The 57,671-nt window shown below is 39.9% G+C and carries 55 protein-coding genes (2 of these 55 running past the window's edge); 29 read left to right on the forward strand and 26 right to left on the reverse strand.

Annotated features, from left to right (window positions below; genetic code table 11):
• On the forward strand, positions 1-133 hold the end of the coding sequence (locus KJK34_RS02440) for a C40 family peptidase (protein ID WP_223052252.1). 377 nt of this gene lie to the left of the window's left edge; the window shows 133 of its 510 coding nt (coding positions 378-510); its start codon lies beyond the left edge, outside the window; its stop codon occupies positions 131-133.
• A 35-nt stretch (positions 134-168) separates the two neighbouring features.
• Here KJK34_RS02440 and KJK34_RS02445 read toward each other — a convergent pair whose 3' ends face one another.
• Positions 169-1,755, reverse strand: coding sequence for a L,D-transpeptidase family protein (locus tag KJK34_RS02445; protein WP_223052253.1), 1,587 nt, complete (start codon positions 1,753-1,755; stop codon positions 169-171).
• Positions 1,756-2,004: 249 nt separating this feature from the next.
• On the opposite strand from KJK34_RS02445, the gene KJK34_RS02450 reads away from it, so the two are divergent.
• Both KJK34_RS02450 and trxA read left to right on the forward strand, forming a co-directional pair.
• On the forward strand, positions 2,005-3,417 hold the full coding sequence (locus KJK34_RS02450; RefSeq protein ID WP_223052254.1) for an MBL fold metallo-hydrolase: 1,413 nt from the start codon (positions 2,005-2,007) through the stop codon (positions 3,415-3,417).
• Between the two features lie 95 nt (positions 3,418-3,512).
• Positions 3,513-3,818 carry a thioredoxin gene (gene trxA, locus KJK34_RS02455; protein ID WP_223052255.1) on the forward strand — a complete coding sequence of 102 codons (306 nt, stop codon included), beginning with the start codon at positions 3,513-3,515 and terminating at the stop codon, positions 3,816-3,818.
• Positions 3,819-3,845: 27 nt separating this feature from the next.
• Here trxA and KJK34_RS02460 read toward each other — a convergent pair whose 3' ends face one another.
• From KJK34_RS02460 to trhA, 3 genes are all read right to left on the reverse strand, one after another.
• Positions 3,846-4,913 (reverse strand): agmatine deiminase family protein, encoded by a 1,068-nt coding sequence (locus KJK34_RS02460; RefSeq protein WP_223052256.1) that lies wholly within the window; start codon positions 4,911-4,913, stop codon positions 3,846-3,848.
• 57 nt (positions 4,914-4,970) lie between these two features.
• Positions 4,971-5,846, reverse strand: a complete 876-nt coding sequence (locus tag KJK34_RS02465) for a carbon-nitrogen hydrolase (RefSeq protein ID WP_223052318.1) — start codon at positions 5,844-5,846, stop codon at positions 4,971-4,973.
• A 107-nt stretch (positions 5,847-5,953) separates the two neighbouring features.
• Positions 5,954-6,589 carry a PAQR family membrane homeostasis protein TrhA gene (gene trhA / locus KJK34_RS02470; RefSeq protein WP_223052257.1) on the reverse strand — a complete coding sequence of 212 codons (636 nt, stop codon included), beginning with the start codon at positions 6,587-6,589 and terminating at the stop codon, positions 5,954-5,956.
• Positions 6,590-6,659: 70 nt separating this feature from the next.
• Here trhA and KJK34_RS02475 point away from each other — a divergent pair, with 70 nt between their 5' ends.
• The 6 genes from KJK34_RS02475 to KJK34_RS02500 all read left to right on the forward strand — a co-directional run bounded on the left by KJK34_RS02475 (position 6,660) and on the right by KJK34_RS02500 (position 14,264).
• On the forward strand, positions 6,660-7,553 hold the full coding sequence (locus tag KJK34_RS02475; RefSeq protein ID WP_223052258.1) for an aldo/keto reductase: 894 nt from the start codon (positions 6,660-6,662) through the stop codon (positions 7,551-7,553).
• Between the two features lie 137 nt (positions 7,554-7,690).
• Entirely contained in the window at positions 7,691-8,896 is a 1,206-nt protein-coding gene (locus KJK34_RS02480) for a hybrid sensor histidine kinase/response regulator (RefSeq protein WP_223052259.1), read from the forward strand.
• 22 nt (positions 8,897-8,918) lie between these two features.
• On the forward strand, positions 8,919-12,506 hold the full coding sequence (locus tag KJK34_RS02485) for a response regulator (RefSeq protein ID WP_223052260.1): 3,588 nt from the start codon (positions 8,919-8,921) through the stop codon (positions 12,504-12,506).
• Positions 12,507-12,521: 15 nt separating this feature from the next.
• On the forward strand, positions 12,522-12,887 hold the full coding sequence (locus KJK34_RS02490; RefSeq protein ID WP_223052261.1) for a response regulator: 366 nt from the start codon (positions 12,522-12,524) through the stop codon (positions 12,885-12,887).
• A 4-nt stretch (positions 12,888-12,891) separates the two neighbouring features.
• Complete coding sequence (locus tag KJK34_RS02495) at positions 12,892-13,704, forward strand: CheR family methyltransferase (protein WP_236937562.1); 813 nt, start codon at positions 12,892-12,894, stop codon at positions 13,702-13,704.
• Complete coding sequence (locus tag KJK34_RS02500; protein WP_223052262.1) at positions 13,686-14,264, forward strand: chemotaxis protein CheB; 579 nt, start codon at positions 13,686-13,688, stop codon at positions 14,262-14,264. The genes KJK34_RS02495 and KJK34_RS02500 overlap by 19 nt, the downstream gene beginning before the upstream one ends.
• Before the next feature lie 13 nt (positions 14,265-14,277).
• Here KJK34_RS02500 and KJK34_RS02505 read toward each other — a convergent pair whose 3' ends face one another.
• The 4 genes from KJK34_RS02505 to KJK34_RS02520 form a co-directional block, all read right to left on the reverse strand.
• Positions 14,278-14,595, reverse strand: a complete 318-nt coding sequence (locus tag KJK34_RS02505) for a hypothetical protein (protein WP_223052263.1) — start codon at positions 14,593-14,595, stop codon at positions 14,278-14,280.
• Positions 14,596-14,686: 91 nt separating this feature from the next.
• Entirely contained in the window at positions 14,687-15,211 is a 525-nt protein-coding gene (locus KJK34_RS02510; protein ID WP_223052264.1) for a hypothetical protein, read from the reverse strand.
• A 47-nt stretch (positions 15,212-15,258) separates the two neighbouring features.
• On the reverse strand, positions 15,259-16,527 hold the full coding sequence (locus tag KJK34_RS02515) for a DEAD/DEAH box helicase (RefSeq protein WP_223052265.1): 1,269 nt from the start codon (positions 16,525-16,527) through the stop codon (positions 15,259-15,261).
• A gap of 108 nt (positions 16,528-16,635) precedes the next feature.
• Positions 16,636-17,667 carry a formimidoylglutamase gene (locus KJK34_RS02520; protein WP_223052266.1) on the reverse strand — a complete coding sequence of 344 codons (1,032 nt, stop codon included), beginning with the start codon at positions 17,665-17,667 and terminating at the stop codon, positions 16,636-16,638.
• Positions 17,668-17,769: 102 nt separating this feature from the next.
• Here KJK34_RS02520 and KJK34_RS02525 point away from each other — a divergent pair, with 102 nt between their 5' ends.
• From KJK34_RS02525 to KJK34_RS02535, 3 genes are all read left to right on the forward strand, one after another.
• Positions 17,770-18,645 (forward strand): DUF8428 domain-containing protein, encoded by an 876-nt coding sequence (locus KJK34_RS02525; RefSeq protein ID WP_223052267.1) that lies wholly within the window; start codon positions 17,770-17,772, stop codon positions 18,643-18,645.
• Positions 18,646-18,870: 225 nt separating this feature from the next.
• A complete protein-coding gene (locus tag KJK34_RS02530) occupies positions 18,871-20,103 on the forward strand; it encodes a cation:proton antiporter (protein ID WP_236937563.1) in 1,233 nt (410 codons plus the stop codon).
• Positions 20,104-20,185: 82 nt separating this feature from the next.
• Positions 20,186-20,548, forward strand: coding sequence for an iron chaperone (locus tag KJK34_RS02535; protein ID WP_223052268.1), 363 nt, complete (start codon positions 20,186-20,188; stop codon positions 20,546-20,548).
• Here KJK34_RS02535 and KJK34_RS02540 read toward each other — a convergent pair.
• The 5 genes from KJK34_RS02540 to KJK34_RS02560 all read right to left on the reverse strand — a co-directional run bounded on the left by KJK34_RS02540 (position 20,545) and on the right by KJK34_RS02560 (position 25,058).
• Complete coding sequence (locus KJK34_RS02540) at positions 20,545-21,369, reverse strand: sulfite exporter TauE/SafE family protein (protein ID WP_223052269.1); 825 nt, start codon at positions 21,367-21,369, stop codon at positions 20,545-20,547. The two genes, KJK34_RS02535 and KJK34_RS02540, sit on opposite strands and share 4 nt — an antisense overlap.
• 22 nt (positions 21,370-21,391) lie before the next feature.
• Positions 21,392-22,591: an alanine dehydrogenase gene (locus KJK34_RS02545; protein WP_223052321.1), complete on the reverse strand. Its 1,200-nt coding sequence runs from the start codon at positions 22,589-22,591 to the stop codon at positions 21,392-21,394.
• Positions 22,592-22,641: 50 nt separating this feature from the next.
• Positions 22,642-23,049, reverse strand: a complete 408-nt coding sequence (gene tsaE, locus KJK34_RS02550; RefSeq protein WP_223052270.1) for a tRNA (adenosine(37)-N6)-threonylcarbamoyltransferase complex ATPase subunit type 1 TsaE — start codon at positions 23,047-23,049, stop codon at positions 22,642-22,644.
• 13 nt (positions 23,050-23,062) lie between these two features.
• A complete protein-coding gene (gene porX, locus KJK34_RS02555) occupies positions 23,063-24,613 on the reverse strand; it encodes a T9SS response regulator signal transducer PorX (RefSeq protein WP_223052271.1) in 1,551 nt (516 codons plus the stop codon).
• A gap of 172 nt (positions 24,614-24,785) precedes the next feature.
• The gene (locus tag KJK34_RS02560; protein WP_223052272.1) at positions 24,786-25,058 is read right to left on the reverse strand and encodes a hypothetical protein; all 273 of its coding nucleotides are present in this window, start codon (positions 25,056-25,058) and stop codon (positions 24,786-24,788) included.
• A 188-nt stretch (positions 25,059-25,246) separates the two neighbouring features.
• Between KJK34_RS02560 and KJK34_RS02565 the strand changes: the two genes are divergently transcribed.
• From KJK34_RS02565 to sucD, 9 genes are all read left to right on the forward strand, one after another.
• Complete coding sequence (locus KJK34_RS02565; RefSeq protein ID WP_223052322.1) at positions 25,247-26,491, forward strand: HD domain-containing protein; 1,245 nt, start codon at positions 25,247-25,249, stop codon at positions 26,489-26,491.
• Positions 26,492-26,514: 23 nt separating this feature from the next.
• Positions 26,515-27,543, forward strand: a complete 1,029-nt coding sequence (lpxD, locus tag KJK34_RS02570) for a UDP-3-O-(3-hydroxymyristoyl)glucosamine N-acyltransferase (protein ID WP_223052273.1) — start codon at positions 26,515-26,517, stop codon at positions 27,541-27,543.
• A 13-nt stretch (positions 27,544-27,556) separates the two neighbouring features.
• Positions 27,557-28,945, forward strand: a complete 1,389-nt coding sequence (locus tag KJK34_RS02575; RefSeq protein ID WP_223052274.1) for a bifunctional UDP-3-O-[3-hydroxymyristoyl] N-acetylglucosamine deacetylase/3-hydroxyacyl-ACP dehydratase — start codon at positions 27,557-27,559, stop codon at positions 28,943-28,945.
• A gap of 11 nt (positions 28,946-28,956) precedes the next feature.
• Positions 28,957-29,742, forward strand: a complete 786-nt coding sequence (gene lpxA / locus KJK34_RS02580; protein WP_223052275.1) for an acyl-ACP--UDP-N-acetylglucosamine O-acyltransferase — start codon at positions 28,957-28,959, stop codon at positions 29,740-29,742.
• A gap of 27 nt (positions 29,743-29,769) precedes the next feature.
• Positions 29,770-30,336 carry an elongation factor P gene (gene efp, locus KJK34_RS02585; protein WP_223052276.1) on the forward strand — a complete coding sequence of 189 codons (567 nt, stop codon included), beginning with the start codon at positions 29,770-29,772 and terminating at the stop codon, positions 30,334-30,336.
• A gap of 75 nt (positions 30,337-30,411) precedes the next feature.
• Positions 30,412-31,347: a UDP-3-O-(3-hydroxymyristoyl)glucosamine N-acyltransferase gene (locus KJK34_RS02590; protein ID WP_223052277.1), complete on the forward strand. Its 936-nt coding sequence runs from the start codon at positions 30,412-30,414 to the stop codon at positions 31,345-31,347.
• A gap of 1 nt (position 31,348) precedes the next feature.
• Complete coding sequence (locus KJK34_RS02595) at positions 31,349-31,711, forward strand: nuclear transport factor 2 family protein (protein ID WP_223052278.1); 363 nt, start codon at positions 31,349-31,351, stop codon at positions 31,709-31,711.
• A 4-nt stretch (positions 31,712-31,715) separates the two neighbouring features.
• Entirely contained in the window at positions 31,716-32,831 is a 1,116-nt protein-coding gene (locus tag KJK34_RS02600) for a hypothetical protein (protein WP_223052279.1), read from the forward strand.
• Between the two features lie 101 nt (positions 32,832-32,932).
• Positions 32,933-33,805 (forward strand): succinate--CoA ligase subunit alpha, encoded by an 873-nt coding sequence (gene sucD / locus KJK34_RS02605; protein ID WP_223052280.1) that lies wholly within the window; start codon positions 32,933-32,935, stop codon positions 33,803-33,805.
• 44 nt (positions 33,806-33,849) lie between these two features.
• Here sucD and ligD read toward each other — a convergent pair whose 3' ends face one another.
• The 3 genes from ligD to KJK34_RS02620 all read right to left on the reverse strand — a co-directional run bounded on the left by ligD (position 33,850) and on the right by KJK34_RS02620 (position 38,000).
• Positions 33,850-36,465, reverse strand: coding sequence for a DNA ligase D (gene ligD, locus KJK34_RS02610; RefSeq protein WP_223052281.1), 2,616 nt, complete (start codon positions 36,463-36,465; stop codon positions 33,850-33,852).
• A 5-nt stretch (positions 36,466-36,470) separates the two neighbouring features.
• Positions 36,471-37,250: a non-homologous end joining protein Ku gene (ku, locus tag KJK34_RS02615; protein ID WP_223052282.1), complete on the reverse strand. Its 780-nt coding sequence runs from the start codon at positions 37,248-37,250 to the stop codon at positions 36,471-36,473.
• 120 nt (positions 37,251-37,370) lie between these two features.
• Positions 37,371-38,000: a YciE/YciF ferroxidase family protein gene (locus KJK34_RS02620; protein WP_223052283.1), complete on the reverse strand. Its 630-nt coding sequence runs from the start codon at positions 37,998-38,000 to the stop codon at positions 37,371-37,373.
• Between the two features lie 140 nt (positions 38,001-38,140).
• On the opposite strand from KJK34_RS02620, the gene KJK34_RS02625 reads away from it, so the two are divergent.
• Positions 38,141-38,629 carry a DNA-deoxyinosine glycosylase gene (locus tag KJK34_RS02625; protein ID WP_223052284.1) on the forward strand — a complete coding sequence of 163 codons (489 nt, stop codon included), beginning with the start codon at positions 38,141-38,143 and terminating at the stop codon, positions 38,627-38,629.
• Positions 38,630-38,864: 235 nt separating this feature from the next.
• On the opposite strand, the gene KJK34_RS02630 is transcribed toward KJK34_RS02625, so the two are convergent.
• The gene (locus tag KJK34_RS02630) at positions 38,865-39,920 is read right to left on the reverse strand and encodes an MBL fold metallo-hydrolase (protein WP_223052285.1); all 1,056 of its coding nucleotides are present in this window, start codon (positions 39,918-39,920) and stop codon (positions 38,865-38,867) included.
• Positions 39,921-40,021: 101 nt separating this feature from the next.
• Here KJK34_RS02630 and KJK34_RS02635 point away from each other — a divergent pair, with 101 nt between their 5' ends.
• Complete coding sequence (locus KJK34_RS02635) at positions 40,022-40,498, forward strand: hypothetical protein (protein WP_223052286.1); 477 nt, start codon at positions 40,022-40,024, stop codon at positions 40,496-40,498.
• A gap of 3 nt (positions 40,499-40,501) precedes the next feature.
• On the opposite strand, the gene KJK34_RS02640 is transcribed toward KJK34_RS02635, so the two are convergent.
• The gene (locus KJK34_RS02640; RefSeq protein WP_223052287.1) at positions 40,502-42,094 is read right to left on the reverse strand and encodes a PAS domain S-box protein; all 1,593 of its coding nucleotides are present in this window, start codon (positions 42,092-42,094) and stop codon (positions 40,502-40,504) included.
• Between the two features lie 546 nt (positions 42,095-42,640).
• Here KJK34_RS02640 and KJK34_RS02645 point away from each other — a divergent pair.
• Positions 42,641-42,913 (forward strand): hypothetical protein, encoded by a 273-nt coding sequence (locus tag KJK34_RS02645; RefSeq protein WP_223052288.1) that lies wholly within the window; start codon positions 42,641-42,643, stop codon positions 42,911-42,913.
• 67 nt (positions 42,914-42,980) lie between these two features.
• Here KJK34_RS02645 and KJK34_RS02650 read toward each other — a convergent pair whose 3' ends face one another.
• From KJK34_RS02650 to KJK34_RS02660, 3 genes are all read right to left on the reverse strand, one after another.
• The gene (locus tag KJK34_RS02650) at positions 42,981-43,814 is read right to left on the reverse strand and encodes an OmpA/MotB family protein (protein WP_223052289.1); all 834 of its coding nucleotides are present in this window, start codon (positions 43,812-43,814) and stop codon (positions 42,981-42,983) included.
• 77 nt (positions 43,815-43,891) lie between these two features.
• On the reverse strand, positions 43,892-44,884 hold the full coding sequence (locus KJK34_RS02655; RefSeq protein ID WP_223052290.1) for a glycosyltransferase family 2 protein: 993 nt from the start codon (positions 44,882-44,884) through the stop codon (positions 43,892-43,894).
• Positions 44,881-45,333, reverse strand: a complete 453-nt coding sequence (locus KJK34_RS02660; RefSeq protein WP_223052291.1) for a type I restriction enzyme HsdR N-terminal domain-containing protein — start codon at positions 45,331-45,333, stop codon at positions 44,881-44,883. Before KJK34_RS02660 ends, KJK34_RS02655 begins: the two co-directional genes overlap by 4 nt.
• A gap of 52 nt (positions 45,334-45,385) precedes the next feature.
• Between KJK34_RS02660 and holA the strand changes: the two genes are divergently transcribed.
• From holA to ettA, 3 genes are read left to right on the forward strand one after another with little or no spacing between them, the layout of a single operon-like run.
• A complete protein-coding gene (gene holA, locus KJK34_RS02665; RefSeq protein WP_223052292.1) occupies positions 45,386-46,390 on the forward strand; it encodes a DNA polymerase III subunit delta in 1,005 nt (334 codons plus the stop codon).
• 50 nt (positions 46,391-46,440) lie between these two features.
• Positions 46,441-46,620: a CAL67264 family membrane protein gene (locus KJK34_RS02670; RefSeq protein WP_223052293.1), complete on the forward strand. Its 180-nt coding sequence runs from the start codon at positions 46,441-46,443 to the stop codon at positions 46,618-46,620.
• A gap of 27 nt (positions 46,621-46,647) precedes the next feature.
• Positions 46,648-48,342, forward strand: a complete 1,695-nt coding sequence (ettA, locus tag KJK34_RS02675; protein WP_223052294.1) for an energy-dependent translational throttle protein EttA — start codon at positions 46,648-46,650, stop codon at positions 48,340-48,342.
• Positions 48,343-48,398: 56 nt separating this feature from the next.
• On the opposite strand, the gene KJK34_RS02680 is transcribed toward ettA, so the two are convergent.
• From KJK34_RS02680 to KJK34_RS02700, 5 genes are all read right to left on the reverse strand, one after another.
• Complete coding sequence (locus tag KJK34_RS02680; protein WP_223052295.1) at positions 48,399-48,983, reverse strand: YdeI/OmpD-associated family protein; 585 nt, start codon at positions 48,981-48,983, stop codon at positions 48,399-48,401.
• On the reverse strand, positions 48,976-50,223 hold the full coding sequence (gene pepT, locus KJK34_RS02685) for a peptidase T (RefSeq protein WP_223052296.1): 1,248 nt from the start codon (positions 50,221-50,223) through the stop codon (positions 48,976-48,978). The genes KJK34_RS02680 and pepT overlap by 8 nt, the downstream gene beginning before the upstream one ends.
• Before the next feature lie 68 nt (positions 50,224-50,291).
• Positions 50,292-54,458, reverse strand: a complete 4,167-nt coding sequence (locus KJK34_RS02690) for an ATP-binding protein (RefSeq protein WP_223052297.1) — start codon at positions 54,456-54,458, stop codon at positions 50,292-50,294.
• Between the two features lie 146 nt (positions 54,459-54,604).
• Positions 54,605-55,222: an HD domain-containing protein gene (locus KJK34_RS02695; protein WP_223052298.1), complete on the reverse strand. Its 618-nt coding sequence runs from the start codon at positions 55,220-55,222 to the stop codon at positions 54,605-54,607.
• Positions 55,222-55,626 carry an SRPBCC domain-containing protein gene (locus KJK34_RS02700; protein WP_223052299.1) on the reverse strand — a complete coding sequence of 135 codons (405 nt, stop codon included), beginning with the start codon at positions 55,624-55,626 and terminating at the stop codon, positions 55,222-55,224. The genes KJK34_RS02695 and KJK34_RS02700 overlap by 1 nt, the downstream gene beginning before the upstream one ends.
• 75 nt (positions 55,627-55,701) lie before the next feature.
• Here KJK34_RS02700 and KJK34_RS02705 point away from each other — a divergent pair, with 75 nt between their 5' ends.
• Together KJK34_RS02705 and KJK34_RS02710 are read left to right on the forward strand one after the other, a co-directional pair.
• Positions 55,702-56,736 carry a quinone-dependent dihydroorotate dehydrogenase gene (locus KJK34_RS02705; RefSeq protein WP_223052300.1) on the forward strand — a complete coding sequence of 345 codons (1,035 nt, stop codon included), beginning with the start codon at positions 55,702-55,704 and terminating at the stop codon, positions 56,734-56,736.
• A 117-nt stretch (positions 56,737-56,853) separates the two neighbouring features.
• Positions 56,854-57,671: the 5' portion of a hydroxymethylglutaryl-CoA lyase gene (locus KJK34_RS02710; RefSeq protein WP_223052301.1), read on the forward strand. It continues 46 nt past the right edge of the window; the window shows 818 of its 864 coding nt (coding positions 1-818); the start codon lies at positions 56,854-56,856; its stop codon lies off the right edge, out of view.

Raw genomic sequence — 57,671 nt, forward strand, 5'->3', positions numbered from 1 at the left:
TGAAGCTAACGGTATGAATTCGAAGTTTATTCATGCATCTTCAGGGAGCGAATATGCTGTAACAATAAGTGAATTGGGTTCTGAAATGTACACCCGCAGGTTTTATAAAGCCGTGAACGTACTTGATGATTAAAAAAAGAGTCCGCTTTTAAAGCGGACTCTTTTTGTTTATGACCTGTACAGTAATTGCGCGAGCCTGTCGTCTCGTTTATAGACATCATCAAAAAACGCAACATTACCGTCTTCATCTGCCCATGCTGTAAAGTAAGCAATGTAAACAGGTATTTTATTTTTTATGCTGAAGGTGTTTTCTTTTTCGGCATGCATGGCTTTATCAACCTTGCTTTCTGTCCAGTCACCATGTTTTTTTGTTATCAATACGGCAAGTTCTTTAGCCTTTTCAACACGTACACATCCGTGGCTAAAAGCCCTTTCTTCTTTATTGAACAGGCTTTTTGCAGGGGTGTCATGCAGGTAGATGTTATTAGAGTTAGGGAACATGAACTTAACCAATCCCAATGAATTGTTGCCTCCTGGTTTTTGCCTTACGCGGTCGCCTACCCATTCCATATTGTGCTTGGCAAGATAATTAGGGTCGCGTTCTATGCCGGGTTTTATTTCATTTTCAAGTATGCTGTTCGGCACATTCCAGTACGGGCTAAAAGCAATGTAGCTCATCTGACCGCTAAAAACAACTGTTTTATTAAGTTCTTTACCCACAACTACTTTACTTACCAACGCAGGCTCTCCATCCTGATAATAGTGCAGCCTGTATGAGGGTATATTTACAGCAATATATTCTTTTGCGGTATTAAGTTTAGGGGTTATCCAACGGCAACGCTCCATGTTAACCGAAATTGTTTTAATTCTTTCGCTTACCGGTACATTTAATTCTTTAACAAGGGACGGGGTAATCAGGCTGTCAATTTCACGGTTATGCCTTTTATCATAAGCATTAACTGCTTCTACCAGGTCATTGTCAAATATACTTTTACCGCTGTTGTTTTTAAGATAGCCTTCTTTAAATAATCTTTCACGAACCTGTGCCACAGCCGCCGCTGAATCTCCTGGCTTTAATGCCTTCACACCCTTATCGAGTGTTATAGTTCCCCATCCGCCATTTTTTTCAATCTCGCGGTATTTCTTTAATCCTTTTTTCAGGTTATAGTATTGTGTGAAAAACTCTTTTTTGTCTTTTACAATAAGCTGTGGGTCGCGCATTAGTGTATCAAGATACGCTACATAAGATGTTTTTTCGCGTGGCAGGTACCAGCCGGTTTCGCGGCTTGCCTGCTTGTCCAGCCCTTCATATACTTTTTTGGTATAGTAAAAATACATAGAGCTGATAAGTAGTTCAGCATTCAGGTTTGGGTCTTTTTTAGTATCACCATAAAAAAGGTTGCTCAAATCATTCCTGTAAGGCAGTTTTCTCTCAAGCCCTTCTTCGTCAAGCTGATTAGTCTGATTGTATAATACCTGTGCAAATTCAATTATACCGCCTTTGTCGTACCAAATATAATGGTTGTGCTTGCTGTAAAGTTCTTTAATATCGCCTCTGAATTCTTTATAATCAGGGTATTTATCAAAAAAAGCTTCAAAGCGGGTTGTATCTATTGGTATGGTATTTTCTTCATCATGCACCTCTATACCCGAAAGGTCTTCATTACCTTCATCATCTTTGTTTTTCTTGCAGGAATACAGCATAAAAACACTGCCCAAAATAACAATAAGGGCATTTAATCTCAATCTCTTCATAGTTCTTTTATTGTTTCATTAAATTTACGGAAATTTAAAAATGTACTATTATTTTTAATAAAAGTTTAGCTGATTACCCTATAAGCTACGTAAAAATAATAGTCCGTTTTTTTCTGTTTCATGATAAATATCATGAAATATATGCGATTCAATCTTTTATTTTACAGCATATTACAAGTGTAACAATTGTTACTGTGCAAAAGTTATGCTGCAATTACTTTTACACCATAAACCAAAATATATTGTATCATGAAGATTGAACAGATTTATACCGGCTGCCTTGCACATGCAGCATATTATATTGAAAGTAAAGGTGAAGCAGCAATTTTTGACCCGCTTCGTGAAGTTGACGCTTATATTGGCAGGGCGGCTAAAGACGGTGCCAGGATAAAATATGTTTTTGAAACACACTTTCATGCCGATTTTGTGAGCGGGCATCTTGACCTGAGAAATAAAACAGGTGCAAAAATTGTATTCGGTCCTACTGCAATGCCTAATTATGATGCCATAATTGCTGAAGACGGACAGGTTTTTAAAGTAGGAGATTGCTCCGTTAAAGTTTTGCATACACCCGGGCATACTATGGAGAGTACTACCTATTTGCTTATAGATGAGAATGGGACTAAACATGGCATTATAACAGGAGATACTTTATTTATAGGCGATGTAGGCCGCCCAGACCTTGCCCAGCATGTGGTTACTACCCTTACAGAAGATAAGCTTGCAAGACTGTTATATAAATCGTTACGTGAGAAGATTATGCCATTGCCTGACAACCTTATAGTTTACCCTAATCATGGTGCAGGCAGTGCCTGTGGTAAAATGATGAGCAAGGAGACTACCGACACACTTGGTAACCAAAAACGTACCAACTATGCGTTAAGGCCCGATATGAGCGAGGATGAATTTGTAAAGGAGCTGCTTACAGGGTTAACTACCCCTCCCGGATATTTCCCTAATAATGTACTGATGAACATCAGGGGTTATACCAGCCTTGATGATGTTATGAGTAATGCTAAAAAGCCTCTTTTAACTGATGAGTTTGAAATGGTGGCAAATGCAACCCGAGCCCTTGTGCTTGATACACGCAGCGCTGAAGATTTTTCTAAGGGATTTATTCCTAACAGTATTAATATTGGGCTCGACGGAAACTTTGCTATGTGGGTAGGTGAAATGATAAAAGATATTAAGCAGGAAATTTTACTTGTAACCAATCCTGGAGATGAAGAGCAGGCCCTTATAAGGCTGTCGAGGGTAGGATATGATAATACCATTGGTTACCTGAAGGGAGGTTTTGAAGCTTGGAAAAATTTTGGTAAGGAAACAGAAACGGTGAATAGGGTAGATGCCGCTGAATTTTCTAAATTATACAATCAGCACCTGCTGTTATGTGATGTGCGAAAGAAAAGCGAATATGACTCCGAGCATGTTATTGGTGCGAAAAATGTTCCGTTAAACGAAATTTACAGCCACTTAGCCGAAATACCAAAAGATAAGCCTGTAGTATTGCACTGTGCAGGTGGTTACCGCAGTATGATTGCAGCATCAATACTAAAACAGCTTGGCTATGAAAATATAACAGATGTGCGTGGCGGATTTAAGGAGATAGCCCTTACTGCTGTTCCTAAAACAGAATATGTTTGTCCTACCACACTGTTATGATGTGATTATCAATTTGATTTTTGGGAGAGTCCTTTACCTTAGCAGGTAAGGGGCTTTTTATTAAATTTGGAGTAGCTGACTAAAATAAAAATAATATGGAAAATTTCTTTAAAATTATAAATGACAAAAAGCCGGTGCTTGTAGATTTTTTTGCAACCTGGTGTGGCCCCTGCCAAATGCTGGCACCTATACTTACAGATGTAAAGCACAGCTTAGGTGACAGGATTACCATTATTAAAGTAGACGTTGATAAAAATCCTGAATTAATGTCTAATCCGAGATTTTTAGTTAAAGGTGTGCCTACACTAATGCTTTTTCAGGAAGGTAAAATGCTTTGGCGGCAATCTGGAGTGCTATCAAAAGATCAGCTTATCAGTACAATACTCGATTATATCGAATAAAAAACAGCGCCTACATGGCGCTGTTTTTTATAGTGGTTCCTGCTGGCTAAGGCAATGAAAGCTGCCCAGGCCCCATATAATGTCTACAGAATCTATACCTATTACCTCCCTGCCGGGGAAGCATTCCTGTAATATCTGTAGTGCTTTTTTGTCATTAACTTCATCCCTGAAAGTGGGAACAATAACACACATATTGGCAATGTAAAAATTAGCGTATGATGCCGGAAGCCTTTGCCCGTCATACTCAACAGGTTTTGGCATAGGCAGCTCAACCACCTTTAGCGGGCTACCGTCTTCCAGCTTCATATCTTGAAGCAGTTTCAGGTTTTCCTGAAGCAATCCGTAGTTCTCATCCTCTTTATTTTCTTCTACAACTGTAACAACCGTATCTTCATTCACAAAACGGGTAATATCATCTATATGCCCATCCGTATCATCGCCAACAATACCATCGCCCAACCATAAAATATGCGTTACGCCATAATATTCTTTCAGGTATTCTTCTATTTGTTCTTTGTTAAGGTGCAGATTGCGGTTTTCGTTAAGCAGGCATGCAGTAGTTGTAAGCAAAGTTCCGCGGCCATTAAACTCAACGCTTCCGCCTTCCATAACAATACCGGGATGGAAAACCTTTAAACCAAGCGCTTCGCCAATTTTAGTTGGTATAACATCATCAAGGTCATACGGAGGGTATTTACCACCCCATGCATTATAGCCCCAGTCAACAATGGCTTTTTCGCCTGTTTCTTCGTTTATAACAAAGGCAGGGCCGTGGTCGCGGCACCATGCATCATTAGTGGGGTGATAGAAAAAAGATATATTCTGCAGCTTTGCGTGCTGCACAGTTGGCTCATATTTTTCGATATGAGAAAGCGCGAATTGTTTCATATCTTCATCAGCCACATTAATACATACCTGTTGGTGGCGCGATACCAAAAGTATAAATTCACAATAGGGCTTATATATAGTTTCAAGCTTACCCGGCCATGATTCCTCTTTGTGCGGCCATGACAGCCATAACGCTTTTTGCGGAGCAAATTCTGCAGGAAAACTAAAGCCGAGTTGCTTTGGGGTTTGATTGTTTTGTAATGACATCTTTTTGAAACAAGAAATTTATAGACTAACCTTAAACGTTAAACTTTGAACAGCTTGTTAGTCCTCGTCAAGGTATCTTTTGGTAATGGGCTGGTAGCTGTCTATCCTTCTGTCGCGTAAAAAAGGCCAGTGCGTGCGATAGTGGTCGGTAGCTTTTGTGTCTACTTCAATAACCGTAGTTTCTTCATTTTCATGTGATGCAAGATACATCAGTTTTCCCTGCGGGTTAGCCACAAAACTGCCGCCCCAGAATTTCATTGCACCTTCCTGTTCAAAGCCAACACGGTTAACGCTTACCACGTGTACGCCGTTTGCAACTGCATGTGAGCGCTGAATGGTTTGCCACGCATCATATTGTTCTTTGTTTGTGTCTTCATCCTGTGTAGTTGCCCAGCCGATAGCTGTAGGGTAAAACAGTATTTCGGCGCCCATAAGTGCTGTTATGCGGCTTGCTTCCGGGTACCACTGGTCCCAACAGATAAGCACACCAATCTTGGCAAAGCGGGTATTGAATACTTTATAACCCATATCACCTGGGGTGAAATAGAATTTTTCATAAAAGGCAGGGTCATCAGGAATATGCATCTTACGGTATTTGCCCAGGTAAGCGCCGTCAGCATCAATAACGGCTGTTGTATTATGGTAAAGGCCTTCAGTTCTTTTTTCAAATAAAGAGGCAATTATCACAACTCCAAACTCTTTTGCTACTTCAGATAAAGCTTCTGTTGAAGGTCCGGGTATCGCTTCGGCCAGTTGAAAATTATCATAATCTTCTACATCACAAAAATATAATGAGGTAAATAATTCCTGTAAACATACAATCTGTGCACCTTTCTGTGCAGCATTGCGCACTTCTTTAATGGCTTTATCAAGATTCTCCTGTTTGTCTTTTACACAAGACATCTGTACAAGTCCTACTTTTACTTTTCCCATGGCGGATATATCAAAAATTAAAAGTCCAAAATTAAGGAAATTCTTTATTTTTACCGCATTCATTGTGTTAGGCTTTTGCTAAAACACATGTTTATGCTAATAAAAACCTACGGCACCAGGTAAATAAATATGCCGAAAAAGTGCAGGATACTTCCACCTAATACAAACACGTGCCAAATAGCATGGTTGTAAGGAATTTTTTCTTTTGCATAAAAGTAAATGCCTAATGTGTAACAGAGTCCGCCACCCAGCAGGAAAAGCAAAGCACCGGTATCAACTGTATTTAAAAGTGGCTTTATAGCTATTATAATAAGCCAGCCCATAAGTGCATAAAGCGAAAGCGAAAGTTTTTCTGACCTGCGCAGGGGTGAAAACTTAAATATAAAACCGGCTATGGCAAAAGCCCATATAAGTCCGAATATTGTCCAGCCCCATACGCCTTTAAGCCCAAGCAGTGCAACAGGCGTGTAGGTGCCCGCAATAAGGATATAAATGCTCAGGTGGTCTATAAGCCTCCAAAACCTTTTTAATTTCAGTTTTACAACCGCATGGTAAATGGTAGAGGCAGAATAAAGCACAACAAGGCTCAGTCCAAAAACGGTACATGCTGCGATTTGTATTGCAGAACCTTTAATGGTACAATATACAAGCATAACAACAAGAGCAGCAACTGATAATACAGCACCTGCACCATGTGTTATAACATTTAATAGTTCCTCTCTCCTGCGGTTCTTTTTTGCCATTTTTAATCTTTATACAAAGATACGGCAGGTGCCCCTGATTATTTTTAACTTTGGGTTAAAATCTGTAAGTATGCAATATAACACAATAGAAAAAGCAGGAATTAAAGTAAGCAACCTGTCTTTTGGCTGTATGTCTTTAAAAAGTGATACACCTCAAAACGATGCGCTTATTGGTAAAGCTATTGATGCAGGTATTACATTATTTGATACAGCCGATTTATACGAAAAGGGAGAAAATGAAAAGCTATTAGGCAAAGCCATTAAAGGCAGGCGAAAGGATATTGCCATATCAACAAAAGTTGGCAACAGGTGGCGCAGCGACGGCAGCGGATGGAACTGGTGTCCGGAAAAGCAATATATTTTAAGTGCGGCAGATAAAAGCCTGAAGCGTTTGCAAACAGATTATATAGATATTTATCTTTTGCACGGCGGTACAATAGAAGACCCTTTCGAGGATGTAATTGAAGCTTTTGAAAGGTTAAAAGAACAGGGCAAAATAAAAAGTTACGGGATATCGTCAATTCGTCCGAATGTTATACGTAAGTATGTTGCAGATTATAATATTGCAGCTGTGATGACGCAATACAGCCTTTTAGACCGCAGGTCGGAAGAAGAAACACTTAAGCTGATGCATAAAAATAATGTTGCAGTATTGGCACGAGGAACCGTAGCAGGCGGGCTTTTAGCCGGGAAACCTGCTTATGACTATCTTGATATGGATACCGAACAAATAAGCAGTATCATTAATAAACTAAACACTATACTCACTGGCAGAGTACTTACAGAAAAGGCTTACCGCTATGTTATAGACAATCCGGCTATAACAACTGCCGTGGCAGGCATTCGTACAGAAAAACAATTAGAGCAGGCACTCGCTGCTGCTAAAGCCGCACCTCTGACTGTGCAGGAGAGAAGAATATTGCAGGATGTCTGGGCAGGCAATAAGTACGTTCAGCACAGGTAGTGCGCGGTTATATGTTTCAATTAACAGTTCTTTAACGATTGGTTTTGTATTTTTGAGCACCTTACTATGAAACAAGTCAAAAACATCTCAAACTGCGGTGCAACAACAGCCGCTCATAAACACAATTTGCCTGTATCATGATACTGATTGTAGATGACATACCGGCAAATATCATAGCGCTGAAAAAAATCCTTGAGCTGCATAACCTGCAGGCCGATACGGCCGAATCAGGGGAGGAAGCGCTGAAAAAGATTCTCAAGATAAACTATACCCTTATTATTCTTGATGTGCAGATGCCGGGGATGGATGGCTTTGAGGTTGCCGAAATATTGGCAGGCAGCAACCGTACTAAAGACATACCTGTGATATTTCTTTCGGCGGTTAACAAGCAGAAAAAATTTATTTCTAAAGGTTACGAAACAGGTGGAGTAGATTACATAACCAAACCTGTAGATCCTGATTTGCTTATACTAAAAGTAAAAACGTTTTTAAAGCTGGCAGAGCAGCAAAATGAGCTTAAGGCCATTCGCGATATGCTGAGCAAAGAAATAGAGATAAGGAAAGAAGCACAGGATAATCTTGAAGTTAAAGTTGCCGAGCGCACCAGCGAACTGATGGCAAAAAATGAAGAGCTAGAACTGCGTAACCACGAGTTGCAGCAATTTGCATGGGCCGTTTCGCACGATCTTAAAGAACCTGTGCGGAAAATGGAGCTTTTCATCAATATCATAAAAGATAAATATCTTGTTGATGATGAAAAGGCACGGGATTATATTAAAAGGGCAGTGGGCTCGGCACAGCGCATGTCTAAGCTGATAACCGATTTATTGGACTATTCAAGACTTTCTTCGGGTGCTGACGCCGTAGAGGCCGACCTGAACCTGATTATACAGGAAGTTGTTACCGATTTTGACTACATCATTGAAGATAAAAATGCAAGGGTAACCATTAGTTCATTGCCTGTTATAAAAGGAATACCAAGCCAGTTACGTCAGGTATTCCAAAACCTTATCGGTAACTCATTAAAATTCACGAATGAGGGTGTTGCCCCCCAAATTGACATTGATTATGAAAGGCTTGCTGAAAAAGATTTTGAAAGCAGGCCGGATGAGCAGGGGCAGTTCTGTAAAATAACCGTTACTGATAACGGTATTGGGTTTGACGAAAAATATCTTGATAAAATATTTGTAATATTCCAGGGGCTAAACGACCGCAAGGAATATGAGGGTACAGGTATAGGCCTTGCCATAGCTAAAAAAATAATAGAAAAGCATAACGGAATTATTACCGCTAAAAGCAGCCCCGGCAATGGAGCCAGCTTTATGATGATATTGCCGGTTTAGTAACAATAACATACGCAAAAACATGAATGGCCAGTTCAGACGCAATTTAATTACAGGTTTCGGTATATCAGTAGTTATACTCATTATCAGTTCGGCAGCTTCTTTTATGAGCATCCGCAAACTACTGCACAGTAATGAGATGGTTAACCACACCCAGGAAATTATTTATAACCTTAATGAGGGTTCATCTGTGCTTGTAGATGCCCAAACCAGCATGCGTGGCTATCTAATCACCAATAAAAAAGATTTTCTTGCGCAGTATAATGATGCAGAAGCAAGAGCGGATGATTATTTTGACAGGGTAGAACTGCTAACTTCAGATAACCCTGAGCAACAGCAATACTTAAAAAAGCTTGAGCCACTACGCAAGGAGTTTTTTGACTATCTTTCTGTTAAGGTAACTGAAAAAAGCCAGGGCAGGGCAATAACAGATACCGATTTGAATGAAGGGCGCCGTATAATGAATGATATACGCACGCTGCTTAAACAGATAGAAGCCAATGAGCAGGAGCTGCTGGCGCAACGTAACGATACTTCGCAACGTTTTGGTACATACAGCACAATACTTATAGTTGCCGCTGCCATTATAGCGGTACTAATAAGCATCTTTTTCTTTACAAGAATTATTAAAGATTATAATGAACGTGTTAAACTGCAGGCTGAATTACAGCGTAAAGACCGCGAGACAGAAGAGCGCATAAGGGTTATAAGCAATATTGCAGAACAAATTTCAGACGGTAATTATGATGTAAGGGTTAATGACAGCGAGAAAGATTCACTGGGCAGTGTAGCAGTATCGCTTAATAATATGGCGTTAGCCTTAAGCAACTCATTCAACACACTTGCAGATAACGAGTGGTTGCAGGCTGGCGTGGCACAGCTTAATGAGGTAATGCTCGGCGAAAAGGCAGTAGAGCAGCTTGCCGCAGATGTTATAGAATACCTTGCTGTATATACAGGCAGTAATGCCGGTGTAATATACCTTCTTGAGGGTGAAGAGCTGTTATTTACTGCAGGCTACAGCTATATTCCTGATGAAAAAAGAAAAGCATTAAGGCTTGGTGAGGGGCTAACCGGTCAGTCGGTTGTGTCAGGCAAGATGCTGCATATTTCGACAGCTACACCAGAAAATGTAACTATAAGCTATGCATTGGGCGAAATTAAGCCTGGTAATATTATTGCACTGCCGCTTTTAGACAGAAGGGTAGCAGGCGCTTTAGAACTTGCCAAGGCAGATGCATTTACACCGCTTGAGACAGAGTTTTTAAAAGCCGTTGCCAATAATATTGCTATAGCCATAACCGCCGCACAAAACAGGAAGCGTGTTCAGGAACTGCTTGAAGAAACACAGGCACAAAGTGAAGAACTGCGCGTTCAGCATACAGAGCTTGAATCGATGAACGCAGAGCTTGAAACACAGACAGAAAAACTACAGGCATCGGAAGAGGAATTGCGCGTGCAACAGGAAGAGCTTCAGCAAACCAACCAGGAACTGGAAGAGCGAAGCGTGCTGCTTGAGGAGCGCAACCTTGAAATACAAAAGAAAACGGAAGACCTTGAGCTTAGTACACGATATAAGTCAGAGTTTCTTGCCAACATGTCGCACGAGTTGCGCACGCCGCTTAATTCAATTTTATTGTTGAGCCGCTTATTGTCAGAAAACAATGACGCAAACATGACCGAAGAGCAGGTAGAGTTTGCCAAAGTGATACAAAGTTCGGGTAACGGGCTGCTTGGGCTTATTGATGAGATACTTGACCTTTCTAAAATAGAAGCGGGTAAGATGGATCTTGAGTTCATGGATATATCGGTAAAAGAGGTTACCGATAACCTTAAGAACCTGTTTACCGAAGTAGCAAAAGAGAAAAATATAGAGTTTAAAATTGATGCTAATGAGGCACCGCTGGTAATAAGGACAGACAAGATGCGCCTTGAGCAGATACTTAAAAATCTTATCAGTAATGCCATTAAATTTACCGCTGAAGGCTCTGTGACGCTAAAAATTAAGAAGGCTGAAGGCGGCAAACATGTAGATTTTTCAGTTATAGATACAGGCATAGGCATACCGCCTGAAAAACAGCCGCTAATATTTGAGGCTTTCCAGCAGGCAGACGGCTCAACAAAACGCAAATATGGCGGTACAGGGCTCGGGCTTTCTATCAGTCGTGAGCTTTCTAAACTTCTTGGCGGTGAAATAGCCCTTAGCAGTAAAGTAAATCAGGGCAGTACTTTCACGCTAACTGTACCCGTTATCGGGCAGGCAGGTGTTCATGTAACACCGGAAAAACAAAGTACAGCCGATTTACCTGTAAAGAATGTAAAAACGGCCGATGCTGCCAAATCGGATAAGAAAAACGAAGAGGTGAACCTTTACCTTAGCCAAAGGATACCGGAAGATGTACCGGATGATAAAGATATAATTAAGGAAGGTGATAAAGTTATACTGATAGTTGAGGATGATGTAAACTTTGCTAAAGCACTCTTGGATTTCAGCCATCAAAGGGGATATAAAGGAGTGGTTTCGGTTAGGGGCGACCAGGCACTTAACCTTGCACTAATATTCAGGCCGGTAGGTGTATTGCTTGATATACAGTTGCCAATAATGAGTGGCTGGGAAGTAATGGAGGCGTTAAAGGCAAATCCTGAAACAAAGCATATACCTGTACATATTATGTCGTCTCATAAAGTCAGGAAAGAAAGCCTGCTGAAAGGTGCTGTGAACTTTTTAGATAAGCCTGTTGCTTTTGAACAGATGCCTGAAATTTTTACCCGCATAGAACATATCATTAACAGGGAATCTCAAAAAGTACTAATTTTTGAAGATAACCCTAAGCATGCTCAGGCTTTGGCTTATTTCCTTGGCTCTAATAACATCAATTCAGAAATAAAAAGTGAAATAACCGATGGTGTATCGGCATTACAACAGGAAAATGTTGATTGTGTAATACTTGATATGGGTGTGCCTGATACCCAGGCGTATGAAGTACTGGAAAACATTAAGAAAAACCCGGGACTCGAAAACCTGCCTGTTATTGTATTTACAGGAAAGAGCCTTTCTATGAAAGAAGAGCTGAAAATTAAAAAGTATGCCGACTCTATAGTAATAAAAACAGCACATTCATACCAGCGCATGCTGGATGAGGTTTCTTTATTCCTTCACCTGGTTGAGCAGAGCAAAAATGCCGATAAAAAGGAGGGCAGCAGGAAAGCAAATGTTCTGGCAAACGTTCTTAACGGTAAAACGGTACTTGTGGTAGATGATGATGTACGGAACATTTACTCTTTAACCAAGGCGTTAGAAACCCTTAAAATGAATGTGATTACTGCTATAGACGGTAAAGAGGCGCTTAAAGCGCTTGATGAAAACCCTGCCGTAGATGTAGTGTTACTTGATATGATGATGCCTAATATGGATGGGTATGAAACCGCCACAAGGATACGGCAGGACCGCAGGTTTAAAAACCTGCCTGTAATAGCCGTAACGGCAAAAGCAATGACGGGCGACCGCGAGAAGTGTATAAATGCAGGAGCCTCTGATTATATCACCAAACCTGTAGATGTAGACCAGCTGTTGTCGCTCCTTAGGGTGTGGCTTTATGACAGGGTATAATATATAAGCCATACAATGGAAAAGAAAAAGATACTGATTGTAGATGACGACCCCCGCAATATTTTTGCACTTTCGGCTACCTTAAAAGCCAAAGGATATAGTAATACATCCTGTACAGGTGCAGAAGAAGCAATAACACTTTTGCGTGGTGACGAAACTGTAGATTGTATATTGATGGATATGATGATGCCCGATTTAGACGGGTATGAAGCAATACCGATAATAAGGGATATTCCTGCCCGTAAAAATACCCCGGTTATAGCCGTAACGGCGCAGGCAATGGTAGGCGACAGGGAAAAATGCCTTGAAGCAGGTGCCGACGGGTATATATCTAAACCGATTGATGTTGATAAACTTTTAGAAATTTTAAGCGCACTGTAATGATATGATTACCGATGACCGTGAAGTTGAGGTGCTGATAAATGAAATATTTGAATACCACGGATACGACTTCAGCGGATACTCAAGGGCTTCTTTTAAGCGCAGGGTAGACCGGCTGTTGCAGGTAGATGGATTTGATAATTTTACTGATTTCCTCTCTAAGATACGTACAGATGCGGTTTATTTTAAACACGCAGTAGAAGAAATCACGGTTAATGTAACCGAGATGTTCCGCGACCCGCATTTTTATAAATCACTTCGCACAGAGATAATCCCTATACTGGCAACCAAGCCGTTTATAAGGATTTGGCATGCAGGCTGCTCTACAGGAGAAGAAGTATATTCTATGGCGATTTTACTTAAAGAGGCTAATTTGCTGCATAAATCGCTCCTGTATGCAACAGACATCAATACTGTTGTGCTCAATTCTGCTAAAAGTGGTGTGTTCCCGTTAAGGATGATGAAACAATATTCTGAAAATTATATACAGTCCGGAGGCACTAAAGATTTTTCAGGATATTATATAGCCAATTATGGCTGGGCAAAGTTCAGCGATGAGTTTTCTGCAAAAATGGTATTTTCACAACATAACCTTGTTTCCGACAGTTCGTTTAATGAATTCGACCTTATATTGTGCCGAAATGTGCTGATATATTTTGATAAGGATCTTCAGGAGAAAGCACTAAAGCTTTTTGATGACAGCCTTGCCAAGCTTGGCTACCTGGCATTAGGAACCAAAGAAACCCTGAAATTTTCGCCGCTCCAAAAGCAGTACCAGCAATTAGGAAAAGAGAAAGTATGGAAAAAGATAAACTAAACGCTAAGTGTAAACTGCTTATAATTGGCGGCTCTGCAGGCAGCCTCGAAGTCCTTATTGCCGTGTTGCCAAAGTTAGAAATACCTTCTTTTGCAATAGTATTGGTATTACACCGCCGTAGCGGTGAAGATGGTATGCTGGAAGATCTTATTGCGATTAAAACAAAAATACCCGTTAAGGAACTGGAGGATAAAGTGCCTATGCTCCCCGGTAATATTTATATAGCCCCGGCAGATTACCACGTACTTTTTGAAAAGAACGGGTTACTGTCACTTGATACTTCAGAGAAGATACATTTTAGCAGGCCAAGCATAGATGTTTCTTTTGAATCGGCTGCCGATGTATATGGTAAAGAAGTTACTGCAATATTACTCTCCGGTGCTAATGCTGATGGCACAAACGGCATCAAAGCTATACAAGAGTCAGGGGGTATAACTGTAATACAAAAGCCGGAATCGGCGGAAGTACCTTATATGCCGGAACATGCCTTACAGGAAATAAAACCTGATTTTATACTCGATTCACAGGAACTGGTTTCGTTTATAAACAGCTTTGCTTAGTTACCCCTAAGCATTAGCTTCTGTTACTTCTGTTTACAAGAAGTTTTTCGATAATCTTATTAGAAGCGGGATCAGAAAATGTTTCATCTCCTGTTACTAATATCCCTTTTGTACCGGAATGTGATACTATACCATAAACCGTGGCTTCATCATCGGGATTAGATTCACCTTCATAGTAATAAATATCAGATATTTCGAACTCGTCATGGTTAAACTTACCTGTGGCACACGCAAGGCAGTTCTCCTCAAGATTAAAATCTTCGGTATAGCCTTTCTCTTTAAGCTCATTTATAGCCTGCAAAACGGTGGCGTAGTGATATTGAATATTCATAAGTCGGTGAGGTTTATAATCTCAAATATAGAAAATTATAGCTGTCTTAAACACTTCACTAAACAAAAAAAAGCACCTAAAGGTGCTTCTGTTATGGTATTGATGTCATTCCGAATAGCTTGAACTCACCATTTATCTTTACAAACTGAAAGGCATGGCTTGTGCCTGGATGCCCTTTAGAAAGTTCATTAGCAAGGTAGGTTGGTATCCATACTTCATATAGGGTTAAATCTCCAGGATAGTCGTCCGGCAGGTATTTAGGCCTGTAGCCTTTAAGCAAAATTGCACTAAAAGTATATCCTCTTTTAGCAACTGCTTTATATACAGGAGATTTGGTAAAGTTTGTTGCTATGTTAAGATAAAAAACATCTCTTGTAACAAAGTAACCCCTGTTATTAAATTCGGGTGTACCCACACAGTCTATACAATCTATAACCGGATAGGCAAGTTTGTTAAAGGCTGCTGTATTGTTATTTACAAGTGCATCTATAAGTGCAACAAATACTTTATCCAGTTTATCCCATTCCTGTTTTGTAACCTTAACGGGAGTATTTGTTTGTTGTGCAAAACCGGTTATACTGCCAATAAAAACGCAGCATAGTAAAAAATGTCTCATTGCTTAATCTGCTAAATCAGGTTAAAAGTAAGCATTATTTATTCCCTCTAGTACCAGCGTTTTTTATTTTTCTTCGAACCTTCAGATTTTCTGGATTTTGATTTTCCGTTCCTCTGAGCGCTTTTATTGTTGTTCCTGAGGTCGGGTTTCTTTTCCTGCTGTGGCTCACCGGTTGTTTCAGGAAAAGGGTAGGGATGGCCTTCAATTACTTTAATTTTAAGGCGAATCAGCTTTTCTATATCTTTCAGGTAAGGCAGCTCATCTTTGCTGCAAAACGATATGGCAAGCCCTTCGTTACCGGCACGCCCTGTACGGCCTATGCGGTGCACGTAAGTTTCCGGTATGTTGGGCAGGTCAAAGTTAATAACAAAAGGCAGGTTCTCTATATCAATACCCCTTGCGGCAATATCGGTAGCAACCAGTACACCTATTTCTTTATCCTTAAAAGCATCAAGCATTTTAACTCTTGCACTTTGCGACTTATCGCCGTGTATAGCACCAGAATTAACGCCGTTTTTCTTTAATGCTTTTACAACATTGTCAGCGCCGTGCTTAGTACGTGTAAATACCAGTACATTGCTCAGGTTTTCATTACGGATAAGGTGATACAGCAATTTACGTTTATCACTCTTGTCAACAAAGTATAATTGCTGCTTTACCCTCTCTGCGGTAGAAGATACCGGTGTAACCGAAACATATTTCGGGTTGGTTAAAAAAGTATCAGCAAGTTCACGAATAGCCAAAGGCATTGTTGCAGAAAAAAGCAGTGTCTGCCTGTTATCAGGAGTCAGCTTAATAATTTTCTTTACATCATGTATAAAGCCCATATCCAGCATCTGGTCGGCTTCATCCAACACCAGGTGGTGAAGGTGGTCAAGGTTTATAAAGCCCTGCTTGTGCAGGTCTAAAAGCCTGCCGGGAGTGGCTATAAGTACATCTACACCTTTTTTAAGCTGGTCGGTTTGCGGAGTTTGGTTAACACCACCGAAAATGGTAAGCTGGGTAATGTTTGTATAACGCCCGTAGGTTTCGAAACTTTCGCCTATTTGCAGTGCAAGCTCCCTTGTCGGGGTTATAATAAGCGTGCGGATGTATTTCCTTTTTTTAGCAGAGCCAACAATAGGGTGCAGGTCGTTAAGTATAGGTATTGCGAACGCGGCAGTTTTACCGGTTCCTGTTTGTGCACAGCCCACAAGGTCTGTACCCTCAAGTATTATGGGTATGGCCTGTTGCTGTATGGGTGTCGGGGCTTCATAGCCCTCGTCAGCAAGCGCCTGTTGTATATTTTTCAGTAAATTAAGATCTTCAAATTTCATGTAATATTATTATAATGCAAACAGCACCCAACAGCGGGTACTGCAGGATGCAAAGGTATGCTTTTATTTTTAAAGTAATTTGCTGGTTTACAGTTTTAAAAAAGAGCATTACAGCTCTTTCGATTTAATAAAGTCGGTAACAAGGTAAGCTATAAGCTTGCCGGTAAGGTGGTTGTTCTTTTCATTATCCAGTTCAGGCGCTCCTTCGCAAATATGCAGATAGCATGCATTTTTGTTCCTGCCAAAGTAGTGCACGAACTGCCTTGCTTTCTCTATGCTGAAGCCTGTCGGTGTCATGGCGCTACTGGCAACATTAGGCAATGCATCAAGATCCAGCTCTATACCAAAAGGCTCATCTTCTATAAAGCCAAGTGCATGGCCCATTTCGTCAGAAAAGCTCTTTTCGCGGCGTACTGCAAGTTGTTCATACGTATTGTATTTAATGCGGTCTCCCTGCTTTTTAATAGTCTCCATCACACCTTTAGAGGTATAATTTTCGTGAAGCCCGAATATAAAATACTTTTTAAGGAAGCCTTCTTCAAAAGCATAAGAAAATCCGTTACCGCTATGGCGACCTTCAAGTATCCTGAAATCAGTATGCGCATCAAAATTGATGGCATTAACCGGCTTGCCCTTAGCAAGCGCAGTCCCTTTAATGTTTCCGTAGGCGTTATTATGCCCGCCACCCACAATTATCGGTATTTTGCCCGCGCCTATAATTGTGCAGATAATATGCGATACTTCTTTATCAATCTCGCTGATGAGTGCTGAAAGCTTTTTGCGCTCTTCGGGCAAATTCGTGTTTAAGCCTGCTGCGGCCTCCATAACGGCAGAAGTATCTAAATGTCCGAGTATTAAAAGGCTGCTGCCTTTGCAGAATTTATTGTGCTGAATGTTTACAATGCTTTTTAAAGCCTGTTCCCAAGCCGAAGCTGCACCCGGCCTGCCGTAGTTGGCACGCACGCCAATATCTTCGGGTATGCCGAAAAGCACAAAGCCCGCATCACATTCCTTTGTAAATTCCCAAATATCTTTATCTTTGGGAACTGTAAGAATGCGCTCACCAAATTTTATTTCGCCGCTTCGCTGCGAAGTATATTTAGAAAGTTGTGCGGCTGTAAGCTTAATTATGGTTTCCATAGGCTATAAATAGGATGTCAAAAATACTATTTTCAGCTAAAATTTCGTTAAAAACAGAAGCGTAATTGAAATATCTTTAATTTTGTTAAAATTATTTGAGTGATGGAAAAAGAAAGAAGCAATTCAAGTTTAAAAGCAATAATACTTATACTCGCTATCCTGCTTGTGGGCAGCCTGGCATTTATGTATAAGATGAGCACCGACAGCGAAAAAGCTGAAAAGCAGTATGTGAGCGAGAAAGACCAATTTCTTGCAGAGCTTAATGAAACAAAGGCTCAATATGATGCCGCAGTAGCCGAAAACACAGGCCTTAAAGGCGAACTGGAAGAAGAAAGGGCAAAAATTCAGCGCCTGATTGATGAAGTAGAGAAGTGGAAAGGCGATGCAAATTCGTTACGCAAGTATAAAGACGACTACTCAAGGCTTAAGCGTGAAATGGACAGGCTTATGGCTGAAAACAAACAGCTAAAGGCACAGAACCAGCAGCTTACCACAGAGCGTGACAGCACTATGGTTGTTCTGGATGAATCGCGCAGGTATAATGATACATTAGTATCGCAAAACGAGAACCTGAGCAAAACGGTTGAAAGGGCATCTAAGCTTACCATACTTGACCTAAAGGCCGACCCGTACAAAGAAAGGAATTCAGGTAAACTTGTAAGCACCGAAAGGGCAAGGCGTGTAGATGTACTTAAAATAAGCTTTACCATTGCAGCCAATGAGGTGGCCCAGGCCGGTAACAAAATGTATTATGTACAGGTTATAGACCCTAAAAATAATGTGCTTGGCGAAAAGCAGACAGAAGTATTTGGCGATTACACACTGACTTACAGCTTTATAACCAATGCCATTTATGAAAATAAAACCATGAAGGTTTCAGAAACCCTTTCAGGTAAAGATTTTGAAAAAGGCACATATCATGTAAACCTTTTTGATAAAGATAAACTGGTAGCTAACTCAACTTTTACTTTAAAATAAAAATTTAGTTTATCAGTTGAAAAGCACCGGATTGTATCCGGTGCTTTTTTTATGCAGTAATTTTATGAAGCTTAATCTATTTACCAACAATATTTATTTTTATTAAAATTATAGAAAACACTTTGATTAATGCATTCTTGTTACTTTTTTAGCAACAAATAGTATCGGTTTTTTCCTTTTTCAATATTTATCGGCTATATTAGTGTTTTATAAAAAACTTAATAGATGACCGCAGGTATTATACTGGTACTTTGTCTGCTTGTGCTTTTAGCATATATATTCGATTTAACTTCACCAAAAACCAAAATACCATCTGTATTGCTTTTGCTGGTGCTTGGCTTTCTTGTAAGGCAGCTAAGCAATTTTTTTGGTGTAACACTTATTGACTTACAGGAAGTACTGCCGATATTAGGCAGTATCGGATTGATACTTATAGTACTTGAAGGCGCGCTGGAGCTTGAACTGAGCCGTGATAAACTGCCGGTTGTAAAAAGAGCTGTATTAATTGGGTGTATTCCGCTTATAATATTTGCATTGCTGTTGGCTTATGTTTTTCAGTATATTACAGACTGGGATTATAAAACCTGCCTTACTAATGCCATACCACTTGCCATAATAAGCAGTTCTGTTGCCATTCCCAGCGTACGCAGTTTCAGGAAAGCCGACCGCGAGTTCGTGATTTATGAAAGCAGCATATCTGATATAATCGGAGTAATCTTCTTCAACTTTATAGTAATGCACGATACCATTGGCTTTATGGCTTTCGGTTCTTTTTTTGTGCAGCTTATCATTATCATCATAATTTCTTTTATTGCCACAGGCAGCCTTTCTTTTTTACTTAGCCGCCTGGATCATCATATAAAGTTTGTACCCATTATTTTCCTTGTAATACTCATTTATGAGATAAGTAAGGAGTTTCACCTGCCGTCGCTTGTGTTTATACTGGTATTCGGTTTATTCTTAAATAACCTTAACCTTATTGGTGAAGTAAAACTGATACAACAACTTAAGCCTAAAGTATTAAGGCGAGAGGTAAACAAATTCAGGGAAATTACCATAGAGGCAACCTTTCTGGTAAGGGCTTTATTCTTCCTTCTCTTTGGTTATCTTATACATACCAGCGAACTTTTAAACACAGATGTTTTACTGTTCTCGGCGGCAATAACCCTTAGCATTTATATTTTGAGGGCAATAGCCTTAAAACTTTCAGGCATAAAGCTTATACCACTTTTATTTATAGCACCAAGGGGCTTAATAACCATATTACTGTTTCTCTCTATAATCCCGGAACTAAGGCTTCCTTTCATTAACCGTAGTATGATTATACAAATTGTAATACTTACCTCTTTGGTTATGATGATGGGCACTATACTGAGTAAAAAAGAACCAACTGTAGAAACTACTGCTGAAGACGGACCCGATAAAGATAGTGAAGAGGAGCAGATAGATACCCTGTAGTTGTCCTGATAGCACCCTGTTTTTGTCAGCTTTACAGATGTAGCTTCACATAGCGTGTGCTTATCTTTATCTTAAAAATAATATGCAAAAGTTTGACAGTGTTGATGACTATATTGCTTCATTTCCAGATGATACAGCCCATCTATTGCAACAGGTAAGGCAGATAATAAGAGAATGTGCACCTGAAGCAGAAGAATTAATTAGCTATAATATGCCTGCTTATCGCTTTAATGGTGTGCTGGTTTACTTTGCAGGATATAAAAACCATATCGGATTTTACGCATTGCCTTCAGGAAACGCAGCAATTGAAGAGGAACTATCACGTTATAAGCAGGGCAGGGGTTCTGTACAGTTTCCTTTAAGCAAGCCAATACCGGTAGATTTAATTAAGAAAATTGTTGCCTGTCGTATAGAGGAAAACCTCTCAAAAAAGAAAAAATCCTAAAAGGCTTTTACCAGTATGCGAATGCCAACCAGTATCATGCATATTGCAAGCGATTGTATAATAACGTTGCTTTTAATTTTATGCGAAAGCAATGCCCCAAGCTGTGCGCCCGGCACCACACCGAGAGCAAGAAGTAAGATCATCTGTACTGTACCTTCGTTGTCATAAGTTCCGCTAATTGCGTGTACAATTACACTGACTGTAGCCATTACAGCAAGTATAAAATGTGAGGTTGCCGTTGCCACATGAACAGGAAACTTTAGCCAGTTTACCATTGCAGGCACGTGTATAATACCGCCGCCTATGCCCAGCAACGGAGAAATATAACCTACCACTATACTAACTAAGTTGCCATAAAGCGGATTATAGCTGTAGGTATAGGTCATACCTTTATTATCTGTAAGCGTGTGTTGCCTGTAGCCTTGTTTTTGTACAGGCTTTGCGGTAAGTATTGGGTTCCTGTTTTTATAAAAAAGGTATGCTGCCAGTACCAACAGTAAAACTCCGAAAATAGTATTAAATAGCTGCTGCGGTATGTATTTAACAGTTAATACACCAAGTATAGAACCCGGTATGGTATAAAGTGCAAAAGTAATGCCCGCACGGTAATCTATCCTGCCGGAACGCGCATAGGCAAAAGTTCCGGATATAGCATTTACAGATACTACCGCAATAGATATTGCCGTAACCAGTTCAGGGCTTAATTCAGGGTAAAAAATAAGTAAAAGGGGAACAAGTATAAAACCGCCGCCTGCCCCTATAAGTGTACCTACGGTACCTATAAAAAGGCCTGCTGCCACTATCAGTATATTGCTTTCCAAAAGAGTTTGTTTTGTGGCAAATTTAAAAAATTAATAGGTTAATATCGCGATAAGAAAGTGAAAACCATTCCGCAATAGACCTGTTTGTTAATAAGCCATGATAGAAATAAACCCCGTTTTTAAGTCCCCGGTTACAACGCACGGCACTTTCAAGTCCGCCATCATCAGCCATTTGCAGTAAGAACGGGCTAATGATATTGCTGATTGACATAGAGGCTGTTTTTGAATAGCGGGAAGGTATATTAGGGACACAGTAATGTACTACATTATTTTTAACAAATGTGGGCTTTTCATGTGTGGTTATTTCAGATGTTTCAAAGCACCCGCCTGTATCGATGCATACATCTACTATAACAGCGCCACGCTTCATATGCTCTACCATTGTTTCAGATACAATAATGGGCGTACGGTTTTTACCCCGCATGGCACCAATGGCTACATCGCAACGCATTAATGCTTTAAGCAATGTTTTTTCCTGAATAGTAGAGGTAAATATACGCTGATTTAATGCTGATTGCAGCCTGCGTAATTTGGTTATAGAGTTATCAAATACTTTTACATTTGCACCAAGCCCTAAAGCGGTCTTGGCGGCAAACTCAGCAACCGTACCCGCACCTATAATTACTACCTCTGTTGGCGGAACACCGGTAATATTTCCAAGCAGCAACCCTTTACCGATTTTCTGGTTTATCATTAATTCTGATGCAATGAGTACAGAGGCCGTACCTGCAATCTCACTTAACGATTTTACGGCAGGGTAGGAGCCGTCTTCATCTTTTATAAATTCAAAGGCAAGCGCTGTAATTTTTTTAGCTGCAAGCGCTTCAAAGTATTCTTTTTTTTGTGTTTTAAGCTGTATGGCCGAGATGAGTAGCGACTGGTGGTTCATCATCTCAATTTCTTTGATAGTGGGCGGCTCCACTTTAAGGATAATGGGACAGCCAAAAACTTTTTTTGTATCCTGAACCACTTCGGCACCCGCATCGCTATACTCTTTATCGCTATAGCTGGAGCTTTCGCCCGCACCTGCTTCAATCATTACACGGTGCCCATGTGCAGTAAGCGCACTCACAGCATCGGGCGTAAGGCATATCCTCCGTTCCTGGAAAGAAGTTTCTTTGGGCAGGCCGATAAAAAGATCGCCCCGCTGCCTTTCCACTTCAAGTTTCTCTTCCTGCGGGAGCAGTTGCTGTTTTGTAAATGGTGTTAACGACATTGTAATGATGTGAGATAATTGGTTCTAAATTACAAAAATATCAACGCATGTTAAAATTATTTCAGTATTAGGTGCCTTCTTCCGTCAGGTAAAATTTTTATGGTTACCGAAGAATGATCTAAGGGTATAAGGTTGGGTGTTTTTTCAGGCCATTCGATAAAACACATATGGCCGGAATAAAAGTACTCATCCATACCCATATCATAAGCTTCCTCCTCGGTATTCAGCCTGTAAAGGTCGAAATGATATACTGTTTTACCATCTTCGGTTTCATATTCGTTTACCAGTGAAAAGGTAGGACTCGATGTAATATCTTTAACCCCTAACTGCTTGGCAAGGGCTTTAATAAGTGTTGTTTTGCCTGCACCCATGCCTGCATGAAATAAAACAGTTTGTTTTAAGCCTGCTTCTAAAAGTTTTTTTGCGGCTAAATCTATCTCGTCCAGCGAAAAAGTAAATTCCATATCTCTGAACCGCTTATTTTGGGTTAAACACAAGGAATGGTATTATCATCTCTTCCAGAGAAATACCACCATGCTGATAGGTATTCCTGTAATAGCTTACGTAATGGTTAAAGTTATTTACATAAGCAAGGAAAAGGTCATTCTTCGCGAAAATAAAAGAGCTGCTCATGTTTATGGCTGGCAGTTGTATGCTTTTAGGATCTTTAACATGATATACATCCTTTTCTTCATAGGTAAGGCTGCGCCCGGTTTTATAGCGCAGGTTAAGGCTCGTGTTCCTGTCGCCAATAACCTTGCTTGGGTTCTTCACATTAATAGTACCATGGTCTGTAGTAATGATAAGCTTAAATCCAGCCAGTTGCGCCTGCTGTATAATTTCGAGCAGCGGCGAATTGCGGAACCAGCTTAATGTAAGTGAACGGTAAGCCTTGTCATTACTTGCCAGCTCTTTAACCACATCCATTTCGGTTTTGGCATGCGAAAGCATATCGACAAAGTTGTAAACAACTGTGGTAAGGTCATTGCTTTTTAGGCCTTTAAAGTTTTCTACCAGTTTCTTCCCATCTTTAAAATTGGTAATTTTGTAGTATTCCTGCTTAATTTTTAGCCCAAGCCTTTTAAGCTGTTCGGTTAAAAATTCAGCTTCATACATGTTCTTACCGCCATCATCAATATCGTTTTTCCAGTACTGCGGCAGTTTTTTCTCCATTTCTAAAGGTGTAAGCCCCGAAAAAATAGCATTACGCGCATATTGTGTGGCAGTAGGCAGTATAGAGTAGTATGCCGATTCTTTTTCCAGTTTATAGTAGTTATTAACTACCCCCTCAAAAGCTTTCCATTGGTCATAACGCAGGTTATCTATAACAACAAACAGTATAGGCTGTTTTTTCAGTATTTCTGGTACAACCAGTTCGCGGAACAGGTTATGCGACAGTACAGGCTTGTCGGCTTTCGGATCAAACCAGTTCTCATAATTCTTTTCTATAAACTTACCGAATTGAGAGTTAGCTTCCTGTTTTTGAGATTCCAGTATTTCAACCATGCTGTGGTCTTCAATGTTTTCGAGCTCCATTTCCCAAAAAACAAGGCGCTTGTACATATCTACCCAGTCTTCCCAGCTGTTTACCATAGCAAGGTCCATAGCAATTTTGCGGAATTCCTTTTGGTAATCAAGCGTTGTTTTTTCTGAAACAAGGCGTGAGTTATCAAGGTTCTTTTTCAGGCTGAGGAGTATCTGGTTAGGGTTTACCGGTTTTATAAGGTAATCGGCAATTTTAGAGCCTATGGCTTCTTCCATTATGTACTCTTCCTCACTTTTGGTAATCATGATTACAGGCACGGAAGATTTAATTTCCTTGATTTCTGATAAGGTATCAAGGCCGCTAAGCCCCGGCATATTCTCATCAAGGAAAACAATGTCAAAATTTTCTTCCCTGAAAAGGTCTATGGCGTCCTGCCCGTTATTTGCAGTAGTAACCTTATAGTTTTTTTTCTCAAGGAAAAGTATGTGGGGTTTCAGCATATCTATCTCGTCATCAACCCAGAGTATCTTTATCTCATTCATATTTTATGAGTGAATTTTCGTTCAATAAAATTAGCATGCAAGTTAAATGTATTTAACGATTTTTGTGCTAATTATTTTATAAAAAAGTAGGTTTGTTTAAAATAAAAAGGCCTGCAAAAATTACTTTTGCAGACCTCTCCTTCAATAACCTAAGTAACAAAAAATAACGTTATTATTGTTTTTCAGGCGTGCTTGAAGTTTTTCCTGTTGATGTAGTATTTTCTGATGACGAATTTTCTTTTTCTTTCCTTCGGGTTGTTTCTGCTTTAGAGTCTTGATTTTCAGTGTGTTTTTTTCGCTCATTTTGCGCCATACGCTCGTCCATTACAACCTGCCTGTGGGTTATGGCAGGCGGTTGCTTGCGTGTATTATCCTGCTCTTCCTGCGCAAGCGCGGGTAGTGTGGATGCAAAGAATGCAAACGCTATGTAAAAAAGCAGCTTCATTTTTTTATGGTTTTACACTATAAAATTAATTAATGCAGTACTAATAGTAAAACATTTTATCGACATTAACCCCGGTTTAATGCTACTTAATAAATAGCGTTAACAGCCTTACAGCCTGCGTTAAAATAATTGCTCCAATGTTTATAAGAACTATGTTTACTATATTTGTTAAAAATTCGCCTTACATAGTGAGCAACATCAATAAGCTTAAAATACTTAATGACCCTATTTACGGGTTTATCTCTATAACCAATACGCTGATTTACGACCTGATACAGCACCCTTATTTTCAGCGTTTAAGGCGCATATCGCAAATGGGGATGTCTTACCTTGTTTACCCGGGCGCGCACCACACCCGCTTTCACCATGCTTTGGGCTGCATGCACGTAATGCAGAAGGCTGTACAGGTACTTAAATTTAAAGGTGTAGAAATTTCTGAAGAGGAAGAAAGAGCGCTCTGCATTGCAATACTGCTGCACGATATAGGTCACGGGCCTTTTTCGCATGCCATGGAGCACAGTATTGTTGAGGATGTTAGCCATGAAAAAATTTCTCTGCTTTTTATGGACAGGCTGAACGAAGAATTTGGCGGGCAATTATCTCTTGCAATAAAAGTTTTTAAAGGAGAATACCACAGGAAGTTCATGTTGCAGTTAATTTCCAGCCAGCTTGATATGGACAGGATGGATTACCTGAAACGTGACAGCTTTTACAGTGGTGTTGCCGAAGGTAATATAAACTCCGAGAGACTGATACAAATGATGAATGTTAATAATGATGTATTGGTAATAGAGGAGAAGGGCATATATTCTGTAGAAAAGTTTTTAGTGGCAAGAAGGCTTATGTACTGGCAGGCCTACCTGCACAAAACAAGCGTTGCCGCCGAGCTTATACTCACAAGAATTTTAAAGCGTGCCAAAGAGCTTACACAAAGTGGAATTACATTGCCCTGCAGTAACCCATTGCAATATTTTTTGAGAAACCGCATAAGCCTTGAAGATTTTAACAATGATGTATTAGGCACTTTTGCAAGGCTGGATGATTTTGATATAATAAGCGCAATTAAAGAGTGGCAGTTTAATGATGATTTTGTACTTGCCGAACTGAGCAGAATGATTATTAACCGTGACCTTTTAAAAATAAGGCTGCATGCAGAAAAACCGGATAAGGTAGTGCTTGCACAGATGAAAGCAGAGGTAAGTAAACTGTTCGGCATATCCGAAAAAGAAGCCGACTATTTTGTTTTTAAAGGAAAAATAAAAAACCAGGCTTATAATAAGTCAGGCGAGCCTATACATATATTACGAAAAGACGGCGTGGTGGAAGATGTTGCCGATGCATCTGACCAATTGAACTTAAAGGCTTTAAGCAAGCCTGTAACCAAATATTATATGTGTTTTCCAAAACAGCTTTTGGAAAAAGCACTGATTTAATATAATTTTATATTTTTGTCGGGATGAAATTTACAGCAGAACAAATAGCGGGCATTCTGGAAGGCGAAGTTGTGGGCAATCCGCACGCCGAAGTATATAAGCTTGCAAAAATAGAGGAGGGCAGCGAGGGTTCGCTTACCTTTCTTTCCAATCCTAAATACCAGCAGTACATATATTCCACTCAGGCATCAATAGCCATTGTTAACCGTTCTTTTGAACCTGAAACTGAAATAAGCACTACACTTATTAAGGTTGACGACGCCTATAAATCATTTACCAAGCTGCTTGAATACTACAATCAGGTTAAGCTTATGAAAAGCGGTATAGAGCAGCCATCGTTTATATCTGATAACGTAACATATGGCGAAAACTTATACCTTGGTGCATTTTGTTACATAGGCAAAAATGTAAAAATCGGTAACAATGTAAAGATTTACCCTAACAGTTTTGTAGGTGATAATGTTACTATTGGAGACGGCTCTATACTTTTTGCAGGTGTAAGGATTTATTCTGAAACTGAAATAGGTAAAAACTGTACGATACATTCAGGCTCTATTGTAGGGTCTGACGGATTTGGCTTTACGCCAAATGAAGAAGGTGTTTACAGCAAAGTACCGCAAATAGGAAACGTGATTTTAGAGGACAATGTAGATGTTGGTGCCTGCACAACTATAGACAGGGCAACGCTTGGTTCTACAATCATAAAAAAAGGCGTAAAGCTTGATAACCAGATACAAATAGCCCATAATGTTTATATTGGTGAAAATACAGTAATAGCATCGCAAACCGGTATAGCAGGTTCAACCAAAATTGGTAAGAATTGTATTATTGGCGGGCAGGTTGGTATTGTGGGGCATATCACCATAGGTAATAATGTACGCATACAGGCACAATCAGGTGTTGGTAGGAGCATACCGGACGGAGAAGCCATACAGGGAAGCCCCGCACTTGGTTATTCCGACTTTAATAAATCTTACGTACATTTTAAAAATCTTCCTAAAATAGTAGCTGATATAGAGGATATTAAGCAACGAAACAAACAACAAAACTAAACTTAGAACTATAATGGTTAAGCAAACCACAATAAAAAGCGAAATTTCTTTAAAAGGGGTTGGGCTGCATACCGGTAAAGAAGTTACCATGACTTTTAAGCCTGCACCTGTTAACAACGGCTTTACGTTTGTAAGGGTAGACCTTGAGGGGCAGCCTATAGTAGAGGCTGATGCTAACTATGTTGTAAATACACAACGTGGCACTAACCTTGAAAAAAAAGGTGTTAAGATACAAACATCAGAACACGTGCTTGCCGCTTTTGTTGGCTGCGATGTTGATAACGTAATTATAGAGCTTGATGCTTCTGAACCGCCGATTATGGATGGTTCGTCTAAGTTTTTTGTGGAAGCTATAGAAAAAGTTGGTATCGAAGAGCAGGATGCCGAGCGTAAAGTATATACTGTTAAAGAAGTGATATCTTATACAGACGAAACAACAGGCAGCGAAATTATAGTTATGCCTGCAGATGACTACCAGGTTACCGCTATGGTAGATTTCGGCACAAAAGTACTTGGCACACAAAATGCCACACTAAAAAATATTAAAGAGTTTAAAACTGAAATAGCAGATTCAAGAACGTTCAGTTTTCTTCACGAGCTTGAAGCACTGTTGGATAATGGCTTAATTAAGGGCGGAGACCTTAACAACGCTATAGTTTATGTAGATAAGGAAATTTCTCCTGAAACAATGGAGAACCTTAAAAAAGCCTTTGGTAAAGAAGACCTAACAGTAAAACCAAACGGTATACTTGATAACCTTACGCTGCATTACCCTAACGAGGCTGCCCGCCACAAACTGCTTGATGTAATAGGCGACCTTGCTTTAGTGGGCATCAGGATTAAAGGTAAGGTTATAGCCAACAAGCCTGGGCATTTTGTTAATACACAGTTTGCTAAAAAACTGTCTAAAATTATAAAAATAGAGCAGCGCAACCAGGTTCCGGTATATGACCTTAACCAGGAACCGTTAATGGATGTGAACAAGATTATGAGCATGCTGCCTCACAGGCCGCCGTTCCTTTTAGTAGATAAAATACTTGAAATGAGCGACAGCCACGTGGTAGGGCTTAAGAATGTAACCATGAACGAGAGCTTTTTTGTGGGGCATTTCCCCGGGGCTCCCGTTATGCCGGGCGTGCTTATAGTAGAGGCTATGGCGCAAACAGGAGGTATCCTTATACTTAGCTCTGTGCCGGATCCTGAAAATTATCTTACTTATTTCATGAAAATTGACAATGTAAGGTTTAAGCAAAAAGTGCTGCCTGGAGATACACTTGTATTTAAGTGCGACCTCATATCTCCTATACGCAGGGGTATATGCCACATGCAGGCAAATGCTTATGCCAACGGCAAACTTGTTGCCGAAGCCGAATTAATGGCACAGATTGTCAAAAACAGCTAAAACAGAATTGTATGAATCAACCGTTAGCATACGTTCATCCGGGGGCAAAAATTGCCAAAAACGTGGTGATAGAACCATTTACAACCATCCACAACAATGTGGAGATTGGCGAGGGTACCTGGATAGGATCAAATGTTACCATAATGGAAGGCGCCAGGATTGGCAAGAACTGTAATATATTTCCGGGTGCGGTAATCTCTGCCGTACCGCAGGACCTAAAATTCGGAGGTGAAGATTCACTTGCAATAATAGGTGATAACTGTACAGTGCGTGAGTGTGTTACCATAAACAGGGGTACAGTTGCCTCGGGTGTAACAAAGCTGGGTAATAACTGCCTTATTATGGCAACAGCCCACATAGCGCACGACTGCCATATTGGTGATAATGCTATTATAGTAAACGGCGTTGCACTTGCAGGGCACGTAACTGTGGGTAATTATGCCATTATCGGCGGACTTGCGGCAGTACACCAGTTTATAAGCATAGGAGACCATGCTATGATTTCAGGCGGGTCTTTAGTGCGTAAAGATGTACCTCCTTTTACAAAAGCCGCCAAAGAGCCGCTTTCATACGTAGGTATAAACTCTATAGGGTTAAGGCGCAGGGGCTTTACACCCGAAAAAATAAGGGAGATACAGGATATCTACAGGATATTATACCAAAAGAACTATAACACCACACAGGCATTAAGCCTTATTGAGGCTGAAATGGAGGCTACGCCTGAGCGTGATGAAATAATACTTTTTATCAGGAACTCATCGCGTGGTATTATGAAAGGTTATACAGGCATTTACTAGATTATAAACAAGACAATATAAAACATAATGGCAAGTACATCAGATATCAGGAACGGGTTATGCATTAAGTATAACAACGATATTTACAAGATTATTGAATTCCTTCACGTTAAGCCGGGTAAAGGCCCTGCGTTTGTAAGGACAAAACTGAAAAGCCTTACAACCGGTAAAGTGCTTGATAACACTTTTTCTGCCGGTCATAAAATTGAAGATGTAAGGGTAGAAACACACAAATTCCAGTTTTTATACCCTGAAGGCGACCAGTATCATTTTATGCACGCTGAAACGTATGAGCAGATATCGCTTAACAAGAACATTCTTGATGCCCCGGATCTTTTAAAAGAAGGAGAAAACGTAATGGTAATCATCAATACCGAGACTGATGCGCCGCTTTCTGTAGATATGCCTGCATCTGTTGTGCTGGAAATTACCTATGCAGAGCCTGGTGTTAAAGGAAACACGGCTACCAACGCTACAAAGCCTGCAACTGTAGAAACGGGTGCTCAGGTTAACGTTCCGCTTTTTATAAACGAAGGCGATAAAATTAAAATTGATACTTCTACTTACGCTTACATTGAAAGGGTAAAAGAATAATTTAAAGAATTTTTATATAAATCTGCCGCATAAACGGCAGATTTCTTATTTTTAGTACGGTTAAAAGTTTTCCTGATGAAGTTTCCTAAAGTTTACCCTCTAAAAGAAATAGCTGCTATTATTAGTAGTGACTATGTAGGTGCAGATGATTTCCCTGTGCACGGCATGAACGAAATCCATGTGGTTGAACCCGGCGATATTGTTTTTGTTGACCACCCCAAGTATTATGATAAAGCGTTGCAATCGGCAGCTACGATAGTACTTATAAACAAGGAAGTAGAATGCCCGCAGGGTAAAGCACTACTAATTTCAGATGATCCCTTCAGGGACTTTAATAAACTCACACGCCACTTTATGCCATTTCAGGCAGCAGGCGCTTCAGTAGCTGCTTCAGCTAAAATTGGCGAGGGAACTGTAATACAGCCTAATTCATTTATAGGTAATAATGTAACCATCGGTAAAAACTGCCTTATACATTCTAATGTGTCGGTATATGACAACACCGTAATAGGCGATAATGTAATTATACACGCCGGCACAGTGCTTGGTGCTGATGCTTTTTATTATAAAAAACGCCCTGAAGGATTCGACCAGCTTCTTTCAGGTGGCAGGGTTGTTGTGAAGGATAATGTTGGTATAGGTGCGCTTTGCACAATTGACAAAGGCGTTACCGGAGATACAACCATTGGCGAGGGCACAAAAATTGATAACCAGGTACATGTAGGGCATGATACTGTAATAGGCAAAAAATGCCTTATTGCAGCACAAACGGGTATTGCAGGGTGTGTTATCATAGAAGATGAAGTAACAATGTGGGGCCAGGTAGGCAGTACAAGCGGCATTACAATTGGCGCTAAAGCAGTAATACAGGCACAATCGGGTATAAGCAGGTCATTGGAAGGCGGTAAAGTTTATTTCGGTTCTCCGGCAGAAGAATCACGCCAGATGATGAGGCAGCTTATGAATGTGAAAAGGATACCCGAAATTTTTGAAAAACTAAAAGACAAGTAGTATGGATGCGAAAGAACTGGTAACGGCATATTACAATTCTGATGCTTTTGGCAATCCTGATGTTATGGACAGGTTTATCCATAAAGATATGAAGATGGAGTGGCGCAGCTCTAAAGGCTTTTTGCAGGTGGATAAAGAAGACCTGCTTGAACTTGTAGCGGGGCTTAAAAGGGCATATTCATCATACCGACTTGATATCGGGCATATTATTGCCGATGGCAGCCGTGCCTGCGTGCGTTACACGCATTATGTTCATGCTATAGAAAATCCTTCAGAAGAAGTTGTGCTCGGTCATTTTATTGCAATATGGGAGATAAAGGATAAAAAACTTTACAAAGGTTACCTGATGAGCCAGGTGGGCTAATGCAATGCCGGGGCAAGCTCAAATAATACGTACCGTTACTTTTTTCTGGCTTATAGCCAAGCTGATTAGCTACAAGGTTTGGTTGGCTGACAGGCTTTATCCTGTAGTACCGGTTTTTGATTTCAGCGCAAACCTGCCCGGCTATTTTCATACCATGCTCTTTTGCAGTTCGATACTGCTGCTAATTTACCTGCTTGTTCTCCCTAAGAATAATGGGGCAATTCTATTGCTTATTTTTACAGAATTACTATCATGCCTTCTTGATGTAACCCGCTGGCAACCCTGGGAATATCTTTACTGGTTCCTTTTTGCTATTATTGCCGCTTATGGTAAAAATAAAGAAAGGCTGTATATTGCACTTACACTTGTTTTTGCTTCAACCTATATATTCAGCGGACTTCATAAATTAAATGGCGGATTTCTATATTCAGTTTGGAAAGTTACCATACTACACGAACTCTTTGGTATTCCGCATGAGGCAGGAAAAAATCTTTTAGTGCATTATTCGGGTTTGTTGCTGCCAATATTTGAAACAGCAGCAGGCATCGGGCTTTTATTTTTTAAGAATAAGAGGCTGCCGGTATATGTGCTCATTGCAATGCACTTATTTATACTGGTATTAGTAGGGCCACTGGGTACTAATTATAATGTAATCATCTGGCCGTGGAATGTTGCCATGATTTTTCTTTTATATCTCATATTTATTAAAAACAACTATGGCTATTTTAACGCTAAAACTGTTTTAAGCGGCAGGTATGCTGTAATTATTTTATTTTGGATAGTACTGCCCGTTGCAAGTTTTGGAGGCTGTTGGAGCCGTTATTTTTCGTCGAGTTTGTATTCAGGAAACACTTTAAACATGGATATCTGCTTTGGTGAAAGTGAGGTGCCAGAAGAAATTGACGATTTTAGAGCAAAAAAAGATAAACATAAAATCTGTGATGGCAATGCACGGCTTTCTGTGTTGCACTGGGGGCTGCAAGAGCTTAAAGTTCCGCCTTATCCTGAAACCTGGTACTACAATCGTTTTAAGCAGGAGTATGAAAAAAAATATAGTACAGGAGATGCTGCCTTTATTATGTATGCATATCCTTACAGGCAAAAGCAGCTTGCAGAATAATTTTTTTGCAAATTTAATATACAAATAGTGTAATTTCTTTTATATATTTTAAGTAAAAAACTATTTTTGCATTGCGATTATAAATAATTAAAAAATATATCATGAGTGTTTTAGTAAATAAAGATTCCAAAATAATTGTTCAGGGATTTACCGGCAGCGAAGGAACTTTCCACGCAACCCAAATGATTGAATATGGCACTAACGTTGTTGGCGGTGTAACACCGGGAAAAGGCGGTACAACGCATTTAGACCGTCCTGTGTTTAATACCGTTAAAGACGCTGTAGAAATTGCAGGTGCCGATACTTCTATCATTTTTGTTCCGCCTGCCTTTGCAGCCGATGCAATTATGGAAGCCGCAGAAGCCGGTATAAAAGTAATTATTGCTATTACTGAAGGCATACCTGTTGCGGATATGATTAAAGCTTATGACTATATAAAAGATAAAGACTGCCGGCTTGTAGGGCCTAACTGCCCTGGTGTTATCACTCCGGAAGAGGCTAAGGTTGGTATCATGCCGGGCTTTGTGTTTAAGAAAGGTACTGTAGGTATCGTTTCTAAATCGGGTACGCTTACTTATGAGGCAGCCGACCAGGTTGTAAAGCAGGGATTAGGTATTACTACTGCTATTGGTATTGGTGGTGACCCAATAATTGGTACTACTACTAAAGAAGCTGTTGAGCTTTTAATGAACGACCCTGAAACAGAATGTATCGTAATGATAGGGGAGATAGGCGGACAGCTTGAAGCTGATGCTGCAAAGTGGATTAAGGAAAACGGTAACAAAAAACCTGTTGTAGGTTTCATTGCCGGAGAAACTGCCCCTAAAGGCCGTACTATGGGCCACGCGGGTGCTATTGTTGGCGGTGCCGATGATACAGCCGAAGCTAAGAAGCGCATCATGAGGGAAAACGGCATACACGTTGTTGACTCTCCTGCTGAAATAGGTAAAAAAGTAAAAGAAGTTTTGGGTTAATCCTTGACTACTAAAATAAACAATAAACCCTGCAAGCGCAGGGTTTATTGTTTTATCTGGTTCAACACCTCCCTCAAATCAATTGCATTATCAAAAAAGTCAGCCCAAAGGTCGCCTTTTTGTTTTACGCGTTTAGGCAGGGTTTTAATGTTGAAGTTTTTAATATCAAAATTTTTATCATCAAGTTCTTCCCATTCCAATGGGGTGCTTGCTGTAGCGCCTTCACGCGGGCGTATGGAGTAGGCGCAGGCCATAGTTTTGCCCTTGCCATTTTGCAGAAAGTCAAGATACACTTTGCCTTTGCGCTTATCAGGCATTCGCTCAAGGCTGGTTATATCGGGTAAGGCGGCATGCACATGCTGACTCACAATGTGTGAAAAATCCCGTGTGTTATCATAAGTAAACTCAGGCTTAATAGGTATGAAGACGTGAAGCCCTTTACCGCCGCTGGTTTTCAGGTAGCCTTTTATACCTATGCTGTCAAGCACTTCCTTTACTTTCCTTGCAGTAGTTAGCAGGTCTTCTATGGTTGCCTTGTTAGGGTCAAGGTCAAAAATAATATAGTCAGGATTGTTAATGCTGCCCACACGGCTGCTCCAGGGGTTTATTTCTATACAACCCAGGTTTGCCATATATATTAGTGTTTCTTTATCATTACAGATGAGATATTCAATACTTTCACCTTTAGATGAAGAACGTATTTTGCGGGTTTTTGCCCATTTAGGCGCTTTTCCAGCCAAATCTTTCTGGAAAAATCCGTCACCTTTTAAGCCATTAGGTGTACGCCTCATACTCTGTGGCCTGTCAATTAAGAATGGGAGTACATATTCTGCCATCACATCATAATAATGAATTACATCACCTTTTGTGTAACCTTCTTCAGGCCAGAACACTTTCTTTAAATTGGTGACTTCAACTTTATCGGTGTCCCATCCTGTAGCTTTCACTTTTTTGCTACTTTTTTTAGAGGAAGTTTTTTTAATGGGTTTTGTTTCAGGAGCCTTAGTTTCATTATCAGCCGTTTCGGGTGTAAGGTGCGCTGCTTTTTCCCTAATTACCTTTTTAGGGTCTTTATCTTCGCGTAATGCTATGAATACCGGGTGCCGCAGGCTGCCCGTTTCCGTCCACTCAGAATATTTTATCTGTGCCACCAATTCCGGCTTTATCCAGTGCGCACCTTTCTCTTTCGGGGCTTCGGCAAATGGAGATGTTTTACGTTCAAGCTTTTTCATAAGCGCATACATATCTTTCAGGCTCTCCTCATTAAAACCTGTTCCTACTTTTCCTGAATATATAAGTTTATCATCTTCATAATATCCCAATAATAAAGACCCGAAACCGATTCGCGAACCTTTAGGGTCGGTAAACCCTCCAATTACCATTTCCTGCTCTTTGGTAACTTTTATTTTTAGCCAGTCTTTGCTGCGCCTGCCAACATGATATGCCGAGCTGCTTTTTTTGGCAATTACACCTTCACTGTTACTTGCAGCCGCTTTTTTTAGTGCTTCGATACCCTTACCTTCAGTGTGAGATGAAAAAAGGATGGCATCCGATTTTGGTAATAATGCCTTTGCTATTTTCTTTCGTTGCAGCAGCGATAGGGGAGTCAGGTCGAACCCGTTAAAGTAGAGGATATCGAATACATAACATTTAAGCTTACCGCGCCCGGGGTTATCCTGATAGTATTGCAGCCATTGAAAATGGCTTTGCCCTTTGGTGTCTTCCACAACAATTTCGCCATCCAGGACTACATCATTATTAATTGCTGCAAATGCTTCTAAAAGTTCAGGATATTTTTTATTAAATGACAGGCCATTACGTGAAATTATATTCACTTTTCCTTTCTGCACCTGAATAAGTGCACGGTAGCCGTCATATTTATTCTCAAATATCCATTCGTCGTCATCAAAAGCTTCATCTGTAAGTGTGGCAAGCTGTGGCCTCCACTCATACGGAAATTCATCGAGCCGTTTTGCATCCGCGACATCTTCGGCAGTAAAGCCTAACGCACCGCTATCTTTATCTTCTTCAGGAACGAGGTTGGCTTTATTTGTTTTCTTTTCTTCTTTGTTGCTTTGCCATACATCAGAATCACTGTCTTTAGCTATTTCATCAAGTGTCCTGTCTGTAAGCACCGACTGCTGCCCGAATTCTTTTTTATTTGCATATTCATCTTTTCCTTTCATCAGGAGCCATTCTTTATCCTTGCCGCTCATCTTTACCAAATGATAAGAGCCTTTCAGCTTTTCGCCCTTTATTTCAATCTTTATATTACCGTCCTTATACATTTTCCGAAGCAGCTTTTGACTTTCTGAATAACTACTTACGCCTTCGGCAGTATAAGTACCCGTGTCCCAAACCATAACCGTGCCGCCGCCATATTGCCCTTTGGGTATAGTACCTTCAAAATCAATATAATCCATAGGGTGGTCTTCTACATGCATGGCAAGCCTTTTAACAGAAGTATCTGCCGAGGGGCCTTTAGGTACTGCCCAGCTAACCAATACCCCGTCAATTTCCAAACGGAAATCATAGTGCAGGTGAGAGGCTGCGTGCTTTTGTACTACAAAGCGCAACTCTTTGCCATTCTTTTTAACTTTTCCTTCGGGTTCGGCAGTTTTGGTAAAGTCACGTTTACGGTTATATTCAGAAAGTTTCATGGCGTTTAGTTTTTAATGGCTGCAAGGCTGGCTTTTAGCTGATCGAGTAAATCGTCTTTAGGTGCGGCTTTTTTACGTTTGCGTGGGGCTGGCTCTTTTGGCCCTGACTTGCTCGCAGCTTTTTTCTTTATCATTTTTACCAGATCTTCCTTATAAGTATCTTTATATTTAGAAGGGTCAAAAGGCTCTGTAAGCTGGTCTATTATCGTCATAGCCATATCCAGTTCCTTCTTGCTTATTTTTATATCCGTTGGTATTTTGGCATCTTCAGGATCGCGAAGCTCATCATTAAAGCGTATCTGTATCAGCAAAATGGCGTCTTCTTCCACTTTTAATATGCCCAGATGCTGTGCAGTGCGCATCACAAATTTGCATAATCCTACTTTTTCAGACTTTTTAAGTGCTTCACGCAACAATGCATATACTTTTTGTGCCTGCTTTTCAGGCTCAATGATATATGGCTTTTCAAGATATTTAGAGGGTATTTCTTCTTCCTTCACAAACTCGAATATATCAATAGTCTGCGTTTTTTCTGCTGCTACGCTTTCAAGATCACTTTTATCGAGTACCACATAATCGCCATCTTCTTTCCTGTAGCCTTTGGCTATATCTTCCCACGGCACTTCCTTACCATCTTTTTTGCATACCCGCACATATTGTATAGGGCATTGGTCTTTTTTACGGATCATGTCCAGGTCTATCCTGTGCTGGTTCGTGCCGCTGTATAATTTTATGGGAATGTTTACAAGCCCAAAGCTTATGCTCCCTTTCCATATAGCTTTCATGTGTGTATGTTTTAAATTATATACCCCTTTTTGCCAACAAAAGCGATGAGCCTTTTCAGGCTATCGCTTAAGTTAGTCAATTTGTGCATCAGCACGTGCAGTTTTAACGAACTGTTATAACTATTCTTCGTCTTCCTCGTGGGCTTCAAAGTTTATGTCGTTATAAGCATTTTCAGTAAGCGTCATATCTGCCTGCTTTTCTTCCTCAAGTGTCTGGTGCAGCAGTTCAGCCGCATCATCCATACCAAGTGTTTTTGCAAATGCACAAAGCGTACCGTATGTAGCAATTTCATAATGCTCAATTTTTTGCGAAGCGGCAATAATACCTGCATCCCTTACAGGGCCCGGCTCAGTGCTTTCAAGTATGTCCTGTCCTTCCTTAATAAGGCCGTCCATTGCTTCACACTTTTTACCCGAAGCTTTTTTACCTGCCATTTCAAAAACTTTTTCAAGTCTTGTAATTTGTTCTTCCGTTTCTGTAGTGTGCTCATTAATGGCATTTACAAGTTTTTCTGTAGATGCATTCTTTGCCATTTTAGGTAAAGCCTTAAGCAACGCTTTTTCTGCCCAGTAGATGTCTTTAAGGCAGTCTATATAAAGTTCTTTAAGGCCATCAGCCGCAGATGATTTAGCTTTTACCTTTCCTGCTTTTGACGCAGTTTGCTTAGTACCTGCAGATGATTTTGATGAAGACTTTGATGCTGTAGATTTAGCTGTGCTTTTTGTTCCTGATTTGGTTTCTGTTTTCATAATTTTTATTTTTGATTACTTAAATTAGCTTTTGTCCTTATCAAAATTAGCCAATGCCCTAAGGGCCGATATTAATAATATCATAAAAATTCGGCTTATAACAATTATTTAACTGCCTGTATAATAGTTTACTTACAACAATGAAAAAAGCGTTTGCACCAATTGTGCCGAAGGGTGCAAGAGTATTAATACTGGGTACCATGCCGGGAGAAAAATCATTAGAACTGCAACAGTACTATGGCAACAGGGGTAACCAGTTTTGGAAGATTTTATATGCAATGACCAATGAAGATTTCAGCAATGACTATAATGAGCGGAAGATGCTGTTGGTTAAATATAAGATTGCCGTTTGGGATGTATTGGCCTTTTGCGAAAGGGCAGGCAGCCTTGACAGCGCTATTAAAAACGAAACGCCGAATGATTTGGATGCTTTTTACAAAATGCATCCTGAAATTAAATATGTGTTCTTTTCGAGTAAGAATGCCGCGGCTTATTATGATAAATATGTAGGGAGGGATGCAAACCATATTTATGATGTACTGCCATCGCCAAGTGGTGCAAATGCTACAATGCGGTTTGCTGCAAAGCTTGAAGTATGGAAACAAAAAATGATGCCGCTGATTACATAACATCAAAGGCATCATTCTTCAAAGCAAAAAGCATAAGTTTTATGTGGTAAAATACTTTTGCAATCTTTTTTGCTTGTAGCTCCTTAATCTCGCCTGTAACATTTGCCTGACTTTAAATTTTAAAGTACTCCATCCCATAATAATAGCTTTTTGGTTTATTAATCTGGATGCAAGTTCAGCATTTAAAAACAGATAATGTTTAAAATTATATTAAACCTTTATTAAAATTAAACTTTTAAGCGATTATTATTTTTTTGCCTATCTGTGGTATTATCAATGGCATACCTTTAGCCTCTGATGCTGCTTTTACACGCTTAACAGGCTCATCCCAGTCGTGCAGCGACAGGGCAAACTTACCCCAGTGTACCGGCAGGAGTGAGGCTGCCTGTAAATCTATAGCCGCTTTTACAGTTTCTTCGGGCATCATGTGTATGTAGGGCCAGGCTTCGTTATACTGCCCGCAATCCAGTATAGCCAAGTTAAAAGGGCCGTATTCCGTACCAATCTTTTCAAAATGGTTTCCGTAACCTGAATCTCCGCCTATAAATAGTCGGTAGTTGTTGCAGGTTAATACGAAAGCTGCCCACAGGGTACCATTTCTTTTTAAACCCCTTCCTGAAAAGTGCCTTGCAGGAACTGCAGTTATTTTTATATCACCTGTTGTTGGCACTGTACCACCCCAGTCTAATTCGGTAATTTTTTCTGATTTAAAACCCCATCGGTTTAAATGTGATCCTACACCCAAAGGAGTTATCACATTTTTTACCTTTTCTCGTAGATTAATTACTGTTTCATAATCCAGATGATCCCAGTGGTCGTGGGTTATGATGAGATAATCAATATCCGGTATATCAGCCGCGGTATAAATATCAGAACCTTCAAAGCTTTTATTGGTTCCGGTTATTGGCGAAGCATTGCCGCTGAAGACAGGGTCTACCAATATTTTTAAGCCATTGATTTGAATAAAATATGACGAATGGCCAAACCACACCAAACAATTTTCAGTGGGTTGCAAAGCATACAAATCGGTTTTTACTGATGTTACAGGATGCGGAGGCTTTACATCTTTGCTTTTCCGGAATAAGAAAATAAAGAGTACTGATATAAAGTTTTTCCCGGGTGCAAGGTCAGGAGTCTCTTCAAAATTAACAAAACTGCCATTTTTATAATGAGATGATTTTTCGAGTATTGCCTTATGCCGCGCTGAAGGTTTTTTTCCGAAGTCAGTTTTATTAAAATAAATAACAAGAAAAGAGCCCAGCAGGAGCAGAGAAATTAGCACGTATAGCATTGATTGAGATTGTTAAAAACCGGATTAAAAATACAGAATATTTTTTTTACAAGTGATTTGCATTTGTATTACCTTTGAATAAAAATCCACTCTATCCGGCTATGAGAATACTGTTTTTGTTTATTTTTTTTACTGCTGCGGGTTTTGCACAAACCAGTAATTTTTTCGTTAAGCAGAACAGCTTAATATGGGAAAATGTTTTTATAACTGATAAGAAAGATATTGCAGCCTTAATACAAAAACATCCACGGCTTAGTGTAACAGCTTCTGAAGGCGGCACTTATAAAGGGCATGGCTCAGAAGTGAAACATACCTGCCCGGATACTTCTCCATTTATGGAAAAAGAACTGAGCTTTGATTTTGAAATAGTAATAAGCGAGGGTAAATATCGTGTAAGTATAACTAATATAAAATATACAAGCAACAGCAAAAAAGGCGCAAAAGCTATAATAAAGCCTGAAAGTATGTGGCTGGCAAACGGACAGATAAATAAAAACTACAATAACGACCTTGCCTGCCTTAACAGCTACTTTAACCGCATATTCACAATGGCCTCGGTATATAAAAATAAAAGTTAGCCATTACTTCGGCAGGTACACTAAAATATCTGTTCCTGAATTTTCTTTGCTTACAGCTTTTATATATCCGTGGTGGTTTTCTACTATTTTGCGGCAAAGTGCAAGCCCTATACCTGTTCCCTTAGCTTTCTCGTCAAGTTTCTCAAACATCTCAAATATGCGTTCGCCATATTTATTGTCAAACCCCTTGCCATTATCTTTTATAGTGAATTTATAATAGCCTATATCCTGCTGTAGTTGCTTTACAGCGGCAATTTCTGCCCAGGGCGCATCTTCATGATATACATCTATAACCGGGATACGGTCATTAAACTTTATTGAGTTGCTTAACAGGTTATAAAACAACTGATAGAGTTGAATATTAATACCTTTAATTTCCGGTAGGTTGCTGTAGTTTATTACTGCTTTTTTATCATTTATGATAAGTTCCATATCAGTAATAACATTGTTTAATATGGCGCTGAGGCTAACTTCTTCAAATAATGCCTCTGCATTTGTGCGGGTATATTGAAGTATTTCCCTTATAAGTTTTGACATCCTCTGCGTGGCAGCAGTAATTTTATCAGCATATAAGCTTACAGCTTCAGGTGAATTAATTTTTGATTTAAGCATGCCTGTAAAAACTTCTACTTTACGTATCGGTTCCTGTAAGTCGTGCGAAGCTATAGATGCATATTGTTCAAGTGCTTTGTTCTTCTGCTCCAGCTCTGCCGTATATTGCTTTATTTTTTCTTCAGAGCGTTTTCGTTCAGTAAGGTCGCGTGTAACTTTAGTAAAACCTACAACATTGCCTTCATCATCATGTACTGCCGTTATTACAACACTTGCCCAGAACCTGCTGTTGTCTTTTCGCCTCCGCCACCCTTCATGGGCCACCCTGCCATTACAAAATGCTTCTTCAATAAGCATCTCAGGCAGTTTTTTTGTAATATCATCTTCAAAATAAAAATTCCTGAAGTTTTTGCCGGTAATTTCGTCGGCTGTGTAACCTTTTATTTTTTCCGCACCTTTGTTCCAGCTGATTATATTACCTTCTTTATCAAGCATTATGATAGCATAATCCTGAACTTCATCAATCATCTTTTCATAACGCGTCTCTACTTTTTTATTATAGAGTTCTTGTTTGCGCTCTGTCTCCAATGCCTGCATACGCAGCTGGTAACGCTGTGTAATGTCTATATGCATATTGAGAACGCCAATTAGTGTGCCTGACGTGTTAAAGATGGGCTTGGGTAAAGGCTGTATATATTTTTTAATGCCTTCAGCATTTTCTATGATAATTTCGTCAGTAAAAGGCTTACCATACTTTAGTGTTTTTGCCATTGGTGTCTGGTCTGCCTGAAGCGGCTGCCCATCTATTGTATATGCCCTCCATCCTGTAAAATAAAAATCAGTTCCGGCTTCCGGGCTAAACCCCCAAAAAGCGGCAGCAGCCTTATTGTAGTAGGTTATTTTTCCTTCGGCATCGCAGGTATATATTACAGCGGGAAGAAATTCCATAAGCCTTGAGAAATATTCTTCCTTAACAAGTGATATATGCTTGTCGTTTGTAGCAGAGTCTTCAGGGCCATTAAATATACCGGTATATCTATCCATTACTTTGTCTTGGCAAATACTCCAAATTTAATCAAGAACATCCTAATTTTAACATCTACACTAAATAATTTTAATTAAACATTATCCTAAACAATAATTAATATTTTGTTAATGCTATGTGGATATTTATTTGTACCTTAGTATCAAATATTTAAGAGCTACCTATTATTTTTTTAAGACAATGGAAAATAGTACAGTTTAAAAGGACTTTATAGTCCTTATCACAGAAAATCGATTAAGAATTTGTAAAAAAAGGACTATGAAAACTTTTAATATCATACTATCCGCATTTACCCTATTAGCTACAACCATACTTTTGATTGTAGATTTTCCAAACCTCAAAACGTTTAATGGCATAATTTATTTTTCCCTGCTGGTTGTGTTATTATTAGTTTGCGTAACGGGTATTATTATTAATATGCCCCGCATAACTTTTAAAAGAAGCAACAGGTTTGGACTGAGTTTCGGTAAACATTAACGTACTTTTATAAATGCGCCACCTATTATTTGGTTACATTTAATTATGTAAACAAAAAAAACAGCGCTATGGAAAATTTATCAGAAAACAGTAACAAGAAGGAGGAAAGGGAAGAAGCAGCAAATAAAAAAGCTACTGAAAAAATGGCTGCCAACGACGAAAGGCAGGATAAAGAATATATGCAGCAGCAAAATGACCTTACACAGGCAGAAAATCCTGAAGAGAATGATGCCAATGTAACAGAAAACTCAAATTCAGGAAACAGCGACACCCTTTCGAGGGAAGAACAGAACAAGAGAAGGCTGCAGGATGAAGAAGACAGCGACTTTGGTATCGAATAAATTTCAGGCAATCAATTAAATAAAAAAGCTCCGCAATTGCGGAGCTTTTACTGTTATTACCAAAAGCTTATTTGCTTTGGCCTTTCATTTCTTTTTCAATCATGTCATAGAACTGGTCAATTTTAGGTAATACCAGTATCCTTGTCCTCCTGTTACGGGCCCTGCCTTCGGCAGTTGTGTTCGCTTCTAAAGGCACATACTCACCACGTCCTGCAGCAACAAGCCTTTTAGGATCAATACCATAATCCTGTTGCAGTATCCTAACTATAGATGTAGCACGCTTAACACTTAAATCCCAGTTGTCCTGTAGTACAGGGTTGTTAATCGGCACATTATCAGTGTGGCCTTCAACCATACATTCAAAGTCCGGCTTATCTTTTACTATAGCTGCAACTTTACCTAAAATTTCTTTAGCCCTGTCGGTAACTTCATACCTTCCGCTCTTAAATAACAGCTTATCAGCGATAGAGATATACACAACTCCTTTTTCTACATTCACTTCAATATCCGGATCGTTAACACCAACAGCCCTTTTTATGCTCGATACCAAGGCAAGTGTAACAGAGTCCTTACGTGTAAGTGCATCCTGAAGCCTATTAATCTTAAGGTCTTTTTCTTTAAGGCTTTCTAACGTCTTTTCAAGGTTTTGCGCTCCCTGAGAAGACAAAGTAGTAATTTGGTCACGCGTGTTAATCAAGTCAGTTTCCCTGCTCTTAAGGTCCTGAATACGACTGGCCATTTGATCTTTTTCGGCAAGGCAGGTGTTCAGCTTAAGTGTAGCCGAGTTAAGCATATCCTGTATTTCTTTATTTTTTGCCTCCAGTTCGGCAATTTTCTTTTTAGAACCGCAGGATGTTAGCGTTAACGCTGCCAGTGTTAGTGTCAGAATGGTTCTTTTCATAAATGTCTGTGTTTAGATTTTTTACAAAATTAGTTAATGATAAAAAAATGCTGAATTAAATTGGTTATAAATTCTTGTTAAATATCAGCAAAAATCTTGCCGTTGCGTACAAAATAACTGTATATAATACTCTTTATGTGATAATAATTATTGTAATGTTTTGAAGGTCTTTTATTTAGGAAATAAAATAATTTTAAATAAAAGTAAATATGTGATTTTAAAACAGCCCAAAGGTGTGCAAACTGTCCCTTTGTGAGGAATCGTATGCCTGCCAAGCCATCCATGCTAAGCCTCAGGAAGAGTGTAGGAAACAGTTGCCCAGCAGGCAGGTTTTTTAGCATCATCCAAAGTGAATTCCTGAAATTCAGAAATGTTTTTTTTGGGCTGCTGTTTTTAAGTGTCGCCCCACCCATGTGATATACTATCGACTGATAGCAAAACCTCACCTTATAATTACGGTTAAATGCTCTCCAGCAAAGGTCAATTTCTTCCTGGTGAGCAAAAAAATCTTCATCAAAACCTCCAAGTTCCCTGAATACATTTTTACGGATAAAAAAACACGCTCCCGATGCCCAGAATATTTCACTTTCATCATTATACTGTCCGTTGTCTTTTTCCAAGGTGTCAAATATCCTCCCCCTGCAAAACGGAAAGCCATACTTATCTATAAATCCTCCGGCAGCACCGGCATATTCAAAGTAGTCACGCTTGTAGTAGTCCAGTATCTTAGGCTGTATAATTGCTGTTTCGGTATCTCTTTCAAATAAATCTATAGCAGGTTGCAGCCAGCCTTCGGTAACTTCTACATCAGAGTTTACCAGTACATATATATCTTCTTCAACCGACTGTAAAGCTTTATTATAACCTCCGGCATAACCCAGGTTGCCGTTATTTTGTATTATCCTTACTTCAGGAAAATGCTCTTCTAAAAGAGCAACAGAGCCGTCGTTTGAAGCATTATCCGCTACATAAACGGTTGCTTCAGGCGAATATTTGATTACACCCGGCAAAAGGGTTTCCAGGAGCTCTTTTCCGTTCCAGTTCAGTATAACAACAGCAATGCTTTTCATAAGTGTAGTTTGTACGCAGGAAGTTCCTTTAAAAATATATATTTTTCCTGCTCATAGTCCATACTGCAAAAGTAGTGGTTTATTCCGTTAGTAACCATCATATATTGTGCTTTGGCTGCCATATTATAACGGGCAATCTGGTCGAATGTTATTTGTGTTATAGCAACACTTGGCGCCTTGCATTCCACTAAAAGAAAAACACTGCCATCAGGGTTATATACAACTACATCATACCTTTTATTAAGCCCGTTAATTTTCAGGAGCTTCTCTACGTTTAGGTATGATTTTGGGTACTGCATGTCACCAAGCAGAAACGTTACAACATGCTGGCGCACCCATTCCTCTGGGGTAAGTATCACAAACTTTTTGCGGACACCGTCAAAAATAGCGAGCTTATTTTCACTATTTTTGAATCGAAAAGTATAGTCAGGAAAATTAAGCTTTTGCATAGGGCAAAGGTACTTTTTTCCTGATAAAAGCAACACTTAAAAGTACAGCGGTTTGGATGAAGTTTTAAAAATTGTAAATGAAATAAAGAGCGGTATTATTAAGCCTGTTTACTTTTTTATGGGTGAGGAGCCATACTACATTGACAAGCTGACCGAATACATAGAAGATAACATACTTTCGGAAGAGGATAAAGGCTTTAACCAGATGGTGCTATACGGCAAAGATGTAACTATTGAAGAGGTTGTTGCCAATGCCAAGCGTTACCCTATGATGGCTGAAAGGCAGGTTGTTATTGTTAAGGAAGCACAGGAACTATCCCGAACCATAGAAAAACTGGAAAGCTATGCTGAAAACCCGCAGCCAACTACCGTTCTTGTTTTTGCTTATAAGTATAAAACACTTGATAAACGCAAAAAACTGATTAAGAACGTTATAAAGAATGGAGTTGTTTTTGAAAGCAAAAAAATGTACGAGAGCCAGGTTGCCGACTGGATTAAGCGTGTATTATCGGGTAAAGGTTATGGTATAGAGCCAAAAGCTGCAGCAATGCTGGTAGAGTTTTTAGGTAATGACCTGAGCAGGATAAGCAATGAGTTGGATAAACTTGCTATAATATTACCTAAAGGGCATACAATCTCACCTAAAGATGTAGAAGATAACATAGGTATCAGTAAAGACTATAACATCTTTGAACTGCGCAAGGCAATAGGGGAGCGCGACCAGCTTAAGGCTTATAAGATAGCTAATTACTTTGCGCAAAACCCTAAGGATAACCCTTTGGTTATGACTACAGGCCTTATTTTCGGATTCTTTTCGCAGTTGCTGCAATATCATGGTTTAAAAGATAAAAGCCCCGGTAACGTTTCAAAAGTGCTTAGGGTAAATCCTTATTTTCTTAAAGATTATGACATAGCGCTGCGCAATTATCCTATGAAAAAAGTAAGCTCTATTGTAGCCGCCCTGCGCGATATTGATGTAAAAAGCAAAGGTGTAGGAGCAAATGCAGTATCGCAGCATGACCTGCTGAAAGAGATGCTGGTAAAGATTTTTAATTAGCGCATATATTCACGATATTTGCACACTTATAAAATACAGAAAGTAACATCATGGGAATGAATAAAAATACCATCTTTGGGTGGGCCTCCTTTATAATGTTCCTTATCGGCACCGCGCTTGTGCTTTTAGGGGTACTTAAATATAAAGATTATGCAATTGGGTTTTCTACGGTTGGTATCGGTTTTTTTGCCATATCATGGGCATTTAATGCGCTAAAGGGCAGAGTATAATAACAGCAAACAATTGAAAAATAACATATGAGCGACGATAAGAAAGTAATATTTTCCATGTCCCGGGTTAGTAAAACCTATCAGGGCGGTAATAAGCAGGTTTTAAAAGATATTTACCTTAGTTTCTTTTACGGGGCCAAAATCGGGATTCTCGGTCTTAATGGTTCGGGTAAGTCAACATTGCTAAAAATCATTGCAGGGGTAGATAAAAGCTACCAGGGCGATGTGGTTTTTGCACCGGGCTATACAGTAGGTTACCTTGAGCAGGAACCAAAGCTTGACGAAAGCAAAACAGTTATAGAGATTGTTCGTGAAGGTGTTGCCGAAACGGTAGCTGTTTTAGATGAGTTTAATAAGATAAACGACATGTTTGGCCTGCCGGAGGTATATGAAGATGCCGACAAAATGCAGAAGCTGATGGACAGGCAGGCAGAGCTTCAGGATAAGATAGATGCCCTTGGCGCATGGGAGCTTGATACCAAGCTGGAAATAGCCATGGATGCCCTTCGCACACCGGATCCTGACACCCCTATAAACGTGCTTTCCGGTGGTGAAAAAAGGCGCGTTGCCTTATGCCGCCTGTTGTTGCAGCAGCCTGATGTTTTACTATTGGATGAGCCTACAAACCACCTTGATGCTGAGAGCGTACTGTGGCTGGAGCAGCACTTACAACAATATCAGGGTACGGTTATAGCCGTTACGCACGACCGTTATTTCCTTGACAATGTAGCAGGATGGATACTGGAGTTAGACAGGGGAGAGGGTATTCCGTGGAAAGGGAACTATTCTTCATGGCTCGACCAGAAAGCCAAGCGCCTTGAGCAGGAAGAGAAAACAGCAAGTAAGCGCCGCAAAACCCTTGAGCGTGAGCTGGATTGGGTAAGGCAGGGTGCCAAAGGCCGCCAGACCAAACAAAAGGCACGTTTGCAAAACTATGACAGGCTATTAAACGAAGACCAGAAGCAGCTTGAAGAAAAGCTGGAAATCTATATCCCTAACGGCCCGAGGCTTGGTACAAATGTTATTGAGGCTAAAGGTGTCGCAAAAGCTTTTGGCGACAAACTGCTTTATGACAACCTCAATTTTACCCTGCCGCAAGCGGGTATTGTAGGTATTATTGGGCCTAACGGTGCCGGTAAAACCACTATCTTTAAAATGATAATGGAAGAGCAGCAGCCGGATAAAGGCGAGTTTGCTGTGGGCGATACCGTAAAGATTGCTTATGTTGACCAGTCACACTCGAATATAGATCCTGAGAAAACCATTTGGGAAAATTTTGCCGATGGGCAGGAACTTGTAATGATGGGCGGAAGGCAGGTTAATAGCCGTGCCTACCTGAGCAGGTTTAACTTTAGTGGCAGCGACCAGAATAAAAAAGTCAATACACTTTCGGGTGGTGAGCGTAACAGGCTTCACCTTGCCATGACACTTAAAGAAGAAGGTAACGTATTACTTTTAGATGAGCCTACTAACGACCTTGATATTAATACATTAAGGGCTTTAGAAGAAGGTTTGGATAACTTTGCCGGTTGTGCTGTTATCATATCGCACGACAGGTGGTTCCTTGACAGGGTATGTACCCACATACTTGCTTTTGAAGGTAACTCTGAAGTATATTTCTTTGAGGGCAGCTTCTCAGATTATGAAGAGAACAGGAAAAAACGCCTTGGCGGTGACCTTACCCCTAAGCGTATTAAATACAAAAAACTCGTGCGTAATTAATGCGGAAGCGAGCAATCATAAAAAAAGCCTCATCAAAAAAAGATGAGGCTTTTTCATTATCTGTATTTGTCGTGCAGGCCTTTGCCTTGTAAAATTCCTTCTAAGCATTTCTCTAACCGCGAGAGCTTTGTTTCCTCTCGTTTTGCACTTTCTATATGCTCGCAATACTCTCTTTGCTTATAAGGCGTGAGTTGCTGAAATGCTGCCGCCAGGCCATTATCTTTATCAAAGGCATCCTGAAGTAGTGCAGGTATTACCGTTTGTTTCTTTTCAGGCTTTATTTCCAGCCCGGCTTTTTCAACCTCTATGGCTTCTAAAAGATATTGCAGTACTAATTTCCTGTCCACTTCTCGTATGTGGTTAAACCGCCACTGCCGTAAAGATTTTGTGTTTTCTTCATTAGCATTTACAAGCACACCTGCTTCATCACGAAGAAAAACACCTTTAAAGAACCAAAGCGTAAAATATTCCTTAAAACCACCAATGCCAACTACATTTTTACCTTTGTAGGTATAGACAATACCGCCCCACTTAACTGTTTCAGTGAGCCCTGCTTCATCTGCAATTCCCTTCAGGAGATTTATTTCATCTTCCCAAAGCTGGTTTCGTTGCCATTGGTTGCTTTCCTGTTTCTTAGCCATTATATTTCTTAGCAGTAATTTCAGCTATACGCACAATAACCTCAACAGCTTTTTGCATACTTTCTACAGGTACATATTCATATTTGCCGTGGAAATTATGCCCGCCTGCAAAAATATTAGGGCAGGGCAGCCCCATATAGGATAGCTGGCAACCATCGGTGCCGCCGCGTATCGGTTTTATTATAGGTTCAATATCGAGTTCTTTCATTGCTTGTTCTGCAATATCCACTATATGCATAACCGGTACAACCTTTTCTTTCATGTTGTAGTACTGGTCCTTAACCTCTGCAATAGCTACAGGCTCGCCGAACTGTTCTAAAAAGTCATTGCTTATTTCCTCAGCTATTTTTTTAACCCGCTCTTTCCTTGCTTCAAATTTTTCTTTATCATGGTCACGTATTATAAGCTGAACCGTAGTTTCTTCTATACTGCCGTTAATACCTGTAACATGGTAAAAACCTTCGTATCCTGTAGTCTTTTCAGGTATTTCATTTTCAGGCAGTGCATTAATAAAACGGCTTGCCAGTAACATGGAATTAATCATTTTACCCTTTGCATAACCAGGGTGAACGCTTTTCCCTTTAAAGGTAATTTTTGCGCCTGCAGCATTAAAGTTTTCATACTCAAGCTCACCTATCTGGCTACCGTCCATAGTGTAAGCCCAGTCAGCACCAAATTTGGCTACATTAAACTTATGCGCGCCCCTGCCTATTTCTTCATCGGGTGTAAAACCAACACGAATTTTTCCGTGCTTTATCTCAGGATTGTTGATTAAGTATTCCATTGCAGTTACAATTTCTGTAATACCTGCTTTATCATCGGCACCTAAAAGGGTAGTGCCATCAGTAGTAATTATAGTCTGCCCTTTGTATTGCAAAAGGTCTTTAAAATAGTTTGGCGACAATACAATATTCTGCTCTTGGTTAAGCATTATATCGCCACCATCATAATTTTCTATAACTTGCGGTTTTATGTTAGCCCCGGTAAAATCAGGAGTAGTATCAAAATGTGACACAAATCCTATAACGGGTACGTTATGCTCTACGTTTGACGGCAGTGTAGCCATAATGTAAGCATTCTCATCAATGGTAACATCTTCCATGCCTATTGCCTTTAGCTCTTCTACAAGCTTGTAGGCTAAATCCCATTGCTTTGCGGTACTCGGTGTAGTATCAGAATTAGGGTCTGATTCGGTATCAACTGTTACATAGCTGATAAAACGGTTTATAATGTGCTGCATTTTTATATTTTTTATAATAACGGAGCACAAAGTTAACGATTAATTATCTTTTTACAGGATAATACAGTCTAAATGGGCAGGTTTACAGTAAAAACAGCCCCTCTTCCGGGCGATGATTCCGCCTTAATATAGCCATTATGCTGCTCAATAATTTTTTTACAGATACTAAGCCCTATCCCTGTACCGGCATACTCATTCCTGCCGTGCAGCCTTTGGAACATTTTAAAAATCTGCTTGCTGTATTTGTCTTCAAAACCAATACCGTTATCAGCAAATCGTATTTCGGTATATTTCTGTTCTATATTATTGCCGTTAAAGTCTTTAATATCAAATCCGCGAACGGTTTTACAGCTAATACTTATAACAGGCCGTTCATTACTGTATTTTAATGCATTGCTTACAAGGTTACCGAATAACTGGTTCATGTGCAGCGGTATTGCGTTTACTACCGGCAGCCTTTCAGCCTGTATAATTACATTTTTTTCATTGATGGCAAGTTCATAATCCTGCAAAACGGCTTCAAGAATTTTATTGAGATCTGTTGGCACATATTCTTCACTGCCCGAAGCAAGCCTGCTATAAGTTAGTACATCCTGAATGAGCTGCGACATACGCCTTGCGGACGTGTCAATTTTAGTAAAGTACTGCTCATTCTTTTCAGGACTGCCTTTATCTTTAATTATGTTTATAAACGTCCTTATTTTGCGCAGCGGTTCCTGCAGGTCATGGCTCGCCACATAAGTAAGCGACTCAAGTTCCTTATTGGTTTGTTCAAGCTCAAGGTTTTTTTGAGCCAGCAAAATATTCGATTTGTTCAGTCTTTCTGTGCGGTCGTTAACCATTGCTTCAAGTTTTTCTGCAAAAACTTTTTGTTCGTGCACATCTGTAAGCGTACCAACCCACTGTGTTACGGTACCTTTATCATCGTGCAGTGCTACGGCGCGGGCAAGATGCCATCTGTACATATCGTCTGATGCACGCTTCATGAGGAAAGATATATCAAATTCTTCCCCTGTATTTACACAGTGCATCCAGTTGTTATGTACATCCTGCAACATGTCAGGGTGAATAACAGCCTGCCATCCTGTGCCAAGTGCTTCATCATTAGTAAGCCCGGTATAATCATAAAAACGCTGGTTATAATACACAAGCATACCTGTATTGTTGGCCCTGAAGGCAATATGCGGCATCGTTTCGAGTATAAGCCTAAGGTCTTCTTCGTTTTGTTCCCTTATTTTTGTGGCAAGATATTCATCAGTTACCTTACTAACTAAAGCCACAACACCTGTAATTTTATTATTTTCTACCAGCGGCTGATAAACAGAGCTGTAGTAATTCGTTTCGGTTTTTCCGTGCAAATTTAGCGTTACAGGAAGGTTATTGTGTGTGTGCCTTTCTCCTGTATGCAGGACGTGCAGGAGGCTCTTTTCTACGTAAGATCCTTTGAGTTCCGGCATAATATCGCACATCTCCCTGCCTTCAATCTGCCATGGTTGCATTCCAAGTAATTCAGAATACTTACTATTTACGACATCAACCTTTAAATTTTCACCTTTAAAAACTACAATCCCAATTTGCGCCTGTTGTATCAGGTTACGGAATTTAGTTTCGCTGTCCTCAATTTTTTTGCGTGTTTCAACCTGTGCGGTTATATTTTCGGCAATTGTTATTATACCCGAAATAACACCATTCTCGTCATAAAGCGGTTGTAGTGCTATTTTTAAATACAGGCTTTTCGGCTCATCGATATCACCTATTGTAAACTGTTTTTCTTCTTCGGTATATGTTTTTCCGGTTGTATAAACATCATTAAGTATTTGCCTGTAACCCTGTTTCTCAATTTGAGGCAAAGCTTCAAGTATAGGCTTGTTCTGTAAATAATAGTGATTTACATTCCACATATTCAATGCTTCAGCGTTTGCCATCTCAACAATAAAATCACTTCCTTTTAAAATGATAATGGCTATAGGCGCCTGGCTGAAAATGCTTTTTATCTGGTTACGGATATGGTTCCTGCTCTTGCTGATGGTAATATGAGAGCGTATGCGCGCCATAAGTTCTTTAGATGAAAAGGGCTTAACCAGATAATCATCGGCACCGGTTTCGTAACCATGTATCCGCGACTCTTCTCCCGCACGTGCTGTAAGCAGTATTATAGGCAGTATCGCCGTTTCAGGATTCTTTTTAATTTCTTTAACCAGTTGAAGGCCATCCATTACAGGCATCATTACATCGCTGAGCACTAAAGCAACATTATGCAGCTTTATCTTTTCAAGTGCTTCTTTCCCGTTTCGTGCGGTTACGACATTATAGTTTGTACGGATGATAGACTTTACGTGATGGCGCATATCATCATTATCATCCACAACCAGTACGGTATCGGTAACAGGATGTACTTCTTCAGTCGTAACTTCTATATCATCATCTTCAGCAGCTAAAAGCAGCTTTATTTCTTTTTTATGGATATCACTTAAGTAAACATCCTCGGCATAGTTTTTCTCAGAAACCTGTTCTTCGGGCAGGTGCTTTCTGCCAAAAGGAATTTTTACAGTGAAAACAGTGCCTTTACCTTCTTCACTATCAACAGCTATTTCACCTCCGTGCTGCAGGATAAATTCCCTTATCATGCTTAACCCGATGCCTGAACCCTCAAAGCTGCGTCCGGCGCTATTGGCAATCCGGTGGAAGCGGGTAAACATTTTAGGCAGTTCGCTTTTAGGTATACCTGTACCGGTGTCAGCCACCTGTACTGTAAACAGGTCACCATCTTCCTGTATGGTTACAGATATTTTTCCTCTCAGCGTATATTTATAGGCATTGGAAAGAAGGTTAAAAATAATCTTCTCCCACATGTCTTTATCAAGGTAAACATTACGGGTAATTTTACCTGCTTCAACATTAAATGCTATACCTGCACGCTCTATTATAGACCTAAAATTAGAGGCAAGGCTTGCCGTAAAGGCGGCACCATCTAAAGGGGCATATTTTGCTTTTACCCTGCCACTTTCAATCATACTGAAATCTAGCAGCGTGTTTACCAGTTTTAACAGCCTCAGCGCGTTGCGGTGTGTAGTTTCTACAGATTTACGCTCTGTTTGTTTTAGCCCCCCGTTCTGGAGCATGTCTTCCAGCGGACCGAGCATGAGCGTTAACGGTGTGCGGAATTCATGGCTGATGTTACTGAAAAAAGCTGTTTTGGCGCGGTCTATCTCCGCGAGTTCTTCTAAACGTTTGCGTTCATTCTCAGCGGCAGTGGCATTTTGCAATGCTGTTGCTACCTGTCCTGATACCATTTCGAAAAATGTATAATAATCAACATCAAGCCTGCGGGTAGGGTTGAGTCCGCATATCAGTAGCCCTGCGGGTACATTACCCGAAAGCGTTAGCGGTAATACTATTGCCTGCTTAATATTCTGCCCTGCAAGGCCTTTAGGAAACAGGTCAGGTTCGGTAATTTCTATAATTTCCATCTGCCCGGCCTGCATTATATCAATAAATTTTTTACTGTCGCCGTTTTGGTTATATAAAATACTTTTAGGAAAAACTGTTTCAGTACACTTTTCGAGCCCTACACGTTGTATCACCTCTATACCGCTGTTATTTTGCAGGTAAAACATTGCAAACGGAATATCTTCAGGGTTTTTAGATAGTGTAGCGGCAGCTGTAGCACAGGCTTTTTCCGGAGTTTTTTCTATAAGTGATTTTGATGCAAGTTCAGATAAAGTTCCGTTGCGCCTTGCATTTAATATTTTAGAAGTAGTTTCAAAATTAGGGCAGAACAATCCGCCTACCTTACCGGACTCATCTATAACAGGGCTGTAGGAAAAAGAAAAATATACTTCTTCCAGCAGGCTGCCCCTTTTCATAAACAGCTGAACATCGGTATTATTGGTAGATTTTCCTTCTTTGTAAACTTTGTCAGAAAGCGGGCCGCAAATATCCCATATTTCCTCCCAAACAACTGATGCAGGCTTGCCCAGTGCCCACGGGTGCTTATCAGTACCCAGAACATCTATATACGCATCATTGTATAAAAAAAGATTTTCCGTTCCCCAGCCAATCCAGATCGGGTTTTGGGAATTCAGCATCAGGTTAATGGTTGTTTTAAGGCTTTGCGACCAGTTTTGTATCGGGCCAAGTGAAGTTGATTCCCAATCGTGGTTCCTGATTAATTGCCCTAACTGCCCGTTTGATGAAAGAAAGTCCGGCTTCACATTATTATCCTCTACTGTCATACAGGCACATGTATTAATCTTTTAGCAATTTTATATCAAATATAAGAAAAGGAATATACACATTATGCAGCACACATGCTTAATTAAATAAATATTATAAAATGTATTAAGTATTGCCGGTAATGTTTTTAACCGAAACTAACATATCAGAGTAATTCAAGTTCTCTTTTAAGGTTGCTTTTGGCTTTGCTTTCAAACAATTGCCTGAAATGTAGTGTTTTATAAATATAATCCATTTCAAGGAAATGCTTAATCACTTTTCTTCTTCCGGGTTTATAGATAACATCAGGATATATAGCATATTCTCTGCGTATCTGCTTGCAATAAATGTCATATTCTTCTTGGCTGCTTCCCAGTATGCTCAGGTCCGCATCGAGAAGCAGGTTAGTATCACTGTTGCCAGAATTTTCATGTTTTTTAGTAGCTATTATATGTTCACAACACAAAGTAATCTTTTGCTCCGGAAAGCCTATAGCCTTTAAACATTTTGTAGCAGCCTTTGCACTGTTTTCTTCATTTTGACCGGATGTAGCGATATAAACAAAATCATGATAAAAAAGTGCGAACAGCAAACTGTCTGTATCTTCAGTATCTTTTAATACAGGTACAAGCATGTTAAGCATATGCTGCAAGTGCTCGAGGGTATGGTAATACCTTCCCTTTGCCGAATACTGTAGTTCTAACTCCCGCCAAAGGTTTTCAGTTAGACTGACATCTTTAGCATATTTTGCAACAAGGTTCCGAAAAGTATCTTTTAAATCCATTAAAGAAGTTCTGTAAATTTAGTCAGTGCGGCTTCCCAGTGCTGTTTCATTTCTTCCCTTTGTGCGGCATCAGCCAATTTCTCCTGATGATAGCTTATGGTTGTCCCTGTTTTGGCAGGTATAAACCTTATCTGAACCAACGACTCACTATGCCAATTTTCTTTTTTATATGTTAGCCTTACATGAGAGAACTCTTTTACAACCCTTACTGTGCCGGTTATACCATTACCTGTTTTATATGGTGAGCCTTTAACTGTACGTAGGTCTGTTTCGTCGCCCAGCCATATAGCCATTGCTTTACCGGAAAATACAAGTTGCCACGCATCCTGCAGGCTGATGGCAAATGTTTTTCTTACTCCTGCCTGGTAACCGCTGTTTTTTGTTTTACCTGTGGGTTGTTCCATAATTTTTTAAGTTGTTGGTGTGCTTTTCATCTATATCGGGAATTTAAGTAAATTTGCAGCAACAACACAACTATTATGTATAAATCTTTTATAAGGCCACTATTATTCAGGTATGACCCGGAAAAAGTTCACCATTTTACCTTCGATTCAATTCGCTTACTGAATAAAATTCCCGGTGCTGCTGCCTTTATGCGTAAAAAATATACCGTAAACCATCCTAAACTTAAACGTGAGGTTTTCGGGCTAACATTTGATAACCCTGTGGGGCTTGCAGCAGGCCTTGATAAAGATGCTGTGCTATATAAAGAACTGTCTAACTGCGGCTTCGGTTTTATAGAGATTGGCACACTTACACCAAAACCACAGGAAGGTAATCCTAAAACAAGGCTTTTTCGACTTAAGGAAGATAATGCGCTTATAAACCGTATGGGTTTTAATAACTGGGGTGTAGCCGCTGCTGCAGAAAGGCTTAAGAGCAACCCTAAAGGAAAGGGGCACGTGCTGATAGGCGGAAACATAGGCAAGAATAAAATTACGCCTAACGAAGAGGCTGTAAATGATTATGAAATATGCTTTAATGCGCTCTACGATTATGTAGATTATTTCGTAGTGAATGTAAGCTCACCTAATACACCCAATCTACGTGAGTTACAGGATAAAGAACCGCTTACAAAGCTGTTGATGGCATTACAGGCACTTAATGCTGCCAAACCAAAGCAAAAGCCTATACTGCTTAAAATTGCACCCGACCTTACAGATGAACAGCTACTGGATATTATAGATATTGTAAAAACAACTGCAATTGCAGGGGTTATTGCTACCAATACTACCATTAGCAGGGAAGGATTACAATCAGAAAACAAGAGTGAAGCGGGGGGGCTTAGCGGCAGGCCGCTAACAAAACGCTCTACAGAGGTTATCCGTTTTCTTTCAGAAAAAAGTAATAAGGCATTCCCGATAATAGGGGTGGGGGGAATCCATTCACCTGATGATGCCATAGAAAAGCTGAAAGCAGGAGCAAGCCTTGTGCAATTATATACCGGTTTTGTATATGAAGGCCCTGCGCTTGTTAAAGCAATTAACCTTGAAATAGTAAAGCAGGGGCTGTAACTAAAATTTTGATATTCATAGCGTAGCAAAAGATATTTTGCCATATTGCTAAAAATATCAGGTATTAGCTATTTATTGCCGCGAAATCAATAAAAAACTTTTTTATCTTTGGCTTCTATGAAGCAGGTAAAAATTATAGAATGCCCGCGAGATGCCATGCAGGGCATTAAAGCTTTTATACCTACAGAGCGCAAAGTAGCTTATTTGCAGTCTTTACTGCGTGTGGGTTTTGATACTATAGATTTTGGCAGCTTTGTATCGCCGAAAGCCATACCGCAAATGCAGGACACGGCAGAGGTATTGGCACAGCTCGATTTATCTGCTACAACAAGTAAGCTGCTTGCCATTATTGCAAACACAAAAGGGGCAGAGCTTGCTTCGGTACATCCTGAAATACAATACCTGGGTTACCCGTTTTCTATAAGCGAGAACTTCCAGATGCGTAACACACACAAAACCATTGCAGAATCTATAATTACGCTTCAGGAAATACTTAACATTGCCGATAAAAGTAACAAAGAGGTGGTTGCTTATTTATCTATGGGATTCGGCAATCCTTACGGCGACCCGTGGAATGTGGAAATAGTAGGTGAGTGGACAGAAAAACTGGCTGCTATGGGCGTTACAATACTTTCGCTTTCTGATACCATTGGCAGCTCTACACCTGAAGTGATTGACTACCTTTTTTCTAACCTGATACCTAAATATCCTGACGTAGAGTTTGGTGCACACCTGCACACTACACCTAACAAATGGCATGAAAAAACCGATGCTGCCTATAAAGCCGGTTGCAGGCGTTTTGATGGCGCAATACAGGGTTTTGGTGGCTGCCCAATGGCAAAAGATGAACTTACAGGCAATATGCCGACAGAGAAAATGCTTTCTTACTTTACCGCCGAAAAAGCTGTGACTAATCTTAACTCGTTAAGTTTTGA

It is taken from the genome of Flavobacterium coralii (genome assembly GCF_019891545.1).
Lineage (GTDB): Bacteria > Bacteroidota > Bacteroidia > Flavobacteriales > Flavobacteriaceae > Flavobacterium > Flavobacterium coralii.

Excerpts from the sequence above, each read along its gene's own strand:
- KJK34_RS02445 (WP_223052253.1), bottom strand. The coding sequence starts at position 1,755 with ATGAAGAGATTGAGATTAAATGCCCTTATTGTTATTTTGGGCAGTGTT.
- KJK34_RS02450 (WP_223052254.1), top strand. The coding sequence starts at position 2,005 with ATGAAGATTGAACAGATTTATACCGGCTGCCTTGCACATGCAGCATAT.
- trxA (WP_223052255.1), top strand. The coding sequence starts at position 3,513 with ATGGAAAATTTCTTTAAAATTATAAATGACAAAAAGCCGGTGCTTGTA.
- KJK34_RS02460 (WP_223052256.1), bottom strand. The coding sequence starts at position 4,913 with ATGTCATTACAAAACAATCAAACCCCAAAGCAACTCGGCTTTAGTTTT.
- KJK34_RS02465 (WP_223052318.1), bottom strand. The coding sequence starts at position 5,846 with ATGGGAAAAGTAAAAGTAGGACTTGTACAGATGTCTTGTGTAAAAGAC.
- trhA (WP_223052257.1), bottom strand. The coding sequence starts at position 6,589 with ATGGCAAAAAAGAACCGCAGGAGAGAGGAACTATTAAATGTTATAACA.
- KJK34_RS02475 (WP_223052258.1), top strand. The coding sequence starts at position 6,660 with ATGCAATATAACACAATAGAAAAAGCAGGAATTAAAGTAAGCAACCTG.
- KJK34_RS02480 (WP_223052259.1), top strand. The coding sequence starts at position 7,691 with ATGATACTGATTGTAGATGACATACCGGCAAATATCATAGCGCTGAAA.
- KJK34_RS02485 (WP_223052260.1), top strand. The coding sequence starts at position 8,919 with ATGAATGGCCAGTTCAGACGCAATTTAATTACAGGTTTCGGTATATCA.
- KJK34_RS02490 (WP_223052261.1), top strand. The coding sequence starts at position 12,522 with ATGGAAAAGAAAAAGATACTGATTGTAGATGACGACCCCCGCAATATT.
- KJK34_RS02495 (WP_236937562.1), top strand. The coding sequence starts at position 12,892 with ATGATTACCGATGACCGTGAAGTTGAGGTGCTGATAAATGAAATATTT.
- KJK34_RS02500 (WP_223052262.1), top strand. The coding sequence starts at position 13,686 with ATGGAAAAAGATAAACTAAACGCTAAGTGTAAACTGCTTATAATTGGC.
- KJK34_RS02505 (WP_223052263.1), bottom strand. The coding sequence starts at position 14,595 with ATGAATATTCAATATCACTACGCCACCGTTTTGCAGGCTATAAATGAG.
- KJK34_RS02510 (WP_223052264.1), bottom strand. The coding sequence starts at position 15,211 with ATGAGACATTTTTTACTATGCTGCGTTTTTATTGGCAGTATAACCGGT.
- KJK34_RS02515 (WP_223052265.1), bottom strand. The coding sequence starts at position 16,527 with ATGAAATTTGAAGATCTTAATTTACTGAAAAATATACAACAGGCGCTT.
- KJK34_RS02520 (WP_223052266.1), bottom strand. The coding sequence starts at position 17,667 with ATGGAAACCATAATTAAGCTTACAGCCGCACAACTTTCTAAATATACT.
- KJK34_RS02525 (WP_223052267.1), top strand. The coding sequence starts at position 17,770 with ATGGAAAAAGAAAGAAGCAATTCAAGTTTAAAAGCAATAATACTTATA.
- KJK34_RS02530 (WP_236937563.1), top strand. The coding sequence starts at position 18,871 with ATGACCGCAGGTATTATACTGGTACTTTGTCTGCTTGTGCTTTTAGCA.
- KJK34_RS02535 (WP_223052268.1), top strand. The coding sequence starts at position 20,186 with ATGCAAAAGTTTGACAGTGTTGATGACTATATTGCTTCATTTCCAGAT.
- tsaE (WP_223052270.1), bottom strand. The coding sequence starts at position 23,049 with ATGGAATTTACTTTTTCGCTGGACGAGATAGATTTAGCCGCAAAAAAA.
- porX (WP_223052271.1), bottom strand. The coding sequence starts at position 24,613 with ATGAATGAGATAAAGATACTCTGGGTTGATGACGAGATAGATATGCTG.
- KJK34_RS02560 (WP_223052272.1), bottom strand. The coding sequence starts at position 25,058 with ATGAAGCTGCTTTTTTACATAGCGTTTGCATTCTTTGCATCCACACTA.
- lpxD (WP_223052273.1), top strand. The coding sequence starts at position 26,515 with ATGAAATTTACAGCAGAACAAATAGCGGGCATTCTGGAAGGCGAAGTT.
- KJK34_RS02575 (WP_223052274.1), top strand. The coding sequence starts at position 27,557 with ATGGTTAAGCAAACCACAATAAAAAGCGAAATTTCTTTAAAAGGGGTT.
- lpxA (WP_223052275.1), top strand. The coding sequence starts at position 28,957 with ATGAATCAACCGTTAGCATACGTTCATCCGGGGGCAAAAATTGCCAAA.
- efp (WP_223052276.1), top strand. The coding sequence starts at position 29,770 with ATGGCAAGTACATCAGATATCAGGAACGGGTTATGCATTAAGTATAAC.
- KJK34_RS02590 (WP_223052277.1), top strand. The coding sequence starts at position 30,412 with ATGAAGTTTCCTAAAGTTTACCCTCTAAAAGAAATAGCTGCTATTATT.
- KJK34_RS02595 (WP_223052278.1), top strand. The coding sequence starts at position 31,349 with ATGGATGCGAAAGAACTGGTAACGGCATATTACAATTCTGATGCTTTT.
- KJK34_RS02600 (WP_223052279.1), top strand. The coding sequence starts at position 31,716 with ATGCCGGGGCAAGCTCAAATAATACGTACCGTTACTTTTTTCTGGCTT.
- sucD (WP_223052280.1), top strand. The coding sequence starts at position 32,933 with ATGAGTGTTTTAGTAAATAAAGATTCCAAAATAATTGTTCAGGGATTT.
- ligD (WP_223052281.1), bottom strand. The coding sequence starts at position 36,465 with ATGAAACTTTCTGAATATAACCGTAAACGTGACTTTACCAAAACTGCC.
- ku (WP_223052282.1), bottom strand. The coding sequence starts at position 37,250 with ATGAAAGCTATATGGAAAGGGAGCATAAGCTTTGGGCTTGTAAACATT.
- KJK34_RS02620 (WP_223052283.1), bottom strand. The coding sequence starts at position 38,000 with ATGAAAACAGAAACCAAATCAGGAACAAAAAGCACAGCTAAATCTACA.
- KJK34_RS02625 (WP_223052284.1), top strand. The coding sequence starts at position 38,141 with ATGAAAAAAGCGTTTGCACCAATTGTGCCGAAGGGTGCAAGAGTATTA.
- KJK34_RS02630 (WP_223052285.1), bottom strand. The coding sequence starts at position 39,920 with ATGCTATACGTGCTAATTTCTCTGCTCCTGCTGGGCTCTTTTCTTGTT.
- KJK34_RS02635 (WP_223052286.1), top strand. The coding sequence starts at position 40,022 with ATGAGAATACTGTTTTTGTTTATTTTTTTTACTGCTGCGGGTTTTGCA.
- KJK34_RS02640 (WP_223052287.1), bottom strand. The coding sequence starts at position 42,094 with ATGGATAGATATACCGGTATATTTAATGGCCCTGAAGACTCTGCTACA.
- KJK34_RS02645 (WP_223052288.1), top strand. The coding sequence starts at position 42,641 with ATGGAAAATTTATCAGAAAACAGTAACAAGAAGGAGGAAAGGGAAGAA.
- KJK34_RS02650 (WP_223052289.1), bottom strand. The coding sequence starts at position 43,814 with ATGAAAAGAACCATTCTGACACTAACACTGGCAGCGTTAACGCTAACA.
- KJK34_RS02655 (WP_223052290.1), bottom strand. The coding sequence starts at position 44,884 with ATGAAAAGCATTGCTGTTGTTATACTGAACTGGAACGGAAAAGAGCTC.
- KJK34_RS02660 (WP_223052291.1), bottom strand. The coding sequence starts at position 45,333 with ATGCAAAAGCTTAATTTTCCTGACTATACTTTTCGATTCAAAAATAGT.
- KJK34_RS02670 (WP_223052293.1), top strand. The coding sequence starts at position 46,441 with ATGGGAATGAATAAAAATACCATCTTTGGGTGGGCCTCCTTTATAATG.
- ettA (WP_223052294.1), top strand. The coding sequence starts at position 46,648 with ATGAGCGACGATAAGAAAGTAATATTTTCCATGTCCCGGGTTAGTAAA.
- KJK34_RS02680 (WP_223052295.1), bottom strand. The coding sequence starts at position 48,983 with ATGGCTAAGAAACAGGAAAGCAACCAATGGCAACGAAACCAGCTTTGG.
- pepT (WP_223052296.1), bottom strand. The coding sequence starts at position 50,223 with ATGCAGCACATTATAAACCGTTTTATCAGCTATGTAACAGTTGATACC.
- KJK34_RS02690 (WP_223052297.1), bottom strand. The coding sequence starts at position 54,458 with ATGACAGTAGAGGATAATAATGTGAAGCCGGACTTTCTTTCATCAAAC.
- KJK34_RS02695 (WP_223052298.1), bottom strand. The coding sequence starts at position 55,222 with ATGGATTTAAAAGATACTTTTCGGAACCTTGTTGCAAAATATGCTAAA.
- KJK34_RS02700 (WP_223052299.1), bottom strand. The coding sequence starts at position 55,626 with ATGGAACAACCCACAGGTAAAACAAAAAACAGCGGTTACCAGGCAGGA.
- KJK34_RS02705 (WP_223052300.1), top strand. The coding sequence starts at position 55,702 with ATGTATAAATCTTTTATAAGGCCACTATTATTCAGGTATGACCCGGAA.